Genomic DNA, 54,779 nt, shown 5'->3' with positions numbered 1-54,779 from the left:
GGCAAAGCATGAAGCAGATCAGGGAGGAGGTGGAAAACACGAACTGGGCCGAAGTCATCAGTGACGCAAACAGAACTTCCAAGCCATGACAGTTGAATGGTTGTTGGCTCAGTAGTTACTGTGCAAACTGTTTTTTAATGGCAGATGGTAGCGTATCAATGACAGCCTGCTGTTTTTTGTATTCGTGATAAAACCATCGATTGGTTTCATTAACATCCTGAGCCTTGATCGCTACCCACCCCATTGCACAAACCACCGCGATACTCACAGCCACAAATCCCGCCAGGACAATGTAGTTGAACCGTGAGGCCTGGGTGTCACGAAAATTGCCGGATAAAGCGCTGACTCGCTTTTCCAAGCCATCGATTTTAATCGCTGCGCGCTGCAAAGCAGGTTCGAACACTCGCTCTAAACTCTGGTGAATGGCCGTGGACATTTCAAGAGCGACGTCCACACCTGCTTTGGCGGCAGTCGCTTGAATGACTTCCTTCGTCGTTTCTTGCAAAAGCAACGCGGTGTCTTCCGCATCTTCTACAGCGTCGGCCACAATATCCAGTGATTCCCTCATGGATAGTTCAAGCAGCTTCGGAATACGTTTTACATCATCGTGCAAACGACCTACATCACTCAAAAGCTCAATGATCAGAGCATCACGCGCTGTAGAGGGAATAGTTTCATGTTCACTCATTTGATCACCTCAAGGCCAAACAGAGCGGCGAAAACCCCATCAAGCTTGCGGTTTACGCCTTTACACAAGAGCTTCAGTCCGTACATATCAGACCAACGATCACGCTCTTGTGCGCTAGCCTCTTTGTCCTTGAGAAGTTCTTTGTAGTCTGTGTCATCGTCCATAATGCTTTGCATTGAAATGCGGTGAATAGACAAAGCATCAAACAGTTCTGACTCGAACACGGCACATTCAGTATTCAACGTGAAGGCACTGGCGCGCTGGTGAAAAGCAAAAATAATCGGAAACTCTGTTTTCACGTCCTTTTTGACACGGTTGAACAATATAAGAATTTTTTCAGGGGGTACGCCAAGTGTGGCCAGGCTACTAATCATACTGACCGTTTCTTTTTGCTCCTTGGTGCCTGAAGTGACCGGGATCACGAAGTAGTCGACTTCCTCATGGGCTTCATCAAACTCTTCCAGGTTGGCCATAAAATCTTCAACGTTGGACGCTCCAACATCGATGATTGCCTGATCCTCAAGCATGAGTCGTTTGAACAGCTCGCGGAAAGCATTGCCGCGCAACTTCTCAACATCAAGGCCAAGGTTCTCAGCCGTTTCGTTGATTGACTCAATGGCATAGAGCGGCGCACCGCCCATACGTGGCCACAGCAGGTTTGCCGCGATGGTAGTTTTGCCAACGGTGCCGGTGTAATTGATGACCACGACTTTCTTTTTGATGAATTTCATCTGGGTAATCCTTGAATAGAGGGGTTCGCACCGGGTAAACACCACCCGGTGTGCTTGATCTGAAAAATGTTGATGCTGGGCGGTTTGAACACCAAGGGCGCGGCCCTTGTCATCTCGCAACGGCCGCGTTGACCTCGGGAGCGCGGGGTGGTGAAGCTACCCCACACTCCCAAGGTGAGCCTTTCTGAAAGAGGTAGCGTCAAGTGTGCGCTGCGCCCGTGCTTCCGTTCGCCGCGACGATAAAGCGCGTCACGACGAGCCGGGAGCGCGGCACCTGACGTGGGCAAGATCGCTGTGCGGATGGGTCAGACCAACATCCTGTTGAACCGATAGGGGTCCATGAACGGGATTTTGTCATCACTGCCGTCAAAATCCCCAGCGGGTTGCGGTTCGGGCACTTTGGCCTGTGCCTGCTTGCCTGATGCACGTGGCGGTTTTGATGCGGCTTTGCCTTTGCCGGACGATTTTTCAGGCGCCGCTTGTTGGGGGGCTTGCTGCCGAGGAGGTTCCTGGTGATCACTGCCGCCGCTGCCGTGGCCGGTCTGCCCTTGTGGGGAGTCGCCCTGTGGACGGCCACCAAGCAGCTGCATCGTGCCCTGCATGTCCACGACGATTTCAGTGGTGTAGCGTTTGATCCCGTCCTTTTCCCATTCGCGGGTTTGCAGCTTGCCCTCGATGTAGACCTGCGAACCCTTGTGCAGGTATTCGCCGGCGATTTCGGCGACCTTGCCGAACAGCGACACGCGGTGCCATTCGGTCTTCTCGACCTTCTGCCCGCTCTGCTTGTCAGTCCACTGCTCACTGGTGGCCAGGCTCAGGTTGGTCACCGCAGTGCCGTTGGGCAGGTATCGACAGTCAGGGTCTTGTCCGCAGGTGCCTACCAGGATCACTTTATTGATGCCACGCGCCATGATTGCGCTCCTTCTTCAATGAGTGCTTAAAGGGATGTGAGGGGGTGTTACGAGACCTATGGATTTACCAAAAGGCGTCCATGGCGATACGTTCGAAGCCTGCCAATTGCGCTTCGTGTTCCTCATGAAAACGCTCGTAGCGATCCATGTGTTCTTCGCAGAACTGCTCCAGGGCGTCGGGCTGAAGGCGTGGCGAATAGATCAGCGCCGGTTCGGCGTCATCGTCCACAAACTGCTCGGTGCCATCGGGAAACATCAGACGGCCCACACCACCAAGCAAGATTTCAACGGCAGTGGTGTAGGGGGCGTTTTTACTAGCGTCGGGATCAAAATGGATTGTCGTTTTCAACAGCTCGCGGCCCCGGGCCGAAGACTGCGCAGCAGGGGCCAATATCAAGGCTGTTGTGCCGTCTGCCGACAACTCAAACTCGGCAAAACAGGTGTCGCAATCCACTGGACGCCAAGTCATTTCCCACTTCCTGACGTTGACGATATCGACAGTTGCGGGGGTTTCGCAGTTGGGGCAGTACGCAGTCATCGTGTCACCAGGTGGCCACTGAGCAACACGTTCGGTAAAGGTCTGTGCAAGCCAATCAGCGTCTGCGGTCAGGATGGTGACTTCGTCGAATGGGGCTATCAGCAGCGCCTTGATGATCTTGGCCACCCAATTCGGATGTTTCGCCATTTGTGCCTGAGCGTCCGCAAGTGCCTTGCGGCCCAATGCCACAGCTTCAAGGTCATTGCTTGGAATCGAAGCTGTTACTGCTACAGCCTGGGCCTGAAGCGCTTCAAGGGCGGCATACGCTCCCTTGGGTAATTTCTCGTCTGACATAGCAAATGCCTCCGTTGAGGAGAGGGGTCATGCGCGCGTGGGTTTGCGGCTGTATACGAATTCCAGCTTGGCTTCGTGGTTGAGCTTCAGGGCCGCTTCAAAGGACTTGCCGGTTTTCTTGCTGTGAAACCCCTTCAGTACACCGGTCTTGCCCGTAGTCAGCAGCGCCTCGATCTGGCCGGGGGACAGCATCTTGCCGCTGACTTCCGGGTAGAACTTGAAGGCGCAGGCGCGACAGCCGATCACTCGCGGGGTGACAGCCAGTTCACTGCCGCACATGGGGCACTGGGCGTTCAGGCTGTCCAGCACCGGCTTGCCGTCACCCTGCACGTTGCCCAGGTCCACGTTCTGCACCTGGTGGGCAATGAAGTCCTCCAGTTCGTCCAGGAACGCGTCCACGGTCAGTTCACCGGCCTCGATCATCTGTTGCTGTTCATGCCAGAGCGCGGTCATGTCCGGCGTGGTCGCAATCGCTGGCAACGCGGCAATGAACTCCAGCCCCAACGCGGTGGGGATCAGTTTTTTCTTCTCTACCGCGTAGAAACCACGCTCCTGCAACTTGGCCAGTACCGCACCACGGGTCGCCGGGGTGCCGATGCCGCCGTTCTCGCCTTTCTTGCCCTGGTCACGGTCGATCAGCAGCTGCTTGATGCGCGGGTCTTTCACATACTTGGCCACGCGCTGCAGATCCTTGAGCAACGTGGCTTCGGTATAAAGCGGCAGGGGCTTGGTCTTTTCCTTGGCCACCGTAATGCCATCGCATACCCCGGCGTCACCGACTTTCATATCCGCCAGAGCATCGAAGGGGCTCGCGACCTCGGCGGCGTCCGACGCGTCTTCGTCTTGCTCGTTTTCTTCAGTGACCTGCGCCGTCCACCCTGGCTGCGTCACTTTGGTGGAGCGCGCAACGAAGGAGTGTCCGTTCACGCCAAAACGCACCTCGGCACTGAGGTAGCGTTTCTCGGGCAAGAACTGCGCGACGTAGCGTTTGACGATGGCCAGGTACACGGCGCGTTCATCGTCACTTAGCTGGGCAATGTCGATCTTCACTGCCGTTGGGATGATCGCGGTGTGCGCCGAGACCTTGCTGTCGTCAAACGCCCGGCTTTTACGTTCCGAATTCACCTCGGTGAACATCCCGGCCAAATCCGGCAGGGCCTGACTTAGCAGGTTCAAGGTCTCCGGAGCCTCGGCAAATTGTTCGTCGGACAGGTAGCTGCAATCGGAACGGTTGTAGGTGATGGCCTTGTACTTCTCGCGCAGTGCCTGGGTCAGGGCTAGGGTTTTCTCCGCATCGATGCTGTGGGTCTTGCTCATGTACACCTGAAGGTCCAGCAACGCGAACGGCAAAGGTGCGGGCGTTTGCTTCTCCTCCACCCGGGCTTCGGTCACGTCTGCTGGCTTCATCCGGCACGCGTCGGCCACCTGGGTGGCGTAGGCCTCGTCAGTGATCCGGTTCTTGTCATCGAGCGGGGCATCCGCGGCCACCACCAGGCGGGCCTGGGTACGACTGCTACCGAAGGCCAGGCTTGCCGCAACCGTGTAGTAAAACGCACTGGCGTGACTCTTGTTGGCCAGGTAGCGGTTCACGATCAGTCCCAGGATAGGGGTTTGCACGCGCCCCACTGATAACACGCTTTTGACACCCTTGGCCCTACCGGCCAGGGTGCAGGCGCGGGTCATGTTGAACCCGTAGAGCTGATCGCCGATGCTGCGGGCCAGGGCCTTCTGGAACAGGCCGTAAAACTCGCTGTTGTCGCGCAGGCCGTCCAATGCTTTGCGGGCGGCATTGGCGTTCATGTCATTGATCAGGATGCGTTTGACCGGCGCGGTGTTGCCGAAATGCACCAGGACCTCGTCGACCAGCAACTGGCCTTCGTCGTCCGGGTCACCGGCGTGAACGATTTCCGAGGCGCGACCGATCAGCTGCTGGACCACTTTGAGCTGGTCGCGAGTACGGGCAATGGGTTGGTACTTGGCCGGGCGCAATCTCAGGGGCAAATCGGCCTGAACCCAGTTTTTATAGGCAGGGTTGTGAACCTCGGGCGGGGCCAGTTCAAGCAGGTGGCCAACGCACCAGGTGACGATATTGTTGCTGCCGCACTCGAAATAGCCGTCCTTGCGTATGACGGTGCCCAGCGCCTCGGCAATGACCTGGCCCAGGGCAGGCTTTTCCGCAATGAATACTCGCATGGTGTTCTCCTTGTCAGGATCTTGGGCCTAGCCCTGGACCTTGCCGAACTTGTCGTTGATTTTTTGGGTGTAGCTCTGATCAGCACCGGGGCAGCTGTTGAGGTAGTCCTGGCGCGCCGAAGCGGTTTCGCTCCATTTGATGTTCCCGTGTTTCTTGACCAGGATGCTGAAGTAGTCCTGCTCGGCGCTTCGGCACTCGCTGCTACCGCTATTGCCGGCGAACTTGCCGTAGAGGCAAAGCACGGACTTGCACGGGTCACCGGCTAAGGCTGAGCCACTGCCCAGGAGGCACACTGCGAACAGCGCGCAGACTCGCGTTTTGCCGCGACCAGGCACGGCGTTGCCAGCGGCCTGACCTTGGCGGTCAGCCGTTTTGCTGTAGGTATTCATGTTTTGCTCCTGCAGGCGCTTGGGTGCGCCGATGGGGGTGTTACATCGTTTCGGGGGTATCGTCAGCCTGCGCAGGCTCGGGATCGGGCTCGACATCAACTGGCTGAGCCGCATCTGGCTGTTCCGGAACGGCGTTAGCGGCCTTTTCTTTGGGATTCCAGCGCTGCCGTTGTTCGGCCTGCATGGGCTTGGTGTCTGCCACTGCGACCTTGGCTTCAATGGTGCGTACCGGCACGGTGAGCGCGTCGATTTTGGTTGCGTCTCCAACCGGCAAGGGCGGAGGGGTCATCTTCTGTCGCGCTTTGAACACGTCCTCTTCGAAGTAAATGATCTTGCGCGCCAGAATCTTCATTGGCTCTGTTTGCCTGTTGCCCTGGACAAAAATCAATTGCTTGTCAAAAGGTAACTCGTTTACCTCCTGGGGCAGCAACAAGGGCCGGGCCTGTTCGCTGTAACTGTCTGTTTGACCTCGAGCACCGATTTCATTCTTCTGTCTGTTCAACGATTGGTTATGAACGCGCTCGGTAGTGTTGCCTAACCGCCTGCTGTACTCCTCGGCCAGCTTGATGTCGCCGGGGGCGAACACGATTTCGTTGTGGATCGCCTTCATGATGCCGTTGGCCGCTTCCTCTCCGTAGACGGCACGAATCTGGTCTTTGCCCTGGAAAATGAGGAAAAACCTCAGACCGGCACCTCGGGTCAGTGCTGGCGCGGTTTCCATGATTTCCATGCGGCCCATGATTGCAAATTCGTCCATCATCAGGGCCAGTTGGTACTTGTACCGTAGCGTGCCATCTGCGCAGTGCCCGCCTTGCTCAGGCAGGACCTTGGAATTGAGCCGAATCGCCTGGGTGAAAAACAGGTTCATCAGCGGGCCGTACTTCTTCAGGTTGCCTTCCGTCACGCTGAAGTAAACGGTGGTCTTCTCCTCGCGCATTTTGGCAAAGTCGATGTCGTCACCCGACACCGCCCAGGCCACGGTTTTTTCGGCATACACCGACAACACGTCGCGCACGATATCCACGGTGGTTGACCAACCGCTGCTCTTGTTTTTCGATGCTTCGTACACACCGTTAAGCTCTCGAAGGGTTTCAAAGCTGAGCGCATTAGGTCCGATGCTGCGCAATTCGATAATCTGCTGAGCCCACGTCCCTATCCCGGTACCCAATGAGCCAATTTCGTAGGCCTGGGGCAACGTACAGGGCATTTCCGGCGTTTCCATCAGGTACAGCAGGATGGATGTAAAAACGTTGCCGGCCTTGTTGTACCACTCCTGGTTCTTGGGGTTGTCGGAGACGAACAACACGCGGGCCAGGGTACGAATATCGCCTAGCCGATACAGAGGATCGCGGTTAATGGCACTGACCGGGTTCCAGCGATGCGTTTCCAGGCGCTCGGGCGAAAAGCGGAACACTTTGTGACCAGCAGAGGCACGAAAGCCTGACGTAATGTCCCAGTTCTCAAACTTCGGATCGTTGACCACCATTGAATCGGGGTAGCTCAACAGGTTGGGTATCACCGCACTGACGCCTTTCATCGAGCCTGGAGGCGCAGCCAACATCACAAACTGTTGGCCATAGCTGGCCAAAAATACGTCTTTGGTGGGGTGCTTGCCCAAGAGGAATGCAGGGTACTCCTCGATCCGCTCTTGGGGGTTAGTCGAGCTGATGGGTTTGGATTTAGCTTTGCCCATCAGCGGCTCCCCGCTTGACGCTCAATCGCCTGAGCTTCGTTGCTTTGAGCCTGAAGCGCGGCCTGCTGGTGTTGCAGAGCGATGGACACCTGTTGGTTGGCCTGGATCTGCTTGAGCGAGGCGCTGATGACTTCGAGCTGGTTCGCCTGTCGATCAAGCTGTGACTGAGTCGCGCAGCCGGTCAGGGGCAGCATGAACACAGCGGACAGGGTCAGTGCGGTACGAACGTTCATGTCACTCTCCTAGATCCGGTCATCTTCATAGGCCCACTTACTGTGCCAGTGATTAAGCGCACCAAACGAAGCGTTGCAATCAGCGAACAGCGTCATGAACCGTGTTCGGAACAAGACCTGACTATCACGAGTAGCAAATTCCTCGGTCAAGAACGCACCGATATCCTGGTCAACGCTCGACGCTCTTTCGGAGTCGGTTTGCTCACGAGCTGCGATGTAGTGCGCAGCTAACGTGCATGCGCTTTTCACCAACGATGCGGGGAAAACCACTTCGTTTTCTTCTAGCTCTGGCAGTGTGAACGGGTTGCGGGGTGCAAATATGCTCATATGTATTTCCTTGTGATCCGGGCACTGCTCGACGTCAGGCGGTGCTAGCCGTCTGCGTGGCAGTGCAGTGGGATGGTTTGAAAATGCGGATGTATCAGGGGGCGATGCGGGTGCACTACCTACTTGCTGGTGTTCTTGTACTCACCTTGGTACTCGAACTGGCGCAGCTCGCGGTTGTTGGCAAAGCGGGCATCACCGTGTAGCGAGGTCTTGGGCTTCAAACGCACGAAAAGGGCCATCAGCGTTATGCCGACCGGCAAGAAGGTGAGGGCAGCGGTCACACACCATGACCAGGGCACGTACAGCATCCGCCGGTCGTTCCAGGCCAGCTTGCGGGTCTCCCATAGCGTGTCCCAGGCCAAGCCCGCGAAGTGACCTTGGGTCAGGTGCAGATACATAGCCCCCCCTGCGTACAGCCCGATCACGAAGCACACAGCCATCATGAATACGATTGATAGCAAGATTTTCCACCACATGGCGTTCTCCTAGGCAGCTCGTTGACGCTGGCCATTGAGCAAGGCCAGCTTGTGTTCGGGTTCGTAATGCACTTCTTCGATGTAGGTGTTTTCCATGTACACGACCACGTCAAATGAGGTGCGCACCAGGCGCTCGATGTACGCGTAATCCAGGCCGAGTCCGATTGGTGACTGCTTCACCAGGCCGCACACACGGGCATAGCCTGCTTCACTGTCATTGGCATGCGCAGTGGTCACGGTGCCCTTGGTGCCGGTGTTCAGAATCTCGATGTAGTGCCACACCTCGTCACCGGTCAGCTCGGCCAAAAACAGGTGGTCAGGCTTCATCCGCATCGCGCTGGCCACCAGGGCTTTGGGCGTCACCACATGGCCATAGAGCAAATGCACATGGTTAGGGTGGAAGGGCATGGGGTCCTCCAGTATTTCCTGGATCGTGATCATGCGGCGGTTAACCGGAAACATGTCGATCAGCGACTTGCCGTAAGTGGTTTTACCCGACCCTGGCCCGCCAAAAATGATGATGTTCTGGCGATTAGCGATCGCGATTTCCATGAATCGGTGCCACTCGCCGGCTGCGTGGGCTTCCTGCATGTCGCGCTGCCAGGCTTTCAGGGTCAGTATCGGTGAAGCGATGGCCCTGGCTCGGTCATAGCGGCCACTGTTGACGTAATCCATATGGGTGAAGCGATCCAAAGAGGGTTTTCGAAACGTCATCGACAAGGTGCCCTCTTCGCACGCCGGGGCCATGACGATCTGGCCCCGCTCCCCGCCAGGTAATTTCACAGTGTGAATCGGTGAGTGAGGAGCCAGTACGCGGTATCTCAGCGCACAGAGCGCATTGGCCAGCCGCCAGCACAGATTGTAGGTGAGCCAAGGCGCTTCTTCGTGTTCCCAGCCGTTTGGACCGTCCACCCACAGCTCGTAAGGCCGGTTGATGGCCACGTCCTTGGTGCCCTGACGATTTAGGCGCTCGGTGGCACCTGCCTGGTCGAGGAAGTCTTGGACCAGCGTGTCTTCGGTAAGTCCTTGCTCTTCAGTCATGAATACTCCTTAGCGGTTCTCGAAAACCGATGAAAAGTCGATGTCGCGGGCCACGATGACGGTGATCACGGTGCCAGGCAGCAGTTTCCCGGTGTCCGGAATGTTGATGGTGCTGTCCAACGCCTTGTTGGCCATGCTCTCCACGTTCTGCTCGCTGTTGTTCACCGTGTAACCTCCAGACCCCGAGCTTTTCTGCGTCGTGTTGGACGCGGCCTGAAGCGCGTCCTGGATGAACGACAACATCACCGCACCGCCAAAGCGCTGCATGTAGTGACGATCGATCCAGGCTTCGGTCCCGCTGGCTCCCATGGGGCCTGCACCCAAGCTGTCAATCTTGGCCCGCACACCCGCTTGGGTTTCGATTTCGGTCCAGGTGGTAAACACGCTGGTTTCGCCTGGACCAACCTCAACCGTCTGTTCACCGGTGAGCTTGTCACCTGCTGCCGCAATCACCGTGGAGCCATCAGCGGAATACAGCGGATCGGTCAGACGACAATCCACCATTCCTGGGTGTGTACTGATGATTTCGGTGTACAGCGCGCAGCGCGTGTAGGTGTTGTGGCTGACCAGGTACTTGCGGTTCGGTGCCAGGTACGCCTTGGCCGGGGCAAAGGTGGTACCGCCCAGGTTGCTCAGGCTGCTGCGTTTTCTGCTGGACGATTCACCACCCAGACCGCTGCTCGATCCGCCCTGAATGTCGCCCAACATTGAAGGCGGCAGTGATGGCTGCTCGCCGGACGGCTGTTGCGGCTGAGTATTCCCAGCACCAGTACCCTGCGCGTCTTCAAAGGTGACCCACATTTCACCTCCCAGTTTGCGTTGCCGGGGGGTCAGTTCCTCAGGCGGTTTCTGGCCGGGCGAGCCGGGCGGTGGCGGCGCACTAACGGCGTGGTCCTGCCCGGTTCTTCCGCGTTCAGCATCCTCTTTATCCTTTTGCTCTTTGGCCAATCGCTCTCTTTCCGCTCGGGCTCGCTTTTCCTCCTCAGCTTTGTCAGCGGCCAGCTTGGCTTCCCGTGCCTTTTTCATGCTGTCGTCGCTGCCCAGATTCACGTCCAGGGTCGCGTCCTTCTTGACGTTGGTTTCATCGACCTCGGAGCCGGTGGTTTTCATCTGGGAAATGGTGAAGTACCAGAGTCCACCTATCACCAGCAGACCAACCAACACCAGCCCGACCAGGCCCAGGTAAAGCGTTCTCTTGTTTTGGGCATCGCCTGATCGTTTGGCCCGCACGTCAAAGGCCCCACGGGCCTGTGTGCTAGAAGGCTCGGAGACCGGGGCCGGTTCTGGAGAAGCTGCGGTGGACGCTGCTGCTTCGGGCGGCCCGATGCTGTCCGGCCCTTGAGTGTTCTCCGGAGCCTGGTCGTTGTCATTGTTCTGCATGCTTGAGCTCCCGAATCTCGCCGGTGGTGGTCCCGTTGAAGTTGTACCCCGTGTTCACCTGAGCAGTAGGCCGGGCCTCTACAAGCAGACCGTTCAGGCGAAACCGAAACAATCGGCTGACCCCATGCACCACGACCACGTTCTGTTCGTTGTGCATGTCGGCCACCGTTTCGGTGCCGTCTGGTAGAACCTGGTACAGCACCGGGCGCGGCCCATTGCCGGTGAAGCGGAAGCAGGTCAGCATGCCGTTGTCCCAGCCCTCATAGGGCGCTATGGATCGACTCTCTGCATTGGAGCGCTTCTGATAGGGGCCGTTTTGCACCGGCCCGTCGCAGGGGTTGCTGGGGTCACGGCGAGCCGCGACAGCCTTTTTCGGCGGCTCGGGGTAGGTGAAGCGCAGTAGATACGTCGAGTCTTGTTTGCGCTTGACCAGCTTCAGCTCAATCAGGTATGTACGCCGATTGGTGTTAATGGTCAGGTTCGTATCCGGCTCCTGATCAGTGATCGGCTTAAGCGAAACCATGTTGCCCGCTTTGTTTGGGCCAATAGACCAGGCTTTCGGATCGCCCGAGATCATGAGGCCCGTATCTTGGTTGATCGTCTCGTTGGATTGGAGCTGAATGAGCGATGCCCGGCCAACTGTCGTTTGCACCCTAAATACCTCGTCAGGGGAGTAAATGGCCGCCTGTACGCGCCGATCCAGTGATGAACCGGTGCCCATGCTCTCGGCAGAGGCCGGTAGGCCGGACGTCAGAAGCAACAAAGCGGTGAGGCCTGAAGCGGCTTTATTTACCATTGGACACCCCCACTTCCTGGGTCATTGTGTAGGCCTTGATCCCGAAGCCACGGGGGTTTAGCCACTGGTCACCGGCTTTTTTCGCAGGGTTTTTGTAGTCGTAGGTCACTGTGGCCACCCAGGTCACCGGGTGCAGCTGAGGATCGGGGATGCCGTTGCGGTCCAGCACGGTTTTGGTGATTCGCACCTGGGCTGTGCCTTCCCGATCTTTACGCTCAAGAAAGTTGATATTGTTGATATCCGTGCGTATTTGCCGGTTGGTCCCCAGCACTTCCAGATAGCCCTTGGAGGACAATTGGAAGTTGCGGTACTCCGTGAAGGTCTCGTCATAGGACATCAACTTGACCATGCCGTAATTGGCATCGTTACTCGAAAAGTTGTAGCTCTCGCGGAATCGCGTGTACGCGGAAAGCCAGAACTCGTCATCGATCTGCTCTTGTGGCTTGCCTTTGTCGTCGGCCCACACCACATCCGTGTAGCCGGAGTTTCTGTCGACCCGTACCAGGCCAAGTTGAACGGTCTTGAGCGGGGTCAGGCCCATCACGGCGGCAACTGACATGACGGCAATGGACCCAAACACATAATTCAACCGCGTTGCTCGTTTGGTCTTGGCCTTTTCATCGGCGGCGATGCTTTTTTCAAAGAACCGCGCTGCATGAATCCAAGCCTGTTCAACCAGGCTGATTTCTTGTGCGGTGGCCGCGTCGATGCTGGTACGGGCGGCCAGTTGCCGCTCCTGCTCGATCACGTCCTCTTTGGATTTTCGAAACTTTTTCATAAGTCACCTAAACCTGGACAAACACGTGCTGCGCGGATCAGTTCGCGGAGCATTTGGATTCGTTGGGTGGGGCCTCGGCGGGCTTTGCCGGGGGGGCGGTTGCCGAACGCTTTGGACTGGTGGTATTGAGCAACTGGGCCTTGGGCGAAGGGCTCGCTGCTGGCAGCACCCGGCCAGGCACGGGAGCAGGCGTTGTCACGGGGGCAGCGCGAGGCACGGGGGCATGGGTGAAGGGCATGTCTTCCCATTGCCCTTCCGGTTCGGACAGTTTGGGTGCAGAGCCACACCCTGACAGCAAGGCAGCCGAAAGCAGCCCGCTCAAAGCAAGTTTGAAATTCATAGTTGGATTACCCGTTGTTGCGAGAGAGGGGGGAGCAGTTGAAAGCTTGTGTTCGAGGGGCTAAGAGATTTTGTTACGACCTTTCATCTTGGCGGCGATCTTCTCACCTATGCTTTTCGCTGCGCGTGCACTGTTCATAGCACTGCCAAGTCCTGAACCCTTTGCAATAATCCCTCCTATTCCAGTAGCGGATACAGGGGTGCCTCCCATGATGGTTGCCGCGTAATTAGGCAGTTCCACGGCTAAAAGCGTAAATGCCGAGAAGCACAAAAGCATTACAAAGTTGCCTGTAAGACTCAGATCTATCTTGCCATTTACTATGATGTACGAGTTTATAAAGCTGAGTTCCAATGCAATGACCGCGGCGAACAACACTTGGGTCAGCATAAATCCTGCCATAACTGAAACCCACCCCCAAAACCATTGCTTCGTTTGCGCAAACAGAGCGAAGACTATGAACAATGGCCCGACTGCTGATATGACGGTACTGGCAGCTTTCAGCACCACGATTGTGCCAGAGGCCGTCAGCATGAATGGAATGCCAGCTATTAAATAAATAACTAACGCTTGCCCTCCAAGATAAATAGTTTTGAGGTCGACATCCCAAAGATCAACCTTGAAGATATCAAACAGCTTATTTAAGTTCTCAAGATAGACGACCACCATAGAATCAATCTGGTTCATCTGGCTACCGTCTTGCCCTGAAAGCACACCCCCCATCCATGATGGAAAGCCCGTTATGACCGGCACTATAGTGCTCCAGTACCATTGGACGTTGAACGCACAGCCGCAAATGAACGCAACCTTGAGAATTTCAAAAAAAACCTCTTGGAAGGTGCTAGTCATGCCTTGCCACATCCAACTGAAGCTACGGAATGTGAAATGCACCAACCAAAACGTCCCTACTGCCGCATTCAAAGCCAATAAAACCACGGACATTTTGGTTAGCACCACACTTTGTAGTGCTAAGTCCCAAAAATCATACATTTGTTGTGTAATGTGCATTGCATAACACCTTTTAGCAACAGCATCTATTTATCGGGTGGAACCTCGTCTTTGAAAACAGGATATTCTTTAGTTTTGCCGGTTAAAAAGTCCTGAATCTGAACTTCGCGTTTTTTATTCTCCACATATCGAGCATCGCGTGCGGCCTGAACCTTGCTTTGCTGACTGTGGTCATCGCAACCGCTGATCGCAATCATCGATGCCATTGAAAACGCTATAATCAGATATTTCATATCACTAGTCCTTGTCTATTGGGGCATCACAGTTGACTTCCCAAAATAGTAATCACTTATGTCTTGTGCACGTTTTTCGTTTTCCATTTTCTCTTGCTGCTGTTTAAGCATCTGCATATTGGCCAGCCTCATCTGCTGGTTTTGCTGCTCGATCAGCTCCTGCTGGTAACGCAGCTGTAAATCCTCCTTCTGTTGTGGGGTCGTCACCTCGTTCAACCGGGCCCGAAGCAGCTCGGCGTTCTTGACCCGTTCAGTGCTGGCGTTGTAATTGCGCTCCAGCGCATCGGCAACCGACATCATCTGGTCGAATTTCGCCTGCACGCTGGCATTATCCGAGGTTAAGCCGTAGCGGTCACGCAAACTGGCGATGTCCCGGCCCGTGCTGTAAATATCTGCCCAATCCCCCATGGGCATGACTTTGTTCAAGGCGGGGTCGTTCAGGAACCCACCCAACATGTCATTGCCGGTGATGATGCTTTTGTAATGGTTGTATTGCTGCGCGGTCTGGGTGATGGCGTCCTTGGCCGTGGTAAGCGCGTCCATCGCCTGCTTGGCCTGGGCCAGCGCATTCGCTTTCAGCACAAGCAGGTTGGATGGATCCAGGACAGGAATGCCTGGTACTGCCGCATGCGCAGCAGGCAGGGCGGTAGTCAACATGAGCGCGCTCAGCGCACAAGCAATCGCGTGTTTTTTCATGACGAAACCTCGACTTCATTCTGTTCCTGAAGGGCTTTCCAGGCTTTTTGAAAGGCAGGCATCCAGCGCTGTGCATCCCGCGTGTTCATGGACTGGCGTAAGCCCTCGGCATAGTTAAACGCAGGCAGCCACACGGCGGGATCGTCGGTGTTCAACCATTGGCGCACCGCCTCGGCCACCAGGAACGCATCGACCCACACCGTGGGATCGGTCGTGCGCAGGTGTTGCCGAATACGCTCGGCCACCGCCAGGTTCTTTTGGGTGGCAGATAACAGCGGCAACCAATACTTGAGCGGGCCGTCCAGCTCCATTTTCAGCTTCACCGTCTGGTGACCCTGTTGCACCACCATTTCTCGGCTCAGCGGCCCCATATCACGCACAGCCTCGAAAACTTTGCCGGTGACACCAAACTTGGCGTAGCTCTCGGCTTGGGCTTTCTTGTTAGGCAGCCAGATAGGCGTTGTCACTTGCTGAATGACGGCTGCCGCGTAAGGCGTCGCCAGTGCTTGCTCGGGGTACTGGGTGTCCATGATCAGGATTTCCCCGCGCATACGACCGCTCTGCAAGACCTCCTGCAGGGCGTCTGCCGTACTCTTGTATGACAGCGGTGCCCAGAACTCGGCCACCATGTTCAACAGCAGATTGCCGGGGCGGGCTTCGTGCATTTCGCGTTTCATGTAAAACAACGTGTTCAGAAACGCTTCCATTACTTCCGGGTGCTTCTCGGCGTAGCCGTTTTTGAGCAGCTGCGTGCAATCGAAGGCCAGACGCCGGTAGGTCTGCGCATCGAACTGGTTGACAGGCGAGTCCAGTACCCAGGCGTATTGCCCTTCGCGGCCTTCACCGGCCAAACGGCACCATTTCGATAGCCGGGTGTGCAGGCAATTGCCACCTCGTAGGGGGATGTTTTGCAGCAGCAGCGACATGCCCCGGAGACGCACATTGGTATGCGCCATGACCGCTTCAACCGAATCTTTGATCGTGCGCTGTTCGGCTTCATCGGTCTTCGCAGGACCACCGGCGCAGCACAGCACCAGGTCGATTAGCATTTGCCGTAACCCAGGACGGTCGTGAAACTGAAACGGATTGATGCCGGTGAAGTGGCCAGGCTGCACGGTGTAATACTCGGCTCCCAATGCACACAGCAAATGTCTCAAAGACTCGTTGTAGTCGATGCCGAAAATCAGCGGATCGAAGCGGCTGAGAAAGGTCAGCAGGATGGCCTCGGCGGTGGTTTTACCCACCCCGGTTTGGCCTGTGTAAACCGCATGACCTGGCAGCATTTCACCGAGGTTGTTCTGGCCGGGCGGGCTGTCATGAACGTTGAGGACATACAGCGCCTTGTTGACCGTCAACATGGGCATCAGCCCGGTTCCGTCACCAATGGGGTTGCCCTTGACCTTGCCCGTGGGGGTAGAGTGCAGGGAAAAGCTGCACGCCAAGTTCTCGGTCGATTTCATCATCGGGTACATGGCCTCGGTCACACCGGGGAACTGCGTGTACCAGGTGTCGATATTGCTCATGGTCGAGCGCACAAAGGTAGCGTCACGCACCGTAAACACCGACGCCATTTTCGTGCCGTTCTCGATGGCCTGGTCCGGGGTTTTGCCGTAGACGATCAGCGAGGCGTGATAACGACCAAACGCCTTGTCGCCCAGGGTGATGGCATCGACGGCATTTTCAAGCTCCTCGGTTTGCTTTGAATCACGCTCGACCGAGCCCAGATCCGCCACGTGCTTTTTGAATTTGTCCTTGGCCTTGTTACGGTCTTCGAACAGAAACGTTTGCACCAGGGTGAACTCGAACTGCTGCTCGATGGCCTCGTCCCACATACCGGGGTAGGTACCGCCACTGGGGTAGTCGCGCAGGTCAAAGGTAGTCGCGAAACGCTGACCACCCCGGTTGGGCCGGTTCTCGACAAAATCGTAGTTTTCAAAGTTGGTGACGCTATCAATGATCGCGTCACCCAAGCGGGTGTCGCTGACCAGCACGTCTTTTTCGTGCCCGTTGATCAACAGGCTGAAGTAGCGCCCGATCTGCGAGAACAATGCACCGTGTTCGTTTTCCTCAAGGCCCATGATGACCGGGTCATATTCGGCCAGCAACGTTGAGGAGAGCGACAACAGATCGCTCATACGCTCGATCCCTTCATCCACCTCTCGGTACTTGAGGATCAGGGCAATGCTGTACCCGACCTGGAAGAAGGTGCCGTTGCGAAACGGTGCGGTGTAAGCGTCCACAAAGTCCTGAAGCGCGGGCAGTGGCAAGGTGTATTGCGTGTCCAGCTCGATGCCAGTCTTGGTGATGTAGGTTTGCAGCATCAGGTGCTTGCCTTCCTTCTTGCCCAGGGCCAGGAAGTAGCGGTTGAGGTTGTGAAACAGTTGGATCAGTTCGTTATCACTGCGGGTTTCGCTGGAAACCCCCTTCAGCTGGATAAGACTCACCAAGCGGTTGCCGGGCAGTGTCACCATGTGTTCGTGGACCGGATAGCGCATGAATGGCACTTTCTTTTCCGGGGGCATAACGCTTGTGTGAAAATCGTGCGCCATAGAATTCACTCCATTGCGGATTAAAAGGGGTCAGCAATAACGGTTTGCCGTACTTGAGATTCAGCCAGAGACGCCGCCGTGCAAAGCGGATACGGCGCAAATACTGAGGATCGATCAGGCCCACAACCCTCAAGGCGATGAGGGCAATCAGGAACGGGGAGGCAGCAACCAGGCCCCACACCCAGGACAGCAGGAACGTCGCGGCAACACCGAAGACCAAGCCGCCCATCAGCAACCCCACCATCGGCATGATGGGAATGTTCCAGAACATCGCAGGCCGACTCATGGCGTTGTAGCTTTCGAAGGTCAGTTTCTTGAGTACTTCGTTACTGGCCATAAACGCTCCTGGTCAACCCGGCACGCCGGTGCCGAACACCTGCCAAGCCGCTGTGCCGAGGAGTACAGACCCACCAACGACCAGCAGCACACCCACCTGCTCCAGGTAGTCCATGAAGGTGTGCGAGCGATCGCCCGAGGAGCGAGCAATCAGCCATTTGGCACCTGACCAGATCAGGCAAATCAGGCCTAGGGTGCCCGCCAGGGTGTAAAGGCCCAGGCGGATATTGCTGCCCCACTGGTTCAGCGTGCTGAGCCAGTCAGCGGAGGCGATACCGGGCAGGTAGGCCAGAGCCACCAGCAGAATGCCCAGCTCGCCTTTGTTGGGCACAAGGGTACGTTTGATCATCATTGATCCTCTTTAGGGAGAGTTGAGGGTTCTTCAGGGGATACAGCTGGTGGAGCTGGCGAAGCCGGTGGAGCAGAAACAGACGGTGGTGCAGGTGGCAGATAGCGCGGGTACTGGCGCAGCACGTCCCAGCTTTCATAGGTCGGCTCAACGGCGGATGCCGGGGCCTGAGCGCGCTGGAGCTGGCTTGGCTCAGCGGAGCCTTCCAGCGCAGGGACGGTCACGGTGGTACCGCCTGCGTTGGCCAGCACACGCTGCACATGGCTGCTGCCGCCAAAAGCTGCCTCAGCCTTGAATCCGCCTTTGGGGTTGCCGCTGTAGTAGCAGGAAATAGCCTTATGAAGCGCGGCCTGCCGGTTAGGCTCCTTGGCGCTGGCCACTGCATAGCACTGTTCAAGAACAGCGGCGGACATGCGCAGGTTGGTGCAGGGTTCAAATACTGATTCAGGTCGGTTGACATCGAAATGCTGCCGGTTAATTTGGCCCAGGCCGATGCTGAAATTAGCGCCCTCCTCCACCAGCTGCTTCACCACCAAAACAGCTTCATCCAGGCTTTGCGGTTGACGCGGCAACACTTTGCCGACCACGCCAATGGCATAGGGATTGAAGGAAGACTCTGTCTTGACGATGGGAGTCAGCGTGTCTGGGTGTATCGAGGGAGCGCATTGCATAGCCAGGGCCAGAAAGGCACTGGTGGTGAGCATTACAGGTTCCTTTTAATCTGGGGCCGTAAGAGGTTTGCCGGGTACCTGTTTTTTGGAGTCTTCAATCAGTTGCCCAACGGCCATTTCAAGAAAATTATCGATCAGATACCGAGCGAGCTCCGAGGGTGAAATCTGCCTGGAGCTTTGGGTTTCATAGCTCACCCGTATCGCAGCTTTATTCAGCGCCTCCACCCTAATCGGTCGGATATATACGCTTGATGTCTTGGTGGTTGCTTCATCTTCGGATGACGCCATGGGAACTCCTAAGGGCTGTGAGAACGCAAAAAAACACCGCCAGGCGAGACCTGGCGGTGAAATGGGAAATCGTGGAAATAGGTAATGCCTAGGCGGCATTCACCGTCGAATAGAAAACGGTCCCAGAACGCCCGACAAGACGCTCCAGCGCGGCGTTCTGCGACAGAAGCGCGAAGAAAGCCGCCCTGCGGGCAGCTTCAGATTTCATGTCGATGATCAGACGGAGCGTTTTTTCTAGCTCTGTCGGCACATTGCGAAACTCGATGCAATCGAGTGAACGGTTAGATCGAATCAGCGCAGCAGCCTTTAATTCCTCTACCGTAGAGTCCTGCAAAACACAGGTTCGACCGCCGAACTGAACGAACCCATGGGCACCATTCAACGCTGTGATGGTTGTGGTGTGTGTCACCTCGGGATCGAACCGTAGCAGCAGATAGCCAGGAAACAAACGAACCTCCTTTTCTATCGACGAAGGGCGATCCGTACGTTTGCGAGAGGTGATTCTGACGGGGGAATACACCTCAACGTCTAACCGTTCTATCAATGTCATAAGTGACTGATAAACGGCAGAATTGTGCATCAAAACGTGCCAGTTTTTCATAATCAGAACCTTTCGATCAGGCGCTCTTTCGAATTCCGGAACCGCTGGGCCCAGGGGAGAATCATGAGCCATAGAGAGCCGGCTCTATCCGCTTCTGGATCGAATGAGCTCAATCAGGGAACGGATTTCTAGGAAACAAAATAGATGGAACAGAAAAAAAAAGTAAACACTTTTGTGTCTATTAAACATATTTGTGACTTTGTGAAGGCGCAAGCAGATGAAATTATTGGTTTTTTTTGGAGACACTGTGGACACTGTCAGGAGCGTGGTAGGAGCAAAAATCAAAGCCCTTCGGAAGTCTTCTACGTTGAGCCAAGCGGACTTGGCGGAAAAGATTGGCTGCGAGGCTCCGCTGATAGGACGTTACGAACGAGGCATAACCCTGCCTGGCATCGAGCAGTTGATAAGAATCGCAACCATATTCAACGTCGCTCCAGGAGAGCTACTGCCTGGTGGCCAAGATGTTCTCCGCACGCGATTGATATCGCTGCGACAAGAACTTTCAGAAAAAATCAACCAGGTCGATTCTCCTGAAAGTCTTGAAGAAATCATCCGTCTCACTGATAAATTCATCGCATACAATAACCCGTCCAAAAAGACACAGTCTGATTAGATGAAAACTCGTTAGATCAGGCCATATTTTTGAGATAACTCCGCTATACGGCTTTTTCTCTGAAAGTTATATATACTCGATTGCACATCTAGAGGTAAGAAACCGTCTGCAACCAACGCAGCATATTTCTCATCCATTCGAACGAGTTGCACCAGCTCTTTGATTTCATCCCGGTGTGGTTTTTCTAGTACAGCAACTGGAGTAGTCATAGCTGATTCTGTCCTCGAATCTATACCATCACTTGAGCACTTCTACTTAGACAAATCTAGGTAATACGCGCTCAATATTCACGGCAAAAATCTCCGGATTAAATACCACTCTTCACTTTGACCCAAGCGCGTGTGCGAATTCGCTCTAGTTTCAACGGAAGGGGCTCTAAAGGGAAAAGCCTACTAATAGTATCTTTATCCAAATAAACCGAAGCGTTATCTCTAAGTTTTGGCTCAACAAACTGCTTTGCATCTTTATTAGCACTAGGGTAAAGGGTGTGATTTGAAGTTTTAGCAATCACATCAGGGCGCAACATGTAGTTTATAAACGCCATGCCTTCTTGTGGATGAGGGGCATCCTTCAACAACACCATATTCTCTGACCATACCAAAGCGCCTTCGCGAGGGATGGAGTATGCTATCCGACGTCCAGTTTTGTTTTTCTCATTCAACTCTTGCGCTGCAAGCGCACCATTTGCCCATCCTACAACCATACAAATATTACCATCAGCCAGATCAGCATCAATTTTAGATGAGTCAAAATAGCGTACATAAGGACGAATCTTGAGCAATAAGGCTTGAGCTTTCTGATAGTCGTCTGGGTTTTTGCTGTTGTGAGGCAGACCAAGGTAGTGCAAGGCAATCGAAATAATTTCACTCGGAGAGTCGAGCATTGCTACACCGCACTGCTGGAGCTTACTAATGTTTTCTTCCTTGAACACCAAATCCCAACTATCCACCGGAGCGTCATCACCGAGTGCGGACTTTATCTTATCGACATCATATCCGATTCCGGTAGTCCCCCAAAGGTAGGGTACTGCGTACCGGTTTCCAGGGTCATTAATAGAAACCTTCGCCAGTATTTCGGAATCAAGGTGCGACCAGTTGCCGAGCTGGCTGCGATCCAGAGGTTGGAGCACTCCTGCAGTAATCAGGCTCGGCAACACGTTTGAGGTAGCTACCACTACGTCATACCCTGTGCGCCCAGCCATGACCTTGCTCTGCATGATCTCGGCGCTGTCAAAGGAATCAATGAGCAGTTGGCTGCCGGTTTCGTGCTCGAATTCTTTAGGGGTGTCTGGTGCAATGAAGGCATACCAGTTGTATAGATGCACACTGGGTGGGCTCGCAACCGCAATATTTAGCCCAGCGCTGAACAAAGAGGCAGTAATGATGGTCAACATACGAACGCTTTTCATAGGCTTACTCCATGCCATTGGTCAGTCTCCATTGGTAGGTACCGAATCCATGAGGGCGCAATATAAACGTATCAAGTCAGGTTTTAAATAACCCAATAGGGGTAGACGATGCCAAACCAGCTCCAGGGCCAAATTTGGCACAGATCGATAGCGAAACTAATCGAGAAGCTCAACCGGCCTGAGTTTTGGAATTCGCTAGTCAGATTGCTGAAGGAGTACGCACCAGTCGACAACTGGGTTGTGCTGATGTTTGGCAGCGAAGGGGTACAGGCAATTTGCTATCCTGATACCGCTGACGAGGAAGAAATTGATGGGCTGCTCAACCGATATGTCAAAGGGCTATACATGCTTGACCCCTTCTACATAGCTAATCGAGAAAATCAGCAAAGCGGTTTCTTTCATCTCTTGGATATTGCACCGACTCACTTTTTGGAAACAGAGTATTACCATCTTTATTTTGAACAATTTGTATCAGTTGATGAAGTTCAGTATAACGTTCAGCTAAATTCTGAAAAAACACTTTGCTTATCCATGGGTAGCAAAAGTCGGTTTACTCAGGAGCATATTGCTATATTCGACTTAATCAAACCATGGGTGTTGGCTTTGATGAAGCAACGTATAGCTTCTGATATTGAAGAGAAAGAAAGCTCTCGCCCACAGCAATGGCAGGACAAGATTATAGAGCTTGCTCCACAACTCACGGGTCGTGAAATTGAAGTTTTAAAACTGGCTTTGAGTGGTTTTTCAAATAGCGAAATTGCTGGAAAGCTATCAGTATCTCCGGAAACAGTGAAAGTACATCGAAGAAACTTTTACAGTAAGCTCAATATCAAATCGCAATCAGAACTTTTTGCTTACTTCTTCCAAAGCACTATCAGTTGATGCCAGCGTCATTATCATACTTATTATTACAACAGCCAGTCAGGTATAGATATGACTGAAAAATCGTTGCCCCCCTCAGCTAAGACGCATTCCACACTTGATCTTGCCGTTTCACAAGAGCTGAATCGTGCAGTGCAATCTATCGTATACAACAAGTTCCTAATCGACCGTGCAGTTGCTGATCACGGCGCCAGTATGCTTGCTCGCGATCTACATGATGGCGCTTATGGTCCTCACGTACCGATGTCGTTCGTAAGCTGTGTTTTGCCGTTTTACCGCGCCTGCGAACGCACAGATGACGGCAGCCCGGCCTATCAGTTTGCCTCAGTACCTACCGCAAACACACTTGGGTGCAGTTGGCGGTGGCGACGTAAGAGCCTAGATGAAAAAGAGGCAGAGAAATGTCGCGAACATTTGTCTGACTTCGTCGCGATGGTAAGCGGTAAGGTAGACGACGCGACCTATGCCTGGGTTAAGCCACTTGGTCTTTTCGTGCCTGGCGAGGGCAAGAACCGTGTCGACTTTTTCCGCGAAGAAGGCGTCGAATCGATACCAGCCAGAGTCTACGAGCGTACTTACCCGGAACCCACACGAATCACAATCTATCGCATACGGGTAAGTGCCTTCTCTGCGACATGGGCAGTACTGGACGGGCGCTGGGTTGAGAACATACCCAACCCGAGCTGGACACTACCTTTAATGAAAGCCTATGGCGTGAAGGGGCCGGTGCCTTGGCCAAGTGATTTTCCTGAACCCAAGCAGGTGCAGCTCGCATTTTTTATGCCCAAAGGCATTACTTCACCACTGGGAAATCCAGAATTCGGGGATGAAGCAGTAGTAGACCTGGAAACGGTGGTAGCCACTCAGAACTTTAAGGACGAGTCAGTGCGAACGGCAGTATTCGATCTGCGTGATGTAAAGATTGATCACCGTGTCTGGCAAATTTCGCTAGGCATCACGCTTGCGTCTCTTGTGCTGCTCAGCTTGGTGCCAGATGAATTTTCCGAAATACGCATTTTCATCGGAGTGGCGTTAGGTGCCGCAATGACGGGTGGGGTGATGCCCTACATAGTTCCGTTTGTAACGACTAAACGACGTAGGTTGGCCCAAAATCAATATCTACCCCGGACCAGAGCACCTAAGAACAGCAACAGCGCAAAGTGGTGATAAAATAGGTTATCACCAATTATTGCCGTTTATCGGTTTCGGCGACGGCGGACCTAATCGGCATTGCTTTTGTGACCAGATACACAGCCAGTGATCTCACGCGAGCCAATAATGAGAATGATATGCAGGAACTGACGAAAGCCCATCAGAACGATCAGCGTCGGCTCACGTCAGTCGAATTTCAGACGCTGGCCCAGGTTCCGGCCGCGGTCGAGTGGTTTGCCAACCTCGACAACCCTCGAACACGACGTGCCTACCAAAATGACCTGGAAGATTTTTGCGGATTTGTCGGGCTGGCCTCCGCTGATGAATTTCGCGTGGTGACCCGATCGCATGTTCTGGCCTGGCGCGCCCAGCTCGAGCATCGCGGTCTGGCGGGCGCCACGATTCGACGCAAATTGGCGGCGCTGGCCAGCCTGTTTGATCACCTCCTGGAGAGCAATGCGATCGCCGGCGGCAATCCCGTGCATGGAGTGAAACGACCGAAGATCGAGAGCAACGAAGGCAAGACGCCGGCATTGGGCGATCACCAGGCCAAAGCGCTGCTTGAGGCCCCGGACGAAACGACCCTTAAAGGGCTGCGCGACCGGGCGCTAATGGCTGTTCTTCTCTATCACGGACTGCGCCGCGAAGAAGCGGCGCTGCTGCAGGTCGGCGACATCCAAGACCGCCGCGGGATTCAACACCTCAAGGTACACGGCAAAGGCGGCAAGGTGCGCTACCTGCCGTTGCACCCGGTGGCGGCCGGGCGCATCCATCAGTACCTGGAAAGCTCAGGGCATCATTGGGCGGACAGGAAGGTACCGCTGTTCATACCGTTGCGCGGCAAGCTAACCGGTGCCGGCATCACAGCCAACGGCATCTATATGGTGGTGGCGGCTTACGCGAAGAAAGCCGGGATTCAGGTCGACGGTCTAGGAGTCCACGGACTACGAGCCACCGCCGCCACCAACGCCCTGGAGCATGAAGCCGATATCGCCAAGGTCCAGGCCTGGCTGGGTCACGCCAATATCAGCACAACCAAGATCTATGATCGCCGGGAGAACAGGCCTGAGGACTCACCGACCTACAAGGTGAAGTATTAACCAGCTAATTCGACACCAGTGGTGCCGAGATAGCATCGCTGTGGCTCCGCTAGCCACACCGCTTTTCCACCTGAAATCCCAGCGCAGCCGGCACTACCATGTCGGACTTCATGGTTCGCAGTCGGTACGGGTTACGCTCGGCTCCGCAACGTTGATAGCCCTTCTGACCGCAACTTTCTTCTTATTGCACCGCAGCGGAAATTCTCTATCAGTGCATCGAATTACCAGTACTGCGGGAGCGCTGTTCTGTTGGTTCGGCACCGGGTCTTCAAACACGCTCGGCACGGCGCCACGGGATTTTCTACTAATGATTCAAGGGTGGAATTTGCCGAAGGGGCGACGTCGATTGGCAGTTCCATCGCCGTGATCGTGCTTCATCAGCCTCATCTTTGACGAAGTCACCGACTGTGCGCTTGTGGAGTGTAGACACGATCGTACTTGAAAGGCGTGAGCTCTTTCGCCTCAATGACCAGAGCTATACACACACCTGCTCCTAGAACCCGGAGTCGCTGTGATACCAGTATGTTCCATTCTGTTGGACCTTGAACCGGCACACGTACACGCCGGACGGCTCGATGACCGCGAAGCTCAGCCCTGGTATACCGTCAATTTTCTGCGGCAGGATGATGATGTGCCAGTGTCTGGAGGTGGAAGTAGAGGCGGCAGCATTGAGTAGGTTGCCTACCCGCAGCATGACCGTGTCAGCCTCCTTACAGCGCAGCAGGGCAAAAAACCGCCTTAACGGGGCGGTTTTTTGCTGCGAAGGTGGTTAGGAGCTTGCTGCTCATTTCATGGGAACTCTACACGTGCATTTATTTTACTAAAGTTGACGGTGGCACCAGCTACATGTGCAGTCATTGTGCAGTTGGGGTTGGATAGACACAAACCTGTCGCATCAGTTTTTGCTTAGCCAAGATTTTAGTTCCGCAATACTTTTACTTTGCTCTTGTATATTTTTTTCAGCCATCTGTTTAATAGCAGGGTCTTGAGTGTTTTTAAGCACAATCTTGGACATGTCGATGGCGCCTTGATGATGCTCGACCATCATCTGAGCCCAGCTTTTCGATGGGTCAGACGCCATACCACTCATCATCCCTTTGTTCATCTTCTCCATCGCCTGCATGTATGCGGTGGACGCATCTCCACCCATCGTAGATGGGGCCGTGCTATTAGTACCGTTTCTTTCACTGAACGCAGCATGTGAATCATTGTTGTCAGCGTACGACAAAGAGACGGAACCTAATAAAAGAATGCTTGTAATAGTGACACCCCTTAGATATTCATTAAGCATAGTAGACCTCTTGGGAACGTTATTTTATTGATGTTTTTACCGGCTTCAACAGTAAAAAAATCCTGTGTCTTCCGAAGGGTAGCTCAGAAAACGACACTGGTAGGGTTTACCACGATTACATTTCTGTAAGGTTTACGGGAACAAAAGCGCAGCCGTTGAAGGCGACTATCCATTTCAGTCTGCCAAGCGCGCCGAGAGTAGCTGTCCAAACTGTAATCTTCCCCTCAGCTACCTGAAAGGTACAGGCCCTTAGTATTTACCTCAGCGCCAAACGCGCTCCACCTGAATGGGCCAACCCTTTACCGGGTACCTAAAACTGAGGATTTACTTATGAACGCTGCCAAAATTCTTCTCGTTACCCTCGCGCTGGGCGCATCTTCCTTGGCACTTGCCGAAGGTGGGGGTGACCGTTTGTCTGCTCGCATGGCCGAAGCCCGTGAAACGGCTATGTCAGCCTACAACGCAAAAGCCGCTTCGCAGGAGGCAACTGAAGTGGCGCAAGAAGGTCCAGAAGCGAAGCCAAAGCACTGCTAACCTCCTTGGCAAGCTTACAGAAATGTAATCGCCGTGTTGGTTAGGCTGTGCCACTCTTTGAGACGAATTCGTTCAAGTATTGTTTTCAAGCGCAACCGCAGTAGATTTTTCCAACTATCAGGCAGAAATATGCAATCGAAAACGTCGCGACGCACTTTCGTCAAGGGCCTGACGGCCATGGGGGTTCTAGGTGGCCTGGGTCTCTGGCGAAACCCGTCGTGGGCGCTTTCAGGGCCTAGTCAACTGAACACGCTTACCGGCACTGATTTTGATCTTTCAATCGGTGAGATGCCTGTAAACATCACCGGCAAACCGCGTACGGCAATGGTTATTAACGGTGGGCTTCCGGGGCCCCTATTGCGCTGGAAAGAAGGCGATACTGTAACCCTTAGGGTGCGCAACAAGCTGCGCGATCACACATCGATCCATTGGCACGGTATTATTTTGCCCCCCAATATGGATGGTGTACCAGGACTAAGCTTCGCCGGCATCGAGCCGGACGGGATGTACGTTTATAAAATCCACGTCAAGCAGAATGGCACTTACTGGTACCACAGCCATTCCGGTTTCCAAGAGCAGGCTGGCGTTTATGGGCCATTAGTGATTGAAGCCAAGGATCCCGAGCCTTTTGCGTATGACCGCGACTATGTAGTGATGCTGACCGATTGGACTGACGAAGACCCCGCTTCGTTGATGCGAAAGCTGAAAAAACAATCGGATTACTACAACTACAACAAGCGCACGGTTGGCGATTTTATCGAGGACGTCCACAAGCAAGGCTGGTCAGCGACCATGGCTGACCGAAAAATGTGGGCTGAAATGAAGATGAACCCCACTGACCTGGCCGATGTGAGCGGGGCTACCTACACCTATCTCCTGAATGGCCACGCGCCGAACACGAACTGGACGGGCGTTTTCCGTCCAGGTGAAAAGATTCGGCTTCGCTTTATCAATGGTTCCTCCATGACGTATTTCGACATGCGTATCCCTGGCCTGAAAATGACGGTGGTCGCCTCGGATGGACAGTACGTGAAGCCTGTCACCGTTGACGAGCTGCGCATCGCGGTGGCCGAGACCTATGACGTCATTGTTGAGCCTACCGAGCAGGCGTACACCTTGTTTGCTCAGTCGATGGACCGTACTGGTTTCGCGCGCGGCACCCTGGCGGTTCGTGAAGGCCTCTTAGCGCCCGTACCGCCCCTTGATCCTCGACCACTGGTGACCATGGCGGACATGGGTATGGGCGGTATGGATCACGGTTCGATGGGCGACATGGGCAGCATGCAAGGCATGGAGGGAATGGACCACGGCGCAATGGGCGCAGGGGACAAGGGCATGGACAGTATGTCTGGCGCACCCATGCAGGGCATGGACGGCGGGCAGACGCAGGGCATGGACCATAGCAAAATGTCAGGCATGGACCACGGGTCCATGGGAGACATGGCCGGCATGGCGGGGATGTCAGGCATGGGTGACATGCCGATGCAAGCCCACCCGGCTACCGAGAAGGACAACCCGTTGGTTGACATGCAGGCCATGAGTCCTACGCCTAAATTGGATGATCCCGGATTAGGCCTGCGCAATAACGGTCGTCGGGTGCTTACGTATTCTGATTTGCGAAGCACCTTTGAAGACCCGGACGGCCGAGAGCCCGGGCGAACAATCGAGCTGCACCTGACAGGCCATATGGAAAAATTCGCCTGGTCATTCAATGGGGTCAAGTTCGCTGATGCTGAGCCCCTGCGATTGAAATATGGCGAGCGAGTGCGCGTGGTACTGGTAAACGACACCATGATGACCCACCCCATTCACCTGCACGGGATGTGGAGCGACCTCGAGGACGAGAACGGCAACTTCATGGTGCGCAAGCACACGATTGACATGCCTCCTGGCTCCAAACGCAGTTATCGAGTCACCGCGGATGCGCTTGGCCGTTGGGCCTATCACTGCCATCTCCTGTTCCACATGGAGATGGGCATGTTCCGTGAAGTCCGGGTAGAGGAATGACAGGTATGGACACATTACTAGCCCGCAATGGGAAGCGTCTGGCGATCACAACGAGCCTGATGCTGGCCCCATTTGCCTATGCGGCAGCGGAAGACACCATGCAGGGGATGGATCATAGCCAGATGCAGGGTATGGACCACAGCCAGATGCAGGGTATGGATGACTCCATGACGAGCATGGCCTCGTCCCCCCAAAAGCCTGCTCCGACTCAGAGCCGTACGCCCATCCCCGCGATTAACGCAGCGGACCGCGCCGCCGTCTATAAATCGGACGCGGGCCACACGGTGCATGATGAGTCGATCAACTACATGCTCCTGTTCGATCAGCTTGAATGGCAGGACGCTGACGGCGGCAGCGCGCTGAACTGGGATTTCACCGGTTGGGCTGGTGGCGACATCGACAGACTGTGGGTGCGCTCGGAAGGTGAGCGGCTCAATGGCAAAACCGAAGAAGCGGAAGTTCAGGCCCTCTGGGGCCATGCTGTTGGCCCCTGGTGGGATGTTGTGACAGGCGTTCGCCAGGATTTCAAGCCAGGAGATCCGCAGACCTGGGCCGCTTTTGGTCTTCAAGGCCTGGCGCTGTACAACTTCGAAGCCGAGGCTACGGTCTTTATTGGCGAAGGCGGCCAAACAGCCATGCGCCTTGAAGGTGACTACGACATCCTTCTGACCAATCGACTCATCCTGCAGCCTACTGCCGAGGTCAATTTCTACGGCAAGAATGACCCACAGAGGGGTACCGGTGCGGGTCTGGCCGAGAGTGAAGTCGGCGTACGACTGCGCTACGAAATCCGCCGCGAGTTTGCCCCCTACATTGGTGTGACCTGGAACCGGTCATATGGGAACACGGCCGATTATGCCCGCGACGAGGGTGAGGATCGTAGTGAAGCCCGCCTGGTTCTCGGCGTGCGCCTGTGGTTCTAACCGCTACATTCACCCAGTAATTACCCCAATCGAACAGCCATCCGCTGTGAGGAGCGTTTTATGTCTCTCTTGAAGTCCACAGGTATCGCCACCCTTCTTGCTGCCGGCATGCTGGCAAGCGCCCTGGCTCAAGCCCATCCGAAGCTTGTGTCTTCCACGCCTGCGCAAGGGGCTGATGGTGCTGCGCCGGAGAAGGTCGAGCTTCATTTCTCGGAAAACTTGGTCACCCAGTTTTCCGGTGCCAAGCTGATCATGACGGACATGCCTGGCATGCCTAATTCCCCTATGTCGGTAAAAGCAAGCGTGGCCGCTGGCAGCGATCCTAAGACGATGGTCATTACCCCAGCGTCGCCGCTCACGACGGGCAGCTATAAGGTGGAATGGCGCGCGGTCTCGTCCGATACCCATCCCATTACAGGCAACGTCACCTTCAAGGTGAAATAAGCATGGCCGATCCACTCAGCATCGCGCTTCGTTTTGCGCTTTATACCGACCTGATGGTGTTGTTTGGCTTGGCCCTTTTCGGCCTGTACAGCTTGAGGGGAACGGAGCGCCAGTCAGGCGCGGTGCTGAACTTCAAGCTATTACTCACCGGGACAGCCGTGCTGGGAGCGTTGCTGTCCCTTGCCGCGCTGTTGCAGATGACTAAGGCAATGAGTGGTGCTACTGAGTGGGAGGAGCTTTTCCCTCATATCAAAATGATGCTGGCAGAAACCGAGGTGGGTTTTTCCTGGAACGTACGCATGGCGGCCCTTGCCATGATAGCGGTCGCTGGTCTGCTAACCAGCCGCAGCCCGACAGGCAGTCTTTGGGTGGTCACAGCACTCAGCGGGGTTGCCTTGGCCACACTGGCCTGGACGGGCCACGGTGCTATGGATGAAGGAAGTCGCCGTTTCTGGCATTTTGCGACCGACATCGTGCATTTGTTTGCCGCAGGCGGCTGGGTAGGTGCTCTGGTGGCCTTTGCCTTACTGCTGCGAGCTAAAAAGGTAGATAACCACGGTTCTGTGAAGATCCTGGCGCGGACGCTAACCGGCTTTGAATCAGCAGGTGGTGTCATCGTCGCGACCATCCTGGTCACAGGGATAGTCAACTACCTGTTCATCGTTGGCCCCCAGTTGGACAGCCTGGCTGATACCACGTACGGGTGGTTGCTGATGGCTAAACTGGTGCTGTTTACGGCAATGATTGGTTTGGCCTCGTTGAACCGCTTTCGGCTCAGCCCTCACCTTGAGCATTCCATTGGGCACGGGGACTACACCGGGGCCGCCAAGGCCTTGCGTTGGAGTATGGCCACAGAGCTTGCTGCAGCGGTGGTTGTTCTTGGGCTGATCGCCTGGCTGGGTACGCTCAGCCCGGAGGTGGAGATGGCGATGCAATAGTTTGCGCTACTGGCTGTGCATTAAGCCTGGCTCAGATGCTAAGAAGAGCCAGGCGACTCCTCTTGCGGAGTGGCTTGTATGGAACCCTTTAAGGCCTGGCATCGTACGCTGCGACCGTTTCCTGCTGTCCGGCAACAGTTACCCCGATGACCTTGTAAGCGTGCCGGGCAGTGCCCTGCTCCATGCCCGGAGAACCCGGCGGCATGCCTGGGACCGCAATCCCCACTAGGTCTGTACGCGTGTTCAGCGCTTTGAGCTGTTCTGCCGGCACATGCCCTTCCACGAAGCGCCCGTTGATGACAGCGGTATGGCACGAGCGCAGTCCCTGCGGCACACCAAGCTGCCCCTTCACAGCAGTCATGTCTTGCTCCACCTGGTCATTTACGGTGAAGCGCTCAGCCTCCAGGTGCTTGATCCAGCCTTTGCAGCACCCGCAATTGGCATCACGGTGGACATCGACCTCAAGCGTCTCCGCCGCCTGAGCGGTACTCGCGATAAGCAGGGCCGCCAAGGTCATGATCGTCTTTCTTTTCATCGTTGCTCCTGATTGAAGCCAGGCCCTTTGGCAAGGGGCTGCTGGAATAGTCACCTGGAATGGAATCCTTCAAGGATATCTTCGAAGCTGCCTAGACCCCATTACAATGCTGTAAGCAAGGCGCGCTATAGCTGGCCCAGCAAGCGTTTCGCTCTATAATCAGCCTCGGTGACAGCCAATGGTTTGGCCCGCTTCATGGAATCCTATGGCTCGCGTGGTTTTTGTACTTGCGCTTATTCTAAGTCTTCTTCTCCCCGCTTATGGCCAGGGTGGCGGGCCGCTGCCAGCGGAGCCATGTCCAATGCAAGTAGTCCAAAAGCGCGCTCAGACACCGTGTGCGGATATGGAGAAAAAGGTCAAGGATAGCCAGACAGCGCCATGCAAATGGGGACAGGATTGCAAAACCAGCTCTCTGATCAGCCTGTTCATCCTACAAATCCCAAAGCCGGGCCCCCTGCCAGTTCACGCCTGCGTAGCTAGGCCAGCGCCTCAAGAGGCCTTCGCTACGCCTTGGCGTCCACCACGCTTCGTGTAATTCCTTTGTCCGAGCGCATTACCAACGGCGCAATACCGCCGGGTCTGCGTATACATTGGTTTCGCATGGAGGCAGGTCATGCCTGTTCGTCCCGCTTTTGCCGCTGGCATATCTAGCGCGCTTGCACTCTTGCTACTTGTAACTGCGGCCCAGCCGGCCCTGGCTGACGCCCTTACTTTCGATTATGCGCTGAAGCTGGCAGAGACAATGGCCCCTGAAAATCTAGCCAGGGCCGCTCAGGTCGCGTCGGCAAATGCCGCCATTCGCCCCGCTGATGCGCTACCTAATCCCAAGCTCTTTCTGGGCATCGATAACTTGCCCGTAGAAGGGCAGCAGCGCTACTCATTGGACGACGACTCAATGACGATGCGTCGGATCGGGGTTATGCAAGAAGTTCCTAACAGCGACAAGCGCCGTGCACGGCGCCATTCGGCTGAAGCCTTCGCTGAGCTTGCGCAAGCCGAGCAGCGCCAGGCTCTGATCAAGGTCAAGCAGGACGTTGCCGCCAGTTGGCTGAGGCTCTTTTATGCTCAGCAACGCTTTTCCGCTTTTGATGACCTGTTGAAACAGCTCAACCTACAACGCTCCACGGTACCTGCGCTGATTGCCGGGGGAACAGCAAAGCCTGCTGACGCCGTGGCGCTCGAACAAGAGACGTTGGACCTTGAAGACAGGCGCGATCAGCTGATCAGTGGTGTAGCCGGCGCCAGGGCACAATTGCGCCAGTTCCTGGGTGCGCAAGGTGACCAGCCCTTGGCTGGGTCGGCGCCTGTATTGGAGTGGTCAGCTACTCATAGCCAGCATGGTCTGGCCCATCATCCCGATATCCAGGCCGCCGCCGCTCGGGTCGGTGAGGCCAAGGCCGAGCTGGGCGAAGCAGTCGCCGAGAAAAAGCCCGACTGGGGCGTGGAGCTTGGTTATGGCAACCGCGACAAGCGATTCGGCGATATGGTCAGCCTACAGGTGACGTTCGACCTTCCACTGTTCACCGGGGCAAGGCAAGGGCCGCGAATCACATCAAGGGAAAAGAACCTCTCGCGCATGGAGCAAGAACAGGAAGTGATGTTACGCAGTCACCAGATGGAGTTGGAATCGGGGCTGGCTGAACAGGATCGCTTACGTGCGGTACTCAGGCGAAGCACCGAGAGCGCTATACCGCTGGCCCAGCGTAGGTTCTCCTTGGAAATGGTGGCTTACAAGGCTGGCAGCGCTGACATCGGCACGGTCGTTTCTGCGCGCCGGCAGCTGATTGAAGCGACTTTGCGCAAGGTCGGGTTGGAGGAAGAGCTGTCGGTTCTGACCGCCAAACTCTTCTTTGCCTACGCGGAGGGCGCGCAATGAAGGGCTCATACGTGATGGGTACGTTGTCCGCCGCCTGCCTGGTAGGCGTGGGGGCTCTGCTTGGCTTTTGGCTCGGCACGGCAAGCGAATCGACAGCTGTCGAACCTGGCACTACCACGACCCAAGCGCGCAACGCGCTGTATTGGTATGACCCCATGAAGCCAGACCAGCATTTTGATAAGCCCGGTCGATCGCCGTTCATGGACATGGCCCTGGTTCCAAAATACGCCGATGAGCAAGCGTCAACATCCTTGGGACTGGCGGCAGGAACAGTGCAAAGCCTGGGTGTTCGAACCGTGCGGGTGCAACGCGGGGCATTGCCATCAAGCATTGATGCCGCCGGCACTTTGGGATACAGCCAGCGGGAGCTGGCCACGGTCCAGGCCCGTGCCGACGCCTACGTTGATAAGGTCTACGGCCGGGCTCCGGGCGACGTATTAGCCGCCGGCACACCGCTTGTAGACCTGCTCATCCCTCAGTGGTCCGCTGCGCAGCTTGAATACCTGGCTGTAAAACAGACCGGAGACTCTCAGCTCACTGCCGCTGCGAAAGAACGCCTTCGCTTGCTGGGAATGCCCGGATCCACCATTGCAGCTGTAGACCGCACCGGCCGAGCGGCTGCCGTACAAACTATCGTGATGCCCATCGCCGGTGAGCTGCTGACCCTCGACGCCAAGGCCGGAATGGCTATCTCCAAAGGCCAGGACCTGGCTCGGATCAATGGGCTTTCGAGGGTATGGCTGGACATCTCCGTACCTGAGGCTCTGACATCCAGTGTGGCGGTGGGCAACCCCATTTCTGCCTTTTTCGTCGCCTGGCCTGGCCAAGCTATACAGGGAAAGATCATTGCCATGTTGCCCTCCGCTGACAGCGCAACGCGGACGGTCACGGTGCGCGCTGAACTACCCAATGCAAACGGGAAGCTTCGTCCAGGCATGTACGCTCAGGTTCGCCTGCAGGGTGAAGAGCAGCCCTCTGTACTCCTAGCCCCGAGCGAAGCCGTAATCCGCAGCGGTAAGCGGTCCTTCGTCATGGTTGCGTTACCCGAGGGGCGATATCGACCGCAGGTGGTCGAACTGGGCAAAGAATCTGGGGGACAAGCAGAAATCGTCAAGGGCCTGGCCGAAGGAGATGAGGTAGTCAGTTCAGGGCAATTTCTGCTTGATTCGGAAGCGAGCCTCCAAGGCCTGCTCGCGCGTGAGGGCCCCTCAGAGGGAGCGCAATGGCACACAAGTACGGGTCAGATCATTGACCTGGACAGCGAGACCGTCACACTGGCCCATGGCCCGTTCCAAAGTCTTGGCATGCCCGGCATGACCATGACCTTCCCACTGGCGAGGCCGGACGTGGCTAAAGGGCTCAAGGTGGGTGATCACGTCGCCATTGGAATTTCCCAAAGCGACGCTGGGCTTATCGTTGAACAGCTCTCCAAGCAGGAGACTGGCCAATGATTCGCCGGCTGATCTACTGGTCTATCGCCAACCGATTCCTGGTGTTGCTAGCTACGCTCGTCGTGGTAGCCGCAGGGCTCTGGGCCGTGCGCAACACACCACTGGACGCGCTGCCTGATTTGTCTGATACCCAAGTCATCATTCGAACCAGCTATCCCGGTCAGGCTCCACAGCTTGTGGAGAATCAGGTGACCTACCCTCTGACCACGATGATGCTTTCGGTGCCAGGCGCAAGGACGGTCCGAGGTTACTCGTTCTTTGGCGACTCGTTTGTCTATGTGCTCTTTGAAGACGGGACTGACCTGTACTGGGCGCGATCAAGGGTGTTGGAGTACCTCAGCCAAGCGCAGGCGCGCATGCCAAAAGGCGTTACGCCTAGTCTGGGGCCTGATGCAACGGGCGTGGGTTGGATTTACCAATATGCGCTCGTTGACCGCTCGGGTAGCCATGACCTCGCTCAGTTACGGTCGATCCAGGACTGGTTCCTTCGGTACGAGCTCAAGTCCCTCCCTAACGTGGCTGAAGTCGCGACAATCGGCGGCATGGTCAAACAGTACCAGGTGGTACTCGATCCCCTGAAGCTGGCAGCGTACGGAGTAACCCAACAGGAAGTGACCCAGGCCATCCAGGGCGCCAACCAGGAAGCGGGTGGTGCGGTATTGGAGATGGCCGAAAGGGAGTACATGGTCAGGGCGTCCGGCTATCTGGAAAGCCTGGAGGACTTCAACAACATTCCTCTTCGGACCTCTCGCAATGGCATCCCGGTGTTGCTCGGGCAAGTTGCCAATATCCAGCTTGGGCCTGAAATGCGGCGCGGCGTTGCTGAGCTGGACGGCAGAGGTGAGGTTGTGGGCGGGGTCATTCTTTTGCGCTCCGGCAAGAATGCACGCGATACCCTGATTGCCGTTAGGGAGAAGCTAGAAAACTTGCGCAGCAGCCTGCCGGCTGGGGTTGAAATAGTCACGACCTATGACCGCTCACAGCTTATCGATCGCGCCGTCAGCAATCTGGGTTTCAAGCTGCTTGAAGAATTTGGGGTGGTCGCGCTGATCTGCCTAGTCTTCCTCTGGCACGTACGTTCCTCGCTGGTGGCCATCGTGACCTTGCCCCTGGGCATCTTGGTTGCCTTTCTTGTGATGCACTACCAGGGCGTCAATGCCAACATCATGTCACTGGGGGGGATTGCGATCGCCATCGGAGCGATGGTCGATGCTGCAGTAGTGATGATCGAAAATGCGCACAAACACATCGAAGCGTGGCAGCAGCAGCATCCTGGGGAGCCGCTGGAAGGCCAGGCTCACTGGCACGTAATCGCTCAAGCCGCTGCCGAGATCGGGCCGGCTGTGTTTTTCAGCCTGCTGGTGATTACGTTGTCTTTCTTGCCTGTTTTTACGCTGCAGGCCCAGGAAGGCAAGCTATTTGGGCCCTTGGCCTTCACCAAGACCTATGCAATGGCAGGCGCGGCAGGGCTCTCGGTGACGCTGGTCCCCGTGCTGATGGGTTACTGGATCCGGGGAAGGATTCCATCCGAGCATCAGAACCCTCTCAACCGCGGGCTGATCGCGGTGTACCGCCCGGCAATCGACACGGTTCTGGCGTGGCCAAAACTCACCTTGCTTATCGCCGCCCTGGTGTTTCTCTCGACGCTTTGGCCTTTAAGCCGACTAGGGGGAGAATTTCTTCCTCAAATGGATGAAGGCGATTTGCTGTACATGCCATCGGCCTTGCCTGGTTTATCGGCCAGCAAGGCGAGCCAGCTACTCCAACTTACTGACCGAATGATCCTCACAGTTCCTGAAGTGGATCGGGTATTCGGCAAGGCGGGACGTGCGGATTCAGCTACCGATCCGGCGCCGTTGGAAATGTTCGAGACTACTGTACGGTTCAAGCCCAAGGAGCAATGGCGAGCCGGGATGACCCCTGAAAAGCTGATCGAGGCGCTGGACAAGGCGGTACAGGTCCCAGGCCTTTCGAACATTTGGGTGCCCCCCATTCGCAACCGCATCGACATGCTTGCCACGGGCGTTAAAAGCCCGGTAGGGATCAAGGTCGCGGGCACCTCGCTTGCGCAGATAGACCAGGCAACTCAACAGATCGAGGCCGTGGCCAAGCAAGTCGCCGGCGTCCAATCCGCACTGGCGGAACGGCTGACAGGAGGACGCTACGTAGACGTACGTATCAATCGCCAGGCCGCAGCGCGTTATGGCATGAATATCAGTGATGTGCAGGCAGTGGTTTCCGGTGCCATTGGCGGAAGCAACATCGGCGAAGTCGTAGAGGGGCTCGCCAGATACCCTATAAACCTGCGCTACGGACGCGAATGGCGAGATACGGCACAGGCGCTAAAAGGGCTCCCCGTCGTCACCAGCAGCGGCCAGCAAATTACCCTATCGATGGTGGCAGATGTCAGCATCACCGACGGCCCACCGATGCTGCGTAGCGAAAATGGCCGGCTTTCGGGTTGGGTCTATGTGGACGTGCGTGGGCGCGACCTTGCCACGACAGTGAAAGAGCTTCAGACACAGATAGCATCCCGGGTCCAACTCGCCCCCGGCCTCACTGTCTCGTACTCGGGTCAGTTCGAGTACCTAGAGCGGGCAAACCAGCGCCTGCTGTGGGTGATACCGGCTACACTGGCGATCATTTTCGTGTTGCTGTACTTCACCTTCGGTACGGCCAGCGAGGCGGTACTCATCATGGCAACGCTGCCTTTTGCGTTGTCCGGTGGGATCTGGCTGTTGTATGTCCTGGGTTATAACCTGTCCATCGCTACAGGCGTGGGCTTCATCGCCCTTGCCGGCGTTTCTGCCGAGTTTGGCGTCATCATGCTGGTGTACCTGCGCAGCGCCTGGTCGCCCCGCCTCGCAGCAGGACATGGAACCGAGCAGGATTTGACAGAAGCTATCAAGGAAGGCGCAGTGCTCAGGGTGAGGCCCAAGGCGATGACGGTAGCCGTGATCATCGCGGGGCTGCTGCCCATACTCTGGGGGTCAGGGGCCGGTTCGGAGATCATGAAGCGCATAGCAGCACCGATGATAGGGGGTATGCTTACCGCACCGCTGCTATCGATGCTACTGATTCCAACATGCTATTTCCTCCTCCAGGCTCACCGTATTCGAGCGCGACGACGACTGAAGATCTGAGTACCTGACGGTACCCTGATTCGTAGGTACCGCAACTGCAGGGCGCCTGGCTTAACACGCTGGCTGGTCTGACATCGGCACTTTGCGCTATTTGCCCTTGACTCCGGCCAACGAGTCGAGAATGGCGCAGGTAGAATCGTTATTGCCCTGGCATTCATTGATCAAGGCCTGCAGCGTATCGCGCAGGCTGATGAACTCCTCGATTTTGCGGTTCAAGTCCTGCACATGAGCATTGGCCAGCGCTTTTACGTCGGCACTGGCACGGTGTCGGTCGCGTTGCAGTTCGAGCAGGGTGCCGACTTCCTCCAAGGAAAAGCCCAGGTCTCGAGCACGTTTGAGAAAAGCCAGGGTATTCAAATCGGCAGGCCGGTACTGGCGATAACCGCTTGCTGTTCGTATGGCAGGCTCAAGCAAACCAATACTTTCGTAATAGCGCAGCATCTTGGGCGTCAGCCCACTGGCGTGTGCAGCTTGGCTGATGTTCAAGGTATGTCCTCCAATGCCGGTTGCCAGCGTTTGAGCAGCAAGGCATTGCTGACCACGCTTACGCTTGAAAAGGCCATGGCTGCGCCGGCAAAAACCGGATCGAGGAGGCCGAACGCTGCCAATGGGATGCCAATCACGTTATAAACGAAGGCCCAGAACAGATTTTGGCGGATTTTGCGGTGGGTGCACCGGGCGATATCCAGCGCTGCCGGTACAAGTCGTGGATCACTGCGCAGTAGGGTGATTCCGGCGGCATGCATGGCCACATCGGTACCGCTGCCCATGGCAATGCCGACATCGGCGGCCGCCAGGGCGGGAGCATCATTGATACCGTCGCCGACCATGGCCACCCGTGTGCCTTTCGCCTTGAGACCTGCAACGACGGCCGCCTTTTCGGCCGGCAGTACCTGGGCATGAATGTTCTCAATACCCGTCTGAGCAGCGGTCTGCCGGGCACTGCTCCAGGTATCCCCGGTAATCAAGTGGCTGCTGATCTGACGTGCTGCCAAGGCCGCTACAGCCTGCTGGGCGCCAGGCTTAAGCGCATCGCCAAACGCGAGCAAGGCCAGCACCCTGGGCGCAGCGCCTAGCTCGATCAACCAGGACAAGGTCCGGCCTTCGGCGTCCCATAGCTGAGCGTGTTCAGCTAACGCGCCTGGTTCGAGCCCTAGCTCTTCAAGCCATCGGCCATTGCCCAAGGCAAGCTGCCGGCCTTCGACAGAGCCTTGGACGCCACGACCAGGCAGCGCACGGACGCTGTCAGCCATTGGGGTATCAAGGCCGCGTTCACTACAGGCCGCCAGAACAGCACGACCCAGGGGATGTTCACTACCTCGTTGCAAGCGGCCCGCCAGCGCCAAGGCTTCCGCTTCGGGGATCGAAGCTACCGCCATATGCACCAGATGGGGCTCCCCTGAGGTGAGGGTACCGGTTTTGTCAAAGGCCACCGCTTGCACGGCATGGGCGACTTCCAGGGTTTGTGCATCCTTGATCAGGATGCCGTGACGTGCCGCAACGCCGGTGCCTGCCATGATTGCAGTTGGAGTGGCCAAGCCCAAGGCACAAGGGCAGGCAATGACCAGTACGGCTACCGCGTTGATCAGCGCCGTCTCCCAGTCGCTCCCTGCCAGCAGCCAGCCCACAAGCGTTAACAGGGCAATGCCGAGCACCACCGGCACAAAAATTTCGCTAACCTTGTCCACCAGGCGTTGGATGGGTGCCTTGGCGGCCTGTGCGTCTTCAACCAGACGAATGATCCGCGCCAGTACGCTCTCTCCCCCAAGGGCTGTGACCTGAACGATCAGCGTGCCTTCACCGTTGATGGAGCCACCAATGACCTTGTCGCCGGCTTGTTTGGCCACCGGTCGGCTCTCGCCACTGATCAGGGCTTCGTCCGCATAGCTGTCGCCTGTCTCAATGAGGCCGTCCACCGGGATGCGCTCGCCGGGCCTGACCCGTACACGTTCTTTCAGGCGTAAGTCAGCCACCGCAACCTCCTGCTCACGGCCATCAGCTTCCAGACGTAGGGCGCGCTCGGGCCTCAACCCCTGAAGCGCACGTATGGCTTCACCGGTCTGCCGCTTAGCTCGGCTTTCAAGGTATTTGCCCAGACGGACCAGGCCAATCACGACAGCTGCAGCTTCTAGATAAAGGTGGGGGAACTGGCCGGGCACAGCGGTCACGGCTTGGTAGACGCTCAAGCCATAAGCAGCGCTGGTCCCCAGGGCGACGAGTAAATCCATATTGCCAGTGCGGGCCCGTAGCGCTTTCCAGGCTGCGCGGTAAAAACGGGCACCGAGCAGGAATTGCACCGGTGTGGCCAAAGCGAACTGAAGCCACACCGGCAACATGATGTGAATGCCTAACGGTTGCAGCAGCATGGGCAGCACGAGCGGAGCGGCCAGCAGCAAGGCTGCGATCAACGCCCAGCGCTCCTGTGTGAGTCGAGTATTTTCAGCGGCTGGGACCTTGGTAGTGGGAGGTTGAGCCTGGTAGCCCGCGTTCCTTACGGCGGCGATCAAGGCCTGCACAGACGTGCCTGCTATGGCAGTGACATGGGCCTGTTCGGTGGCCAGATTGACGCTGACCTCGCCCACGCCGGGCACTTTGCGCAAGGCCCGTTCGACACGGTTAACGCAACTGGCACAGGTCATGCCGGTGATGCTCAATACGAGGGTTTCGTCCGGGACCCCGTAGCCGGCGCGGGTAATCGCCTCACGTAAAGCCGGCATGGCGTCCTGCGGCGCTTCAATTCGGGCTTGCTCGTTGGCCAGATTCACACTGGCTTCCTGTACGCCGGCCACTTTCTTCAGCGCACGCTCCACGCGACCGGCACACGCGGCGCAGGTCATCCCTTGGATAGGTAGATTAAATTCAGCCATGCCGGATTCCTCGCTATCAATGAGTAGAGGATCAACCTTGACCTCATGTAAAGGTCAACCTCCAACCGCGCCTAACGCTTAAGAACAGAAGAGGCTTGACCTTGACCTCATGTCAACGTTGAAAGTAGCGCTGCCCCCCATGATTTGGAGACACGCTATGTATCAGTTCAACGTGCAAGGCATGAATTGCGGTCATTGTGTCAAATCGATCACCGCAGCGGTCACGGCTTTGGACAGTGAGGCCACGGTCGATGTGGACTTGGAAAGCCGTACCGTACAGGTTCAAAGCCGCCAGCCAGCGCAGGCCCTGCTCGAAGCAATTCAGGAAAAAGGCTATCCCGCTGAGCTTGCCTGATTCCTGTCCTTCCCTTAGGTTCAGGCTTTCCTAAGACGGTTCTTTGCAAAAGAAACGGCGCCTGGACAGGCGCCGGAGACCAAGGAGCGGAGGTCTTTGAAGAGAGCTGAGCCCAGACTAGCCCTTGGCAGCTGACGTGCACCTGATTGGCCGATTACATTTGTGTAAGGTGGCACCACACCTATCGGTTTGTTGGCAGACTAAACCCATCTGCAAATGAGATCGCTGTCATGAAACTGTTGGTAGCCGAAGACGAACCGAAGACTGGAATCTATCTGCAGCAAGGCCTGCGGGAGGCCGGCTTCAATGTGGACCGCGTGGTCACAGGCACAGATGCCGTTGACCAGGCGCTCAATGAAGCCTATGACCTGTTGATTCTTGACGTGATGATGCCGGGCCTGGATGGCTGGGAAGTCATCAGACGCCTTCGCACCGCTGGCCAGTCCGTACCGGTGCTGTTTCTGACCGCACGCGACGGGGTAGACGACCGGGTCAAGGGCCTGGAGCTGGGCGCCGATGATTACCTGGTTAAGCCATTTGCTTTTTCAGAACTGCTGGCACGGGTGCGAACACTGCTACGGCGCGGCAGCAGCAGCCTGCCGGTTCAAACAAGCCTGCAAATCGGAGACCTTCAGGTGGATTTGCTCAAGCGTCGGGCGACTCGGGGCGGCAAGCGAATCGACCTTACGGCCAAAGAGTTCGCACTGCTGGAGTTACTGATGCGCCGGCAAGGTGAGGTGTTGTCCAAATCGCTGATAGCTTCCCAGGTCTGGGACATGAATTTCGACAGCGACACAAATGTTATCGAGGTGGCGATACGGCGGTTGAGGGCCAAGATTGACGATGACTTCGAGGCAAAACTGCTGCATACCTGCCGGGGGATGGGTTACATGCTAGACGCGCAGGACGAAGGATGAAGCCTGGCTCACTCACCCTGCGCTTGAGCCTTTTGTTTGTGGTCGCGGTCGCCGTCGTCCTCATGATCGTGGGCGTTGCCTTCAACGAGCTGAGCCGTCACCACTTTCGCGCCCTGGATGCGCAAGCGCTGGGAGAAAAGCTGGAAGCGATTAACCAGATCGCGAAGGAATCAGGCGCAAACCCGGAACTGCTCAAGGCGCGCTGGCACACCCTCCTGGGGGCACATCCCGATCTCAGTGCTGTATTTCTGAAGACCGATGGGACGCCTTTTTTTGCAGAACCTCCCCAATCAGCGGCGCCGTCGCTCGCGCAGGCCACCCAGCGCGATGGCGTCTGGGAGTGGGAGAACGAAGGCCGCATGTTCAGGGCCCTGACCGCCTCGATATCGCTACCCACTGCCAGCCCACCGCTGACCGCCTGGCTTGTCCTGGATGTGACCACGCATATGCACTTCTTTGCCATGCTCGAACGCTGGTTCTGGGGCGTTCTATTGGCTAGTACCGCGTTAAGCGGGGCCCTCGGGTGGCTGGTCGCCAAGAACGGACTGCGGCCGGTGGCAAGGGTGACCCAGACCGCCGCCTCAATGTCCGCTGGCTCGCTGAAGGAACGCATTCCCTTGGGGCCGGTACCGGATGAGTTGCGTGAGCTCATCACCGCGTTCAATTCCATGCTTGGTCGCCTGGACGATTCCTTTGTGCGCCTATCGAATTTCTCTGCTGACATTGCGCACGAGCTTCGTACCCCGATCAGCAACCTGCGGACCCACACCGAGGTGATCCTGGCCAAAAAGCGTGCGCCCGAGGTGTACGAAGAGAATCTGAGCTCCAATCTGGAAGAGCTCAATCGTCTTTCGGGTATCATCGACGGCATGCTGTTCCTGGCCAAGTCTGATAACGGGCTAATTGTGCCCGAGGCTGTTGAACTGGATCTGAGAACAGTCATCAGCAAGCTGTTCGGCTATTACGAGTTTCTGGCCGAGGACAAGGGGATTCAGCTACAAGCATCAGGCAACGCCTCGATCTTCGCTGACAGCGTGATGATCGACCGTGTCGTGTCGAACCTGCTGTCCAATGCCCTGCGCTATACGCCGTCCGGAGAGACGATCAAGGTCAGCATCCACGATCACGGAGGAAGGGTAGAGCTTCGGTTGGAAAATCCTGGCCCTGAAATAGCACCGCAGCACCTGGACCGCATCTTTGACCGGTTCTACCGGGTTGATCCGGCGCGGCGCGAAGGCGCCGGGAATGCGGGGCTGGGGCTGGCGATTGCCCGGTCCTTGATGCAAGCGCATGGCGGTACTATCTCGTGTACATCCCACGAGGGCCGAACGACCTTCATCCTCACCTTCGTGCGGTCATCTGGCCCACGAACATGACATGCCGGCCTGATAGCCTGGGCACCGCTAAGCCAGGCCCCCCAGGCTTGGCGGACATGAAACCGGTTGTCACTGCGCCGGGTAGTCAGCCACCACCTCCTGCTCGCCGGTCTTTTTCAGTCCGATGATCTGATAGGCGCTTTTGTGCCCTGTTTCCATGCCCGGTGAGCCCATTGGCATGCCGGGTGCCGCCACGCCGATTAGGTCAGTCCGGCGTTCAAGCTCAGCGATCTGTTGGACCGGGACATGCCCCTCGATGAACTTGCCGTTCACTACACCGGTGTGACACGACATCAATTTCTCAGGCACACCCAGCTTGGCCTTCACCGGGCTCATGTTTTCTTCCAGATGGTCATTAACCGTGAAGCCATTGTCCCGCAGGTAAGCAATCCACTTGGAACAGCATCCGCAATTGGGGTCCCGGTAAACGTCAATCACGTGCGCAGGAGCGGCTTGTGCCACTGACGCTACAGCTAGTGCCATGGCCGCGACAGTGCGCCGTCCAGCGTCAGTAAGGCTTATGAATTTCATGTGCGGCCATCCTATAAACTGAGTGATTTGCAGCTTACCTTGCATCAATGAGATTTTGGACTGCTCAAGCGTTTGCACCAGTACCCCAACGTCATCCCACATGGTATTTGGACAGGGTTGAATCAACGCACTATGCATCGCTCGCTGCTTAATCAGTGTAAGAAATACGTTATCACCACTTTTTCTCGGCTTTTCCAAATGGTGTGCGGTATCGGTCATTGGCGTTGCCATTATGACCAAGATTTAGATTTCGATTATTTATGAGGCGCACGAGGGTTATACATGCAGCACGTGACGAAGATTGGCGCAGGCGATCCACGCAGGCTGACCGCCGTCGAATTTCAGCAATTGGCCACCGTACCCTCAGCGCTTGAGTGGTTTGCCAACCTGGACAACCCACGCACACGCCGTGCCTATCAAAATGACCTGACGGATTTCTCTTCCTTTATAGGGCTGGCCAGCGCCGATGATTTTCGCCAGGTCACCCGGTCGCACGTATTGGCCTGGCGCGCCGATCTGGAGCACCGCGGCCTGGCCGGAGCCACCATTCGCCGCAAACTGGCCGCGCTGGCCAGTCTCTTCGATCACCTCCTGGAAAACAACGCCGTGGCCGGCGGCAACCCGGTGCATGGGGTCAAACGGCCTCGGATTGAGACCAACGAAGGCAAGACCCCGGCCCTCGGTGATCACCAGGCCAAGCAGCTGCTCGAGGCTCCGGACACTGAAACGCTCAAGGGGTTGCGTGATCGGGCGATTCTGGCGGTGCTGCTCTACCACGGCCTGCGCCGCGAAGAAGCGGCACAGCTGCACACCCACGATCTGCAGGAACGACGCGGCATCAAGCACCTGCGGGTCCACGGCAAAGGCAGCAAGATCCGTTTTTTGCCCCTTCATCCTGTGGCTGCTGAGCGCATCCACGCGTACCTGGAACAAGATAACGAGCGTGCCGCGACGCCCGGTCCGCTGTTTCGCTCGCTGCGCGGCACCACCACCGGCGCCGGCATCACGGCCAACGGCATCTATACCGTTGTCGAGGCCTATGCCAAGAAGGCCGGCATCGTCGTCGAACACCTGGGCGTGCATGGCCTGCGCGCAACGGCGGCGACCAACGCCCTGGAGCACGACGCCGATATCGCCAAAGTGCAGATGTGGCTTGGGCACGCGAACATCAGCACCACCCGCCTTTACGACCGGCGCGGTCAGCGGCCGGAGGATTCACCGACCTTTAAAGTGAAGTACTGACTCGTGGCTTGATACAGCCTGAGTTCAGCGGTGGCAAGCGGTGGGATGGCTTCAAAGGTATTGGGGGACGGGAGATCTGCATGCCAAGAATTTAGCATTCAGCTTCATGCCTGGGTTGGGAAAAGACCTGGATGTTTTGACCCTGTAACTAGGTTGTGCAGAGCCACGCTTGCTTTATGAATGAGTACAGACACACCTTTCAAATCCTCCACCGTTGTAGGGACAAATGTGACTTTGAAGCTTCCTCGTGCACTCACCGAAGACAGCAAAAGATTCGCCGTCTCAGGGTCATAGTGGAGCGAGCCATGCACATATTTGTTGCGTGCCTTTGCCGCTTTATTCATGGCTGCTATTACCGCCTGGTAGTCTTTCAGTCCTGGATGTGAGTCTTTTAGAATGTCACATAGGGTTCCAAAGGCATCCTGCTTTTGCTTGAAGTTCATATGTGTAGTGATTATTTGTGGTCTAGCGTCGTCAGGGTCATTGATACCTAACAACTTTTTTATATAAAGATTCAAGCTACCTTCAAGGACCGACCAGGTAGCAGCTATGCGGCCCAGCTCAAGGAGATAGTGATCTGGCAAAGGCCAATCTTTTGGCATTTCGAGAAGTGATTTTTTTTGGCTATAGGGCATTTTGTTTTTCCGTGACTACTCGATATTGGTGTTTGGGTCAGGCCGGATGAATATTCCCAAGAAGCTCGTCACCTCTCCGAAGTCCGGCACAGTATCAAGATAACGTCCGAATGAGCTACCACCTACATTTCTGAAAAGCATGCATAGATAGGGATGGTACTTCTGGAAGAACTCGGTCAGCTTGACCAGCTCGATCCTTTCATACGTCACATGGCCTGCAATCTTGTTTCGCATGGATCGAAAGGCGGGACCGAAATCTTGATCGACAGGTAGCATGCGTTCGTATTGGGAACGTGGGTGGATCTTGGCGGAGACAGCGCCCCTGTCGATGCTCGATAGCCACTGCATGGCCTGAAGGTGAACCTGCTCGTTCAGTGCCCCATCAGTGTACGTATGCGTACCGACTTTACTTTTTTCATCACCAATTCTTTTGGCCTGCTCGCCTTTCACCCAGGCTTTTATCCTACGGCAACTTTTGATATCGGCGACTTGATGGTCCCGTGCAAACAGGGCCATATACAGTTCGTACAGATGGTGAATGAAGCTGGAGTAGGCATTGTAGGCCCGGTACGCTCGCTGATGACTATGGCCCTGCATGACAATGGACTCACCTTGCGCGACGAAGAGTTCAAAGGCGTCTTTACACCGAAGATACTCATGCCGGATAGCCATGCAATGCAATATATCGGTTTCACTGTCCATTTCTTTTCCGTTGTCCGTGGAGCTGGTGGTGGACAGGGTGACTTGTCGCCCAGAATTGTCCAGCGCGAAAGGATGTAGCTCGAAGGATGGGTAAAGTCATAGTGCTCTCTGTAAGGATTGGTGACGAATCGCTAACGGTCCTGAGAGAGTTGGTTGCGGGCCTGCTGGATAGCTTATATGCCCGCGTACCGTGATGTTTACGGGAAATTCTACCGCGCCTACGGCTTGGTGGCTGCTGCCGTCCAGCGCGACAAGTCACCCTGCCCCCACCAGCTCCAGGGAAGACTGATCACACGGCCACTGTCAGCCGATCTGCCGGGTACTGGTTCATGAACGCTGCGCTCTGCTCCGGCCGCGCGGTCAACCAGTCCATGTACGAGCCCTTCGGCAAAATCACTACCATGCGCTTTTCGTCCTGGGGCTTGTGATACGCCTTCATGAAGTCGTGATCATCCGCATTCACTGTCAGCATGGTGTAGCTGTGCAGGATCTGGTCGGTGGACGGATCGCGCCACTGCTCCCATAGGCCCGCAATACCCAGCAGCTCGCCGTCTGCACGGGCTATACGCGTGGCTATTGCCTTGCCTGATCGCCAGTCCGGCTCATAGATGGCCACCGCTGGGATAATGCAATGTTGCGCCTGACGCCATGCATGTCGGAACGACGGTTTCTCGGCCACTGTCTCTGATCGAGCATTGTAGGTGTGTTTGGCAAACTTGCTGTCCTTGCTCCAGGACGGGATCAACCCAAAGGAGCCGGTCAGCACTTCCATGGTTGCGGGAGAATCGTTTTCATCTGCCCGGCCATCTGGGCGGCGTAGGAATGGGCCGATGTAGCCAGGCCACAGATCGAGCCTGCACTGGTCGAACAGTGCGACCCCGAACACTTCAGCGACCTGGTGGGGTGACGGTGCTTCATAATGGCTACACATAATGGCTCACGGGGGCATGTGGATGTACTAATGTGAGACACCGCCCTGCCCTGCCGTTCCATTCAATCGACTGGTTAGGGAAGCCAGCAGAATTCGGAAAAAAATCGTACGCTAAGCCGATTCGGTTGCGTGGCGCTATTCCTCACGCCTTATTTTGGGCGTGCCACAATAGTGGCTATCAGTCCCCGTCCCCATGGCTCTGGATTCGCCCTTGTCTGAACTGCTCAAATTCAAAGAAAACACGCTTGTGGCCCATCCTGGTGGCGGGTTTAGCTTTGGCACAATTCCAGACATGCCGAAATTTGGTTTGCCGGGAGGGAATGTGTATCTGCGCGTAGGTGTTCACCGCCGTGCAAACAGTGGTTTTGGTGTGATTCACGTTTGGGAGGCTCATCAACCGGACTTGCTCAAGCACGGTTGTGACACCATCGACGGTGTGGCCGCGCACATCGCCAAAATGATTGTTCCAGGAGCACAAATCTACTGTGAGTTCAAAGAGCAACGTGGCGGTAATCGCATTGCAGTGCTCAGGACGTCCACGGGAACACTCATCCTTGAGCCACGCCATGAGCGTGCTACGGGGTTTGGCTATTATGTTGTGACGTGGTATCCCCAACGTCGAGCGCACGGCACCTTGGTAGGTCAGATTCCGCGACCGCCGAAACCTGATCTTGTCGCACCTGAACCGGAGCCACTGCAGAAATGAAAAAGGCGCCCTATGGGCGCCTTTTCAGTGTTCTTGAGGAGTAGTCGCAGCGATTCTTTAGCTCCGAGTCTTACGACCTTGGGTTCAGAATCCGACCGGCTATGCCCGTCGTCACTACTTCAGAGAAACCAGCTTTCTCTGCTGCCAAGAATGCGGGGGGGCCTTTGCTGGTACCCAGTCCCGACGAATGCGCAGTTGCAGTCCTCAATTCCAAGGATATACAAGTTGACACTTGTGTCAACCAAATTTGATGAATGGCCTTGAGTTTACGGGACTTCCGGTGACCCCGGATGATGATTTTTGCCAACCTGACAGGCCGAATGCTTAGCGTACGATTTCTCCGTTTTCTCTGCCGGCCCCGTTACAGCCTAATGCCAAAAACGATTAAAGGTGCCTTAGGCACCCTCTTCCTATTATTCGTAGCCAAAGAGCTGGGCACCCTGTGCCCGGCCCATTTGAGAATGAGCAAACCAGTAATTATTATTTAATAATTACCAATTAATCCAGCGTGTAACCTTGCGCTTCCAGCGCATGCTTAACTATCGCACTGACCGTCCTGAGTGCTTTTCCGGAGCGCTTATTTTCGCGCACATCGTCCTCAATTTTCTCCAGTATGCCTGGGGGCAAGCTGATCGATACGGGAACTGGCTTCCGCTTATCCGGTGCCTTTGCCAACGGGGTAGAGTCATAAGGCTTGTCAGCTAGCTCTCGGGCCAGGCGTTCAGATGCTTCCTCGCTGACCTGCTCCCTCCTATTTGCAGTCTCACTCGCCTTTTTAATTGCCATGGAACACCTCTTTCAACAGACTCTTTATCTCGTTAGCAGCTTCACGGTTTTTCCCTTCTAAAACTGACATTCCCGAAGGAATCGAGTCTTTGTATGCTTTCCGATAGAAGCCGACTGAGTCCAAAGGCTTGATCTCAGGATACTCGGAAAGAAATTCCAGGAATTCGCGCCTCTCCGTGACACGAACTGCAGGGTTTGGGGAAGCCATAGATTGATAGGCATATGCCTGCAGGTTTGGGTTTAGATCTCGGCAGCGCAAGACTTGCTCTTGCAGCTCCCCAAGGGTGTCAAGATCGAGCTGGCTGCATTGGTTTGGAGCAATGATGATGTCTGCAACTACTGCTCCGGTGATCAATTCACGCGAGTTTCTACCAGCGACGTCGACAATCACATAATCAAATTTCTCGCTCAGTGTTCGCAGCGTAACCGTGATGTTGTCGCGTTTTTCAATCAGGGTGATCTTCGGTTCCAGTTGTGCCGCTTCACGCTCTGCGTACCATTTCGAGGCGCTGCGTTGCGCATCCGCGTCTACTAAACAGACATCGTAGCCTTCCATTGCCAACCCAATGGATACGTTTACGGCAGTGGTAGTTTTGCCTACGCCGCCTTTGTTCCCGCCAACCATCACGATTGTGCCCATGTGGGCCTCCTAAATTAATTCGCAATTAATAATTCGCAAATAACAATTAATAATCAGCTCTGTGGGGCTTCTAGTCAAGACCGATCCAGCGCAGATCGGTCCATTCCCCTTCTCAACGATCTAGAACGACCCGTCGCTTGGCTTTGATACCGTCGATGTCAGTCGTTATAAGGATCAACGTGCCGGTAAAGCTGTTACCTGTGTAGAAGCGGATCCACTCAGCTGCACGTGCTGCACTGGTGGTGAATTCGTTGATGATCGTAGTAACACCCTCGTCATCAATGACCGCTCCAGTAAGCGCATAAGAGGTCATATGCCATTCCCTTAGCCCAAGATTGGACGACACAGCACCCTGCGTATCCGAGCGGACACGCAGAGGCCATTCGCTGCAGCTAAAAACAGCTTTCAGGTGATAAGGGGATGCTTACGAAGGAACGACATGAGCGACTCGGCTATGCAGGGAGCTGCAACCTCACCGGCAAACTGTTTTATCCAATAGCGATATTTAGGGTCTGCAAGGTCACGTAACAGCAAAGGACGAGCTGTGATACATTTCATGTTGAGCATGATTTTCCACCAGGTTTATTGTGTTCACGCTGGGGGTGGTTGCACCCATCCCCAGCACCTTCTTTGACTACCTTCTCCTTCTATTAGCCCGTGAATGCCAAAATCGGCACGATGTCCTGCGGCACTCGGCCTGTGAGGATTAGAAAATTTCGCCAGATCTCGTAAGGCACGTCTTGGCTCCCCTCCTTGAACTTCCTAATTCGTCTGTCTGATGCGATGCGAAGCAATCCCGCCAGCTTTTTATCCGTCGCATACGCGTCGAAATGGTCCTGAAAGTGCCGGAAATAGGACCTGACTATTTCAGCGTGAGGTGCTTCCCATCCTTCGTGCTTACGCAACAGGTGAGTACGCGGAAACAGGGCCTCGTCCAGATCCTTTGGACCAGGAATGCTTGGCGCGTGCAGGTTTGCTTCGAGCTGCTTTATCGCCTCGCGAGTAGCCATCTCGAAAATCAATCTCTGCTGTTCAGGGATACCAGGTAGCTCAATCTTCATTGTCATCCCATTAATTAATAAATCATAATTATTAATTGCTAATTAATAAAACACATTGAGGAACGTAAAGACTGGGGCCTTGCGGCCCCTTCTTCACCGTGGTGACAGTTCGATACGCTGAACGTCTGAAACACGGATGTTGACCAGGCTCAGCGTCCCTGTTGCCAACCTTTCCCAGTAGCCTTGCTGATGCACATGCATCAACGCGTAGAAAAGGTAGTCAGGTAGAACGATGTCTGTTCGGTTCACCAGGACACCTATGTGTTCAGGATTGAACACTCGCCCTGGTGCGCCGCATCGTTCTGCTGAACCCCGACGAATTATCCAAAAATGAGCCTCTGGAAAATTCGTCCGGATAGTCGCTACATCTGAAAGTCTCATCTCGTTCCTCGTAGGTGGCAACGACTAGCCCCCTCAGGTTCGAGTGGCTCTCTGCGTGCCACCAACAAAGACATAATAGGCCCATATGGGCCTAAAAACAAGAATTATTAATTACTAATTCATAATTAATATTTAAGGCAGCACGAGCGCTGGGAATTGATCACTTAGCCTTTACGACCCAGAAGTGATTTGATTTCCAGCATCCATCACTTAATCTGCCTGAGCTGTGCCAAGCAACAGGTAAAAAAGCTCGGAAGAGCTGACAATGGAGAAGTCGATAGTGTCGAAGAAATTCATAACCACGTGGTTTTACGCATCTAAGCACTCAGAAACTCAAGACGTTGGTATTTTCAGAACCAAATTCAGGAAAATCTACGATGATCGCTCTGTGGATTTCGATGAGTTTTCACAGCGCCTTGAAGAGGCATATAACAATTTTGATGAGAGAGGCTATGACGTGGTCAACGTCGTTCCAGTGGCCATGGGCTCGTCGGAGAACTGCAATCAGTCCAATGGAACTTATGTTGGAGACGTTGGCTTCTCGCTGACGCGAGGCGCAGTAATTGTTGGAAAACGCAGAGATTAAGCTAGCAATTAAACCTCTGGAATTTCAGGGTAGCCGAGGGTTTTCCTTGTCTGACCTGGGGATCCTGGCACTTGATCAGTTAGCCTTTACAACCCACAGCTGATCAAGTCGCGTCGTGTAGCTCTGGCTCATCAGCTCACGGCGCATCCCCCAATCCGGAACGACTGGTACTGATCCTGTACGCAGCGTCCCGCGTCCCCACTTGCCGTTGATCATGTCCAAAGTAGCCATCAGTCGATCTGAACTCGCCGGCTGATTGATGGTGAACAGATCGTCAGTGAATTCGCCTGGCTGGCAGATATCCATCAGCAAGACTTCTGCTTTGCTGTACCTGAAGCCTGGTCGAAAAATCCGCGAAACCGCCTCTGTCGCGAACTGGGTCATCACCCTCACATCGTTGGTGGGGTAGGGCAGCTGGACCAGAGCGCCGTTTGCATACTTGGCTTCGTCAGGATTGAACATGCCGGTGCGAATGCTCACCCGGATCTTTTTACACACCGATCCCTGGGCGCGTAATTTTTCAGAGGCACGCATCATGTAGGTGGCCACCGCCTCTTTGATCGGCCCCAGCTCGGTCAACCGCTTACCAAACATTCTGCTGCAGCAGATCTCCTGACGTGGTGGTTCGACTTCGTCCAGCTCCAGGCACGCGGTGCCCGCCAGCTCGCGTGCCGTTTTCTCGATCACAACACTGAATGTTTTGCGCAGCATCCAAGGATCGGCCATGGCCAAGTCCTTAGCCGACCGGATCTGCATGCCCTCCAGGTGCGTTTTCATCTTTCGACCTATGCCCCAGACCTCTCCGACAGAAGTATTGCGCAGCACCCAATCGCGTTTTACAGGGTCACAGATGTCAACGACCCCGCCGGTGTGCGCCTGAAGACGCTTTGCCGTGTGGTTGGCCAGCTTGGCCAGTGTCTTAGTCGGTGCAATCCCCACACCCACGGGAATGCCGGTACAGCGGTAGACCTTGGATCGAATCGATCTTCCTAACTCGGTCAAATTGCCAGGCATACCGGTCAGGTCTGCGAACGCCTCATCAATGCTGTAAACCTCAACGGCAGGTACCATGGATTCTATGATGGCCATCACGCGCTGACTCAGGTCGCCATAGAGCCCAAAATTACTACTGAACGCCTGGATGCCGTGCTGACGCAGTAAGTCCTTGATCTGAAAATAAGGCGCACCCATTTTCACATACGGTTTTGCATCGTAGCTGCGGGCAATGACACAACCATCATTTGAGCTAAGAACCACTATGGGAACCTTGGCCAGGTCCGGTCGAAACACCCGCTCACAGCTGGCATAAAACGAGTTGCAATCGACCAGGCCAAACACCGGCGTTGGCTTGTTACTCAAAGCTCGTGACGCCATGTCTCACCACGCCCCATATCGACAGTTCTTCGCCTTCCAGGATATGCCGAGGCGGATAGGCGGGGTTGGCTGACTTCAGCACGACATGGTCACCCTGCAGGATGAGGATTTTGCACAGCGGCTCGTTGTTCACGGCAGCAATGACAATGCTTCCACTGGACGGTTTTCTGGATCGATCCACGACAACGAGGCTGTCATGAAAAATCTTTGCACCCTCCATGCTGTCGCCATCGATCTTGGCCACATAGATGTGAGGCGCACGTAAATCCATCAACCGGTCGAATGAAAAGTCCTGCTCGATGTGGTCCGCAGCAGGATTAGGAAAACCGGCAGGGATTTTGAAAGTGTAGAAGGGTATGACCTTTCCGGACCCGCACAACCGACCGAGTATTTTGACGTTCATGAAGCGAACCTGGCTGGGAACAGAGTTAACTGTATGGACGTACAGTTAACGACTCACAGCCTCAACACGTCAACTCAAGCCGACCAGCAGCACAGAAAGCCATCGCTGCACGCACTGAATTCATACGCGCACTCCCCATCATGAACCATCCTCATGTTCTTTTTTTAAGGGCTCTCCGGCTTGCGGCCCCTTCGTGACCGCAGATATCTGATGTACACCGGATTGCACACCCGAGGCGCGGCCATCAGCAGGCTGACCAACGAGAGCCTGAACGGGTGGGGTAGCGGGTGAACGATCTTGCCGAAGTGGTACGGGCACAGCCTTACGGCTGGCCCTGAGAACGCTCACAGTGGCCGGTTGCAAAACTTCGGTAAGGATGTGCGTGTAGCTGGCCACCGTTCTCACCGAAACGCCGGCGAGTGTCGCAATGGCAGAACGTACCAATGCCTTGCCCTGGTCTTGAAGCTGCCTGCACGCGGCACGGATCTTCGATTCTGTGGCTTTGTGCCGCAGCTCATTGGTGCGCTTCGCAGCCAGGCTCTGCCGCTCGGTAAGCGACAAGCTGCCATCGAGCTGCATTGCGCCTCGATGGCAACGACGATCACCGGTGTACCGATCCCACGTCCAGCGACCTACGGATTTGACCGTGGCGCGTATCGAAGACAGCGGCAGGTTTTCCGAAAAGCCCTGTTTTTGAAAGCTGTTGTGGTTGTACGCATACGCATCGAGCGAGCGCATGAAAGACTCAAACGACCCCAGCTCGCGCTCGCGATTGACGATGCTGTACGCAAAATAACGCAGCTGCTCGAATAGGATGCAGTGCCGCGAATGGCTGACCTGGTCAAGTTTGGGACCAGTGGCCCATGGCTTGACGGTCAGCTCTACCGCGCTCGCCAGTTCGCCCAGTTCATAGACGTGGCTGTGGAATTCAGTCGTCTCCCACCAGGGGTGACCAGGTGTTTTGGCCACAGGGCCACCGTGGTAGTCCACGTCCGCGTCGAGGCGAGCGGCAAACGCGGCATAGATCGCTTTCATGTACTGAATCGGCTTGGCTCGGGCGTTCTCGGTGGTGCACACGGACGGCACGGCATAGAACAATTGGGAATGGCCGCTTTTTCGGTTACGCACCATCAGGTTCGGCGCGGGCAACCCGGCATCGTCCCAGGCCAGGGCATTGGCGTGGTCCAGGTCGAACACCAGCCAGGACACCATGCCGGGGCGATTGACCTGCATATAGGGATAACGAAGCGCGTACTCACGAGGGCGAACGCGGGTCGCGGTTTTGTCATCGCTGCATCGCGCCATGTACGGCGCTTCCAGCAATAACCGATTGAGCGCGGTGCCGTCTTCGAAAAACCGCGCTGGCGGAAGGTGAGTGCTGCTGGCCAGCGGATCGGCGTTGGCCATGAGTGAGGTCGCGAGGGAAAGGCTGAGCGCATTGTCGTGGTTCAT

Annotated in this window: 61 protein-coding genes and 1 pseudogene (1 of these 62 running past the window's edge); 19 read left to right on the top strand and 43 right to left on the bottom strand. The window is 55.6% G+C overall.

The annotated features are described in order from the left end of the window. On the top strand, positions 1-89 hold the end of the coding sequence (locus I9H07_RS24840; RefSeq protein ID WP_232505829.1) for a hypothetical protein. Its footprint begins 334 nt before the window's first position; only the last 89 of its 423 coding nucleotides appear in the window; its start codon lies beyond the left edge, outside the window; it ends in the stop codon at positions 87-89. Between the two features lie 26 nt (positions 90-115). Here I9H07_RS24840 and I9H07_RS24835 read toward each other — a convergent pair whose 3' ends face one another. The 24 genes from I9H07_RS24835 to I9H07_RS24720 all read right to left on the bottom strand — a co-directional run bounded on the left by I9H07_RS24835 (position 116) and on the right by I9H07_RS24720 (position 19,537). Further along, positions 116-688: a hypothetical protein gene (locus I9H07_RS24835; protein ID WP_005782544.1), complete on the bottom strand. Its 573-nt coding sequence runs from the start codon at positions 686-688 to the stop codon at positions 116-118. Continuing rightward, positions 685-1,419, bottom strand: a complete 735-nt coding sequence (gene stbB, locus I9H07_RS24830; protein ID WP_005782546.1) for a StbB family protein — start codon at positions 1,417-1,419, stop codon at positions 685-687. The genes I9H07_RS24835 and stbB overlap by 4 nt, the downstream gene beginning before the upstream one ends. 305 nt (positions 1,420-1,724) lie before the next feature. Continuing rightward, positions 1,725-2,330, bottom strand: a complete 606-nt coding sequence (locus tag I9H07_RS24825; protein WP_005782548.1) for a single-stranded DNA-binding protein — start codon at positions 2,328-2,330, stop codon at positions 1,725-1,727. 64 nt (positions 2,331-2,394) lie between these two features. Beyond that, complete coding sequence (locus I9H07_RS24820; protein ID WP_010199959.1) at positions 2,395-3,162, bottom strand: hypothetical protein; 768 nt, start codon at positions 3,160-3,162, stop codon at positions 2,395-2,397. Positions 3,163-3,189: 27 nt separating this feature from the next. Then, complete coding sequence (locus I9H07_RS24815; RefSeq protein ID WP_005782553.1) at positions 3,190-5,355, bottom strand: type IA DNA topoisomerase; 2,166 nt, start codon at positions 5,353-5,355, stop codon at positions 3,190-3,192. Between the two features lie 27 nt (positions 5,356-5,382). Next, positions 5,383-5,745: a TrbM/KikA/MpfK family conjugal transfer protein gene (locus I9H07_RS24810; RefSeq protein ID WP_005782555.1), complete on the bottom strand. Its 363-nt coding sequence runs from the start codon at positions 5,743-5,745 to the stop codon at positions 5,383-5,385. Positions 5,746-5,785: 40 nt separating this feature from the next. Then, positions 5,786-7,438 (bottom strand): type IV secretory system conjugative DNA transfer family protein, encoded by a 1,653-nt coding sequence (locus I9H07_RS24805; RefSeq protein ID WP_010217011.1) that lies wholly within the window; start codon positions 7,436-7,438, stop codon positions 5,786-5,788. Next, the gene (locus tag I9H07_RS24800) at positions 7,438-7,671 is read right to left on the bottom strand and encodes a hypothetical protein (protein ID WP_005782456.1); all 234 of its coding nucleotides are present in this window, start codon (positions 7,669-7,671) and stop codon (positions 7,438-7,440) included. Before I9H07_RS24800 ends, I9H07_RS24805 begins: the two co-directional genes overlap by 1 nt. A 9-nt stretch (positions 7,672-7,680) precedes the next feature. Then, positions 7,681-7,998: a hypothetical protein gene (locus I9H07_RS24795; protein WP_005782454.1), complete on the bottom strand. Its 318-nt coding sequence runs from the start codon at positions 7,996-7,998 to the stop codon at positions 7,681-7,683. A 119-nt stretch (positions 7,999-8,117) separates the two neighbouring features. After that, positions 8,118-8,474 (bottom strand): hypothetical protein, encoded by a 357-nt coding sequence (locus I9H07_RS24790; RefSeq protein ID WP_010217013.1) that lies wholly within the window; start codon positions 8,472-8,474, stop codon positions 8,118-8,120. Between the two features lie 9 nt (positions 8,475-8,483). Beyond that, positions 8,484-9,515, bottom strand: a complete 1,032-nt coding sequence (gene virB11 / locus I9H07_RS24785; RefSeq protein WP_005782462.1) for a P-type DNA transfer ATPase VirB11 — start codon at positions 9,513-9,515, stop codon at positions 8,484-8,486. Positions 9,516-9,524: 9 nt separating this feature from the next. Beyond that, entirely contained in the window at positions 9,525-10,895 is a 1,371-nt protein-coding gene (locus I9H07_RS24780; protein WP_010199849.1) for a TrbI/VirB10 family protein, read from the bottom strand. Next, a complete protein-coding gene (gene virB9, locus I9H07_RS24775; RefSeq protein ID WP_005782466.1) occupies positions 10,882-11,691 on the bottom strand; it encodes a P-type conjugative transfer protein VirB9 in 810 nt (269 codons plus the stop codon). The genes I9H07_RS24780 and virB9 overlap by 14 nt, the downstream gene beginning before the upstream one ends. Continuing rightward, positions 11,681-12,469 (bottom strand): virB8 family protein, encoded by a 789-nt coding sequence (locus tag I9H07_RS24770; protein ID WP_010199854.1) that lies wholly within the window; start codon positions 12,467-12,469, stop codon positions 11,681-11,683. Before I9H07_RS24770 ends, virB9 begins: the two co-directional genes overlap by 11 nt. A gap of 37 nt (positions 12,470-12,506) precedes the next feature. Next, positions 12,507-12,809 (bottom strand): conjugal transfer protein, encoded by a 303-nt coding sequence (locus I9H07_RS24765; protein WP_080034376.1) that lies wholly within the window; start codon positions 12,807-12,809, stop codon positions 12,507-12,509. A gap of 60 nt (positions 12,810-12,869) precedes the next feature. Continuing rightward, positions 12,870-13,814: a type IV secretion system protein gene (locus I9H07_RS24760; protein ID WP_010199857.1), complete on the bottom strand. Its 945-nt coding sequence runs from the start codon at positions 13,812-13,814 to the stop codon at positions 12,870-12,872. A 26-nt stretch (positions 13,815-13,840) separates the two neighbouring features. Beyond that, positions 13,841-14,047, bottom strand: a complete 207-nt coding sequence (locus I9H07_RS24755; protein ID WP_005782472.1) for a hypothetical protein — start codon at positions 14,045-14,047, stop codon at positions 13,841-13,843. A gap of 15 nt (positions 14,048-14,062) precedes the next feature. After that, positions 14,063-14,743, bottom strand: a complete 681-nt coding sequence (gene virB5 / locus I9H07_RS24750; protein WP_005782474.1) for a P-type DNA transfer protein VirB5 — start codon at positions 14,741-14,743, stop codon at positions 14,063-14,065. Then, entirely contained in the window at positions 14,740-17,238 is a 2,499-nt protein-coding gene (locus I9H07_RS24745; protein WP_223886542.1) for a VirB4 family type IV secretion system protein, read from the bottom strand. The genes virB5 and I9H07_RS24745 overlap by 4 nt, the downstream gene beginning before the upstream one ends. Continuing rightward, positions 17,141-17,629 (bottom strand): VirB3 family type IV secretion system protein, encoded by a 489-nt coding sequence (locus tag I9H07_RS24740; protein WP_005782477.1) that lies wholly within the window; start codon positions 17,627-17,629, stop codon positions 17,141-17,143. The genes I9H07_RS24745 and I9H07_RS24740 overlap by 98 nt, the downstream gene beginning before the upstream one ends. Before the next feature lie 12 nt (positions 17,630-17,641). Next, positions 17,642-17,977, bottom strand: coding sequence for a hypothetical protein (locus I9H07_RS24735; RefSeq protein WP_005782479.1), 336 nt, complete (start codon positions 17,975-17,977; stop codon positions 17,642-17,644). Beyond that, complete coding sequence (locus I9H07_RS24730; protein ID WP_005782481.1) at positions 17,977-18,681, bottom strand: lytic transglycosylase domain-containing protein; 705 nt, start codon at positions 18,679-18,681, stop codon at positions 17,977-17,979. The genes I9H07_RS24735 and I9H07_RS24730 overlap by 1 nt, the downstream gene beginning before the upstream one ends. A gap of 12 nt (positions 18,682-18,693) precedes the next feature. Further along, positions 18,694-18,936, bottom strand: a complete 243-nt coding sequence (locus tag I9H07_RS24725; protein WP_005782484.1) for a hypothetical protein — start codon at positions 18,934-18,936, stop codon at positions 18,694-18,696. A gap of 88 nt (positions 18,937-19,024) precedes the next feature. Continuing rightward, positions 19,025-19,537: a transcription termination/antitermination NusG family protein gene (locus I9H07_RS24720; RefSeq protein ID WP_010199861.1), complete on the bottom strand. Its 513-nt coding sequence runs from the start codon at positions 19,535-19,537 to the stop codon at positions 19,025-19,027. A 217-nt stretch (positions 19,538-19,754) separates the two neighbouring features. Here I9H07_RS24720 and I9H07_RS24715 point away from each other — a divergent pair, with 217 nt between their 5' ends. After that, on the top strand, positions 19,755-20,150 hold the full coding sequence (locus I9H07_RS24715; RefSeq protein WP_005782487.1) for a helix-turn-helix domain-containing protein: 396 nt from the start codon (positions 19,755-19,757) through the stop codon (positions 20,148-20,150). A gap of 11 nt (positions 20,151-20,161) precedes the next feature. On the opposite strand, the gene I9H07_RS24710 is transcribed toward I9H07_RS24715, so the two are convergent. Then, on the bottom strand, positions 20,162-20,359 hold the full coding sequence (locus I9H07_RS24710; protein WP_005782488.1) for a hypothetical protein: 198 nt from the start codon (positions 20,357-20,359) through the stop codon (positions 20,162-20,164). Between the two features lie 98 nt (positions 20,360-20,457). Next, positions 20,458-21,558, bottom strand: a complete 1,101-nt coding sequence (locus I9H07_RS24705; protein WP_010199864.1) for a polyamine ABC transporter substrate-binding protein — start codon at positions 21,556-21,558, stop codon at positions 20,458-20,460. A gap of 108 nt (positions 21,559-21,666) precedes the next feature. On the opposite strand from I9H07_RS24705, the gene I9H07_RS24700 reads away from it, so the two are divergent. The 3 genes from I9H07_RS24700 to I9H07_RS24690 all read left to right on the top strand — a co-directional run bounded on the left by I9H07_RS24700 (position 21,667) and on the right by I9H07_RS24690 (position 24,692). Further along, positions 21,667-22,440 carry a helix-turn-helix domain-containing protein gene (locus I9H07_RS24700; protein ID WP_005782492.1) on the top strand — a complete coding sequence of 258 codons (774 nt, stop codon included), beginning with the start codon at positions 21,667-21,669 and terminating at the stop codon, positions 22,438-22,440. Between the two features lie 51 nt (positions 22,441-22,491). Continuing rightward, positions 22,492-23,607, top strand: a complete 1,116-nt coding sequence (locus I9H07_RS24695; protein ID WP_005782495.1) for a hypothetical protein — start codon at positions 22,492-22,494, stop codon at positions 23,605-23,607. A gap of 122 nt (positions 23,608-23,729) precedes the next feature. Then, the gene (locus tag I9H07_RS24690; protein WP_005782496.1) at positions 23,730-24,692 is read left to right on the top strand and encodes a tyrosine-type recombinase/integrase; all 963 of its coding nucleotides are present in this window, start codon (positions 23,730-23,732) and stop codon (positions 24,690-24,692) included. 422 nt (positions 24,693-25,114) lie between these two features. On the opposite strand, the pseudogene I9H07_RS24685 reads toward I9H07_RS24690, so the two are convergent. Together I9H07_RS24685 and I9H07_RS24680 are read right to left on the bottom strand one after the other, a co-directional pair. Further along, positions 25,115-25,416 (bottom strand): annotated as a pseudogene (locus tag I9H07_RS24685) (multicopper oxidase domain-containing protein); the annotation flags it as partial. A 171-nt stretch (positions 25,417-25,587) separates the two neighbouring features. Then, complete coding sequence (locus tag I9H07_RS24680; protein WP_005782500.1) at positions 25,588-25,983, bottom strand: DUF305 domain-containing protein; 396 nt, start codon at positions 25,981-25,983, stop codon at positions 25,588-25,590. Between the two features lie 330 nt (positions 25,984-26,313). Between I9H07_RS24680 and I9H07_RS24675 the strand changes: the two genes are divergently transcribed. From I9H07_RS24675 to copD, 5 genes are all read left to right on the top strand, one after another. Then, entirely contained in the window at positions 26,314-26,517 is a 204-nt protein-coding gene (locus I9H07_RS24675; protein WP_005782502.1) for a co-regulatory protein PtrA N-terminal domain-containing protein, read from the top strand. Positions 26,518-26,646: 129 nt separating this feature from the next. Then, positions 26,647-28,524 (top strand): copper resistance system multicopper oxidase, encoded by a 1,878-nt coding sequence (locus tag I9H07_RS24670; RefSeq protein WP_005782505.1) that lies wholly within the window; start codon positions 26,647-26,649, stop codon positions 28,522-28,524. Positions 28,525-28,583: 59 nt separating this feature from the next. After that, positions 28,584-29,447, top strand: a complete 864-nt coding sequence (locus tag I9H07_RS24665) for a copper resistance protein B (protein ID WP_232505830.1) — start codon at positions 28,584-28,586, stop codon at positions 29,445-29,447. A gap of 60 nt (positions 29,448-29,507) precedes the next feature. Further along, positions 29,508-29,891, top strand: a complete 384-nt coding sequence (gene copC, locus I9H07_RS24660) for a copper homeostasis periplasmic binding protein CopC (RefSeq protein WP_005782509.1) — start codon at positions 29,508-29,510, stop codon at positions 29,889-29,891. A gap of 2 nt (positions 29,892-29,893) precedes the next feature. After that, positions 29,894-30,829, top strand: a complete 936-nt coding sequence (gene copD, locus I9H07_RS24655) for a copper homeostasis membrane protein CopD (protein WP_005782512.1) — start codon at positions 29,894-29,896, stop codon at positions 30,827-30,829. Positions 30,830-30,917: 88 nt separating this feature from the next. On the opposite strand, the gene I9H07_RS24650 is transcribed toward copD, so the two are convergent. Beyond that, positions 30,918-31,364 carry a DUF411 domain-containing protein gene (locus I9H07_RS24650; protein WP_005782514.1) on the bottom strand — a complete coding sequence of 149 codons (447 nt, stop codon included), beginning with the start codon at positions 31,362-31,364 and terminating at the stop codon, positions 30,918-30,920. A 613-nt stretch (positions 31,365-31,977) separates the two neighbouring features. Here I9H07_RS24650 and I9H07_RS24645 point away from each other — a divergent pair. Genes I9H07_RS24645 through I9H07_RS24635 form a run of 3 tightly spaced genes read left to right on the top strand, consistent with a single transcriptional unit; the run spans position 31,978 to position 37,834 of the window. Then, positions 31,978-33,240, top strand: a complete 1,263-nt coding sequence (locus I9H07_RS24645) for a TolC family protein (protein WP_005782515.1) — start codon at positions 31,978-31,980, stop codon at positions 33,238-33,240. Then, complete coding sequence (locus I9H07_RS24640; protein WP_005782516.1) at positions 33,237-34,691, top strand: efflux RND transporter periplasmic adaptor subunit; 1,455 nt, start codon at positions 33,237-33,239, stop codon at positions 34,689-34,691. Before I9H07_RS24645 ends, I9H07_RS24640 begins: the two co-directional genes overlap by 4 nt. After that, complete coding sequence (locus tag I9H07_RS24635) at positions 34,688-37,834, top strand: efflux RND transporter permease subunit (protein WP_005782517.1); 3,147 nt, start codon at positions 34,688-34,690, stop codon at positions 37,832-37,834. Before I9H07_RS24640 ends, I9H07_RS24635 begins: the two co-directional genes overlap by 4 nt. 87 nt (positions 37,835-37,921) lie before the next feature. On the opposite strand, the gene cueR is transcribed toward I9H07_RS24635, so the two are convergent. Together cueR and I9H07_RS24625 are read right to left on the bottom strand one after the other, a co-directional pair. Then, positions 37,922-38,320, bottom strand: coding sequence for a Cu(I)-responsive transcriptional regulator (gene cueR, locus I9H07_RS24630; RefSeq protein ID WP_005782518.1), 399 nt, complete (start codon positions 38,318-38,320; stop codon positions 37,922-37,924). Then, the gene (locus I9H07_RS24625) at positions 38,317-40,701 is read right to left on the bottom strand and encodes a heavy metal translocating P-type ATPase (RefSeq protein ID WP_005782519.1); all 2,385 of its coding nucleotides are present in this window, start codon (positions 40,699-40,701) and stop codon (positions 38,317-38,319) included. The genes cueR and I9H07_RS24625 overlap by 4 nt, the downstream gene beginning before the upstream one ends. 157 nt (positions 40,702-40,858) lie before the next feature. Between I9H07_RS24625 and I9H07_RS24620 the strand changes: the two genes are divergently transcribed. The 3 genes from I9H07_RS24620 (at position 40,859) to I9H07_RS24610 (ending at position 43,349) form a co-directional block, all read left to right on the top strand. Next, on the top strand, positions 40,859-41,056 hold the full coding sequence (locus I9H07_RS24620; protein WP_005782520.1) for a heavy-metal-associated domain-containing protein: 198 nt from the start codon (positions 40,859-40,861) through the stop codon (positions 41,054-41,056). Between the two features lie 230 nt (positions 41,057-41,286). Continuing rightward, positions 41,287-41,973, top strand: coding sequence for a heavy metal response regulator transcription factor (locus I9H07_RS24615; RefSeq protein ID WP_005782521.1), 687 nt, complete (start codon positions 41,287-41,289; stop codon positions 41,971-41,973). Beyond that, the gene (locus I9H07_RS24610) at positions 41,970-43,349 is read left to right on the top strand and encodes a heavy metal sensor histidine kinase (RefSeq protein WP_005782522.1); all 1,380 of its coding nucleotides are present in this window, start codon (positions 41,970-41,972) and stop codon (positions 43,347-43,349) included. Before I9H07_RS24615 ends, I9H07_RS24610 begins: the two co-directional genes overlap by 4 nt. A gap of 69 nt (positions 43,350-43,418) precedes the next feature. Here I9H07_RS24610 and I9H07_RS24605 read toward each other — a convergent pair whose 3' ends face one another. After that, on the bottom strand, positions 43,419-43,880 hold the full coding sequence (locus I9H07_RS24605; protein ID WP_025992745.1) for a DUF411 domain-containing protein: 462 nt from the start codon (positions 43,878-43,880) through the stop codon (positions 43,419-43,421). 282 nt (positions 43,881-44,162) lie between these two features. On the opposite strand from I9H07_RS24605, the gene I9H07_RS24600 reads away from it, so the two are divergent. After that, on the top strand, positions 44,163-45,122 hold the full coding sequence (locus I9H07_RS24600; RefSeq protein WP_005782524.1) for a tyrosine-type recombinase/integrase: 960 nt from the start codon (positions 44,163-44,165) through the stop codon (positions 45,120-45,122). A 104-nt stretch (positions 45,123-45,226) separates the two neighbouring features. On the opposite strand, the gene I9H07_RS24595 is transcribed toward I9H07_RS24600, so the two are convergent. The 3 genes from I9H07_RS24595 to I9H07_RS24585 form a co-directional block, all read right to left on the bottom strand. Further along, positions 45,227-45,757, bottom strand: coding sequence for a hypothetical protein (locus I9H07_RS24595; RefSeq protein ID WP_005782525.1), 531 nt, complete (start codon positions 45,755-45,757; stop codon positions 45,227-45,229). Positions 45,758-45,772: 15 nt separating this feature from the next. Continuing rightward, positions 45,773-46,459, bottom strand: coding sequence for a hypothetical protein (locus I9H07_RS24590; protein WP_005782526.1), 687 nt, complete (start codon positions 46,457-46,459; stop codon positions 45,773-45,775). Between the two features lie 289 nt (positions 46,460-46,748). Beyond that, positions 46,749-47,390: an SOS response-associated peptidase gene (locus tag I9H07_RS24585; protein WP_010217029.1), complete on the bottom strand. Its 642-nt coding sequence runs from the start codon at positions 47,388-47,390 to the stop codon at positions 46,749-46,751. 211 nt (positions 47,391-47,601) lie between these two features. On the opposite strand from I9H07_RS24585, the gene I9H07_RS24580 reads away from it, so the two are divergent. Beyond that, complete coding sequence (locus I9H07_RS24580) at positions 47,602-48,096, top strand: hypothetical protein (RefSeq protein ID WP_050512781.1); 495 nt, start codon at positions 47,602-47,604, stop codon at positions 48,094-48,096. A 498-nt stretch (positions 48,097-48,594) separates the two neighbouring features. Here I9H07_RS24580 and I9H07_RS24575 read toward each other — a convergent pair whose 3' ends face one another. The 5 genes from I9H07_RS24575 to I9H07_RS24555 form a co-directional block, all read right to left on the bottom strand. Beyond that, positions 48,595-48,882: a hypothetical protein gene (locus I9H07_RS24575; RefSeq protein ID WP_005782528.1), complete on the bottom strand. Its 288-nt coding sequence runs from the start codon at positions 48,880-48,882 to the stop codon at positions 48,595-48,597. After that, a complete protein-coding gene (locus I9H07_RS24570) occupies positions 48,872-49,522 on the bottom strand; it encodes an AAA family ATPase (protein WP_003348583.1) in 651 nt (216 codons plus the stop codon). The genes I9H07_RS24575 and I9H07_RS24570 overlap by 11 nt, the downstream gene beginning before the upstream one ends. 112 nt (positions 49,523-49,634) lie before the next feature. Continuing rightward, complete coding sequence (locus I9H07_RS24565) at positions 49,635-49,835, bottom strand: hypothetical protein (RefSeq protein WP_003348581.1); 201 nt, start codon at positions 49,833-49,835, stop codon at positions 49,635-49,637. 337 nt (positions 49,836-50,172) lie between these two features. Further along, a complete protein-coding gene (locus I9H07_RS24560) occupies positions 50,173-50,583 on the bottom strand; it encodes a hypothetical protein (protein WP_005782529.1) in 411 nt (136 codons plus the stop codon). Positions 50,584-50,676: 93 nt separating this feature from the next. Next, complete coding sequence (locus tag I9H07_RS24555; RefSeq protein ID WP_080034378.1) at positions 50,677-50,964, bottom strand: hypothetical protein; 288 nt, start codon at positions 50,962-50,964, stop codon at positions 50,677-50,679. Between the two features lie 265 nt (positions 50,965-51,229). Between I9H07_RS24555 and I9H07_RS24550 the strand changes: the two genes are divergently transcribed. After that, entirely contained in the window at positions 51,230-51,550 is a 321-nt protein-coding gene (locus I9H07_RS24550; protein ID WP_005782530.1) for a hypothetical protein, read from the top strand. A 75-nt stretch (positions 51,551-51,625) separates the two neighbouring features. On the opposite strand, the gene I9H07_RS24545 is transcribed toward I9H07_RS24550, so the two are convergent. The 3 genes from I9H07_RS24545 to I9H07_RS24535 form a co-directional block, all read right to left on the bottom strand. Further along, a complete protein-coding gene (locus I9H07_RS24545) occupies positions 51,626-52,924 on the bottom strand; it encodes a Y-family DNA polymerase (RefSeq protein ID WP_039847494.1) in 1,299 nt (432 codons plus the stop codon). Then, positions 52,902-53,327, bottom strand: coding sequence for a LexA family protein (locus I9H07_RS24540; RefSeq protein WP_005782533.1), 426 nt, complete (start codon positions 53,325-53,327; stop codon positions 52,902-52,904). Before I9H07_RS24540 ends, I9H07_RS24545 begins: the two co-directional genes overlap by 23 nt. A gap of 138 nt (positions 53,328-53,465) precedes the next feature. After that, a complete protein-coding gene (locus I9H07_RS24535) occupies positions 53,466-54,779 on the bottom strand; it encodes a replication initiation protein (RefSeq protein WP_005782534.1) in 1,314 nt (437 codons plus the stop codon).

This window comes from Pseudomonas syringae (assembly GCF_023278085.1).
Lineage (GTDB): Bacteria > Pseudomonadota > Gammaproteobacteria > Pseudomonadales > Pseudomonadaceae > Aquipseudomonas > Aquipseudomonas syringae_Q.
This window is presented reverse-complemented; position numbering and strand designations above follow the sequence as displayed.

What these genes read in the sequence shown, in the direction of transcription:
- I9H07_RS24835 (WP_005782544.1), bottom strand. Translation starts at nt 688, where the DNA reads ATGAGTGAACATGAAACTATTCCCTCTACAGCGCGTGATGCTCTGATC.
- stbB (WP_005782546.1), bottom strand. Translation starts at nt 1,419, where the DNA reads ATGAAATTCATCAAAAAGAAAGTCGTGGTCATCAATTACACCGGCACC.
- I9H07_RS24825 (WP_005782548.1), bottom strand. Translation starts at nt 2,330, where the DNA reads ATGGCGCGTGGCATCAATAAAGTGATCCTGGTAGGCACCTGCGGACAA.
- I9H07_RS24820 (WP_010199959.1), bottom strand. Translation starts at nt 3,162, where the DNA reads ATGTCAGACGAGAAATTACCCAAGGGAGCGTATGCCGCCCTTGAAGCG.
- I9H07_RS24815 (WP_005782553.1), bottom strand. Translation starts at nt 5,355, where the DNA reads ATGCGAGTATTCATTGCGGAAAAGCCTGCCCTGGGCCAGGTCATTGCC.
- I9H07_RS24810 (WP_005782555.1), bottom strand. Translation starts at nt 5,745, where the DNA reads ATGAATACCTACAGCAAAACGGCTGACCGCCAAGGTCAGGCCGCTGGC.
- I9H07_RS24805 (WP_010217011.1), bottom strand. Translation starts at nt 7,438, where the DNA reads ATGGGCAAAGCTAAATCCAAACCCATCAGCTCGACTAACCCCCAAGAG.
- I9H07_RS24800 (WP_005782456.1), bottom strand. Translation starts at nt 7,671, where the DNA reads ATGAACGTTCGTACCGCACTGACCCTGTCCGCTGTGTTCATGCTGCCC.
- I9H07_RS24795 (WP_005782454.1), bottom strand. Translation starts at nt 7,998, where the DNA reads ATGAGCATATTTGCACCCCGCAACCCGTTCACACTGCCAGAGCTAGAA.
- I9H07_RS24790 (WP_010217013.1), bottom strand. Translation starts at nt 8,474, where the DNA reads ATGTGGTGGAAAATCTTGCTATCAATCGTATTCATGATGGCTGTGTGC.
- virB11 (WP_005782462.1), bottom strand. Translation starts at nt 9,515, where the DNA reads ATGACTGAAGAGCAAGGACTTACCGAAGACACGCTGGTCCAAGACTTC.
- I9H07_RS24780 (WP_010199849.1), bottom strand. Translation starts at nt 10,895, where the DNA reads ATGCAGAACAATGACAACGACCAGGCTCCGGAGAACACTCAAGGGCCG.
- virB9 (WP_005782466.1), bottom strand. Translation starts at nt 11,691, where the DNA reads ATGGTAAATAAAGCCGCTTCAGGCCTCACCGCTTTGTTGCTTCTGACG.
- I9H07_RS24770 (WP_010199854.1), bottom strand. Translation starts at nt 12,469, where the DNA reads ATGAAAAAGTTTCGAAAATCCAAAGAGGACGTGATCGAGCAGGAGCGG.
- I9H07_RS24765 (WP_080034376.1), bottom strand. Translation starts at nt 12,809, where the DNA reads ATGAATTTCAAACTTGCTTTGAGCGGGCTGCTTTCGGCTGCCTTGCTG.
- I9H07_RS24760 (WP_010199857.1), bottom strand. Translation starts at nt 13,814, where the DNA reads ATGCACATTACACAACAAATGTATGATTTTTGGGACTTAGCACTACAA.
- I9H07_RS24755 (WP_005782472.1), bottom strand. Translation starts at nt 14,047, where the DNA reads ATGAAATATCTGATTATAGCGTTTTCAATGGCATCGATGATTGCGATC.
- virB5 (WP_005782474.1), bottom strand. Translation starts at nt 14,743, where the DNA reads ATGAAAAAACACGCGATTGCTTGTGCGCTGAGCGCGCTCATGTTGACT.
- I9H07_RS24745 (WP_223886542.1), bottom strand. Translation starts at nt 17,238, where the DNA reads ATGCGCTATCCGGTCCACGAACACATGGTGACACTGCCCGGCAACCGC.
- I9H07_RS24740 (WP_005782477.1), bottom strand. Translation starts at nt 17,629, where the DNA reads ATGGCCAGTAACGAAGTACTCAAGAAACTGACCTTCGAAAGCTACAAC.
- I9H07_RS24735 (WP_005782479.1), bottom strand. Translation starts at nt 17,977, where the DNA reads ATGATCAAACGTACCCTTGTGCCCAACAAAGGCGAGCTGGGCATTCTG.
- I9H07_RS24730 (WP_005782481.1), bottom strand. Translation starts at nt 18,681, where the DNA reads ATGCTCACCACCAGTGCCTTTCTGGCCCTGGCTATGCAATGCGCTCCC.
- I9H07_RS24725 (WP_005782484.1), bottom strand. Translation starts at nt 18,936, where the DNA reads ATGGCGTCATCCGAAGATGAAGCAACCACCAAGACATCAAGCGTATAT.
- I9H07_RS24720 (WP_010199861.1), bottom strand. Translation starts at nt 19,537, where the DNA reads ATGAAAAACTGGCACGTTTTGATGCACAATTCTGCCGTTTATCAGTCA.
- I9H07_RS24715 (WP_005782487.1), top strand. Translation starts at nt 19,755, where the DNA reads ATGAAATTATTGGTTTTTTTTGGAGACACTGTGGACACTGTCAGGAGC.
- I9H07_RS24710 (WP_005782488.1), bottom strand. Translation starts at nt 20,359, where the DNA reads ATGACTACTCCAGTTGCTGTACTAGAAAAACCACACCGGGATGAAATC.
- I9H07_RS24705 (WP_010199864.1), bottom strand. Translation starts at nt 21,558, where the DNA reads ATGAAAAGCGTTCGTATGTTGACCATCATTACTGCCTCTTTGTTCAGC.
- I9H07_RS24700 (WP_005782492.1), top strand. Translation starts at nt 21,667, where the DNA reads ATGCCAAACCAGCTCCAGGGCCAAATTTGGCACAGATCGATAGCGAAA.
- I9H07_RS24695 (WP_005782495.1), top strand. Translation starts at nt 22,492, where the DNA reads ATGACTGAAAAATCGTTGCCCCCCTCAGCTAAGACGCATTCCACACTT.
- I9H07_RS24690 (WP_005782496.1), top strand. Translation starts at nt 23,730, where the DNA reads ATGCAGGAACTGACGAAAGCCCATCAGAACGATCAGCGTCGGCTCACG.
- I9H07_RS24680 (WP_005782500.1), bottom strand. Translation starts at nt 25,983, where the DNA reads ATGCTTAATGAATATCTAAGGGGTGTCACTATTACAAGCATTCTTTTA.
- I9H07_RS24675 (WP_005782502.1), top strand. Translation starts at nt 26,314, where the DNA reads ATGAACGCTGCCAAAATTCTTCTCGTTACCCTCGCGCTGGGCGCATCT.
- I9H07_RS24670 (WP_005782505.1), top strand. Translation starts at nt 26,647, where the DNA reads ATGCAATCGAAAACGTCGCGACGCACTTTCGTCAAGGGCCTGACGGCC.
- I9H07_RS24665 (WP_232505830.1), top strand. Translation starts at nt 28,584, where the DNA reads ATGCTGGCCCCATTTGCCTATGCGGCAGCGGAAGACACCATGCAGGGG.
- copC (WP_005782509.1), top strand. Translation starts at nt 29,508, where the DNA reads ATGTCTCTCTTGAAGTCCACAGGTATCGCCACCCTTCTTGCTGCCGGC.
- copD (WP_005782512.1), top strand. Translation starts at nt 29,894, where the DNA reads ATGGCCGATCCACTCAGCATCGCGCTTCGTTTTGCGCTTTATACCGAC.
- I9H07_RS24650 (WP_005782514.1), bottom strand. Translation starts at nt 31,364, where the DNA reads ATGAAAAGAAAGACGATCATGACCTTGGCGGCCCTGCTTATCGCGAGT.
- I9H07_RS24645 (WP_005782515.1), top strand. Translation starts at nt 31,978, where the DNA reads ATGCCTGTTCGTCCCGCTTTTGCCGCTGGCATATCTAGCGCGCTTGCA.
- I9H07_RS24640 (WP_005782516.1), top strand. Translation starts at nt 33,237, where the DNA reads ATGAAGGGCTCATACGTGATGGGTACGTTGTCCGCCGCCTGCCTGGTA.
- I9H07_RS24635 (WP_005782517.1), top strand. Translation starts at nt 34,688, where the DNA reads ATGATTCGCCGGCTGATCTACTGGTCTATCGCCAACCGATTCCTGGTG.
- I9H07_RS24625 (WP_005782519.1), bottom strand. Translation starts at nt 40,701, where the DNA reads ATGGCTGAATTTAATCTACCTATCCAAGGGATGACCTGCGCCGCGTGT.
- I9H07_RS24620 (WP_005782520.1), top strand. Translation starts at nt 40,859, where the DNA reads ATGTATCAGTTCAACGTGCAAGGCATGAATTGCGGTCATTGTGTCAAA.
- I9H07_RS24615 (WP_005782521.1), top strand. Translation starts at nt 41,287, where the DNA reads ATGAAACTGTTGGTAGCCGAAGACGAACCGAAGACTGGAATCTATCTG.
- I9H07_RS24610 (WP_005782522.1), top strand. Translation starts at nt 41,970, where the DNA reads ATGAAGCCTGGCTCACTCACCCTGCGCTTGAGCCTTTTGTTTGTGGTC.
- I9H07_RS24605 (WP_025992745.1), bottom strand. Translation starts at nt 43,880, where the DNA reads ATGAAATTCATAAGCCTTACTGACGCTGGACGGCGCACTGTCGCGGCC.
- I9H07_RS24600 (WP_005782524.1), top strand. Translation starts at nt 44,163, where the DNA reads ATGCAGCACGTGACGAAGATTGGCGCAGGCGATCCACGCAGGCTGACC.
- I9H07_RS24595 (WP_005782525.1), bottom strand. Translation starts at nt 45,757, where the DNA reads ATGCCCTATAGCCAAAAAAAATCACTTCTCGAAATGCCAAAAGATTGG.
- I9H07_RS24590 (WP_005782526.1), bottom strand. Translation starts at nt 46,459, where the DNA reads ATGGACAGTGAAACCGATATATTGCATTGCATGGCTATCCGGCATGAG.
- I9H07_RS24585 (WP_010217029.1), bottom strand. Translation starts at nt 47,390, where the DNA reads ATGTGTAGCCATTATGAAGCACCGTCACCCCACCAGGTCGCTGAAGTG.
- I9H07_RS24575 (WP_005782528.1), bottom strand. Translation starts at nt 48,882, where the DNA reads ATGGCAATTAAAAAGGCGAGTGAGACTGCAAATAGGAGGGAGCAGGTC.
- I9H07_RS24570 (WP_003348583.1), bottom strand. Translation starts at nt 49,522, where the DNA reads ATGGGCACAATCGTGATGGTTGGCGGGAACAAAGGCGGCGTAGGCAAA.
- I9H07_RS24565 (WP_003348581.1), bottom strand. Translation starts at nt 49,835, where the DNA reads ATGACCTCTTATGCGCTTACTGGAGCGGTCATTGATGACGAGGGTGTT.
- I9H07_RS24560 (WP_005782529.1), bottom strand. Translation starts at nt 50,583, where the DNA reads ATGAAGATTGAGCTACCTGGTATCCCTGAACAGCAGAGATTGATTTTC.
- I9H07_RS24555 (WP_080034378.1), bottom strand. Translation starts at nt 50,964, where the DNA reads ATGAGACTTTCAGATGTAGCGACTATCCGGACGAATTTTCCAGAGGCT.
- I9H07_RS24550 (WP_005782530.1), top strand. Translation starts at nt 51,230, where the DNA reads ATGGAGAAGTCGATAGTGTCGAAGAAATTCATAACCACGTGGTTTTAC.
- I9H07_RS24545 (WP_039847494.1), bottom strand. Translation starts at nt 52,924, where the DNA reads ATGGCGTCACGAGCTTTGAGTAACAAGCCAACGCCGGTGTTTGGCCTG.
- I9H07_RS24540 (WP_005782533.1), bottom strand. Translation starts at nt 53,327, where the DNA reads ATGAACGTCAAAATACTCGGTCGGTTGTGCGGGTCCGGAAAGGTCATA.
- I9H07_RS24535 (WP_005782534.1), bottom strand. Translation starts at nt 54,779, where the DNA reads ATGAACCACGACAATGCGCTCAGCCTTTCCCTCGCGACCTCACTCATG.